The organism is Spirillospora sp. NPDC000708, assembly GCF_040299565.1.
Taxonomy (GTDB): domain Bacteria; phylum Actinomycetota; class Actinomycetes; order Streptosporangiales; family Streptosporangiaceae; genus Spirillospora.
The window spans coordinates 1-55,690 of record NZ_JBEPCJ010000069.1; the positions used below are offsets into that span (position 1 = coordinate 1).

52 protein-coding genes and 1 pseudogene are annotated in these 55,690 nt (G+C 73.3%); 21 read left to right on the forward strand and 32 right to left on the reverse strand.

Annotation, left to right across the window (positions count from 1 at the left end):
* Positions 1 to 157: 157 nt before the first annotated feature.
* Together ABT299_RS36535 and ABT299_RS36540 are read right to left on the reverse strand one after the other, a co-directional pair.
* Entirely contained in the window at positions 158 to 1,144 is a 987-nt protein-coding gene (locus ABT299_RS36535) for a PfkB family carbohydrate kinase (RefSeq protein WP_190868583.1), read from the reverse strand.
* 188 nt (positions 1,145 to 1,332) lie between these two features.
* Positions 1,333 to 1,695: a HesB/IscA family protein gene (locus tag ABT299_RS36540; RefSeq protein WP_190868582.1), complete on the reverse strand. Its 363-nt coding sequence runs from the start codon at positions 1,693 to 1,695 to the stop codon at positions 1,333 to 1,335.
* A gap of 235 nt (positions 1,696 to 1,930) precedes the next feature.
* On the opposite strand from ABT299_RS36540, the gene nadA reads away from it, so the two are divergent.
* Entirely contained in the window at positions 1,931 to 3,085 is a 1,155-nt protein-coding gene (gene nadA, locus ABT299_RS36545; RefSeq protein WP_190868581.1) for a quinolinate synthase NadA, read from the forward strand.
* 154 nt (positions 3,086 to 3,239) lie between these two features.
* Here nadA and ABT299_RS36550 read toward each other — a convergent pair whose 3' ends face one another.
* The 5 genes from ABT299_RS36550 to ABT299_RS36570 form a co-directional block, all read right to left on the reverse strand.
* On the reverse strand, positions 3,240 to 4,025 hold the full coding sequence (locus tag ABT299_RS36550) for a maleylpyruvate isomerase family mycothiol-dependent enzyme (protein ID WP_387028893.1): 786 nt from the start codon (positions 4,023 to 4,025) through the stop codon (positions 3,240 to 3,242).
* Positions 4,026 to 4,129: 104 nt separating this feature from the next.
* Positions 4,130 to 4,699: a PspA-associated protein PspAB gene (pspAB, locus tag ABT299_RS36555; protein WP_190868579.1), complete on the reverse strand. Its 570-nt coding sequence runs from the start codon at positions 4,697 to 4,699 to the stop codon at positions 4,130 to 4,132.
* Between the two features lie 3 nt (positions 4,700 to 4,702).
* A complete protein-coding gene (gene htpX, locus ABT299_RS36560) occupies positions 4,703 to 5,620 on the reverse strand; it encodes a zinc metalloprotease HtpX (protein ID WP_190868578.1) in 918 nt (305 codons plus the stop codon).
* Between the two features lie 142 nt (positions 5,621 to 5,762).
* Complete coding sequence (gene pspAA / locus ABT299_RS36565; protein WP_190868577.1) at positions 5,763 to 6,041, reverse strand: PspA-associated protein PspAA; 279 nt, start codon at positions 6,039 to 6,041, stop codon at positions 5,763 to 5,765.
* Positions 6,038 to 6,847 carry a PspA/IM30 family protein gene (locus ABT299_RS36570; RefSeq protein WP_208245377.1) on the reverse strand — a complete coding sequence of 270 codons (810 nt, stop codon included), beginning with the start codon at positions 6,845 to 6,847 and terminating at the stop codon, positions 6,038 to 6,040. The genes pspAA and ABT299_RS36570 overlap by 4 nt, the downstream gene beginning before the upstream one ends.
* A 131-nt stretch (positions 6,848 to 6,978) precedes the next feature.
* On the opposite strand from ABT299_RS36570, the gene ABT299_RS36575 reads away from it, so the two are divergent.
* Both ABT299_RS36575 and ABT299_RS36580 read left to right on the forward strand, forming a co-directional pair.
* Entirely contained in the window at positions 6,979 to 7,560 is a 582-nt protein-coding gene (locus ABT299_RS36575; protein WP_190868576.1) for a DUF3043 domain-containing protein, read from the forward strand.
* A gap of 106 nt (positions 7,561 to 7,666) precedes the next feature.
* Positions 7,667 to 8,668, forward strand: coding sequence for an aldo/keto reductase family protein (locus tag ABT299_RS36580; protein WP_387028890.1), 1,002 nt, complete (start codon positions 7,667 to 7,669; stop codon positions 8,666 to 8,668).
* Between the two features lie 100 nt (positions 8,669 to 8,768).
* Here ABT299_RS36580 and ABT299_RS36585 read toward each other — a convergent pair whose 3' ends face one another.
* Together ABT299_RS36585 and ABT299_RS36590 are read right to left on the reverse strand one after the other, a co-directional pair.
* Entirely contained in the window at positions 8,769 to 8,966 is a 198-nt protein-coding gene (locus ABT299_RS36585) for a hypothetical protein (RefSeq protein ID WP_190868574.1), read from the reverse strand.
* A 43-nt stretch (positions 8,967 to 9,009) separates the two neighbouring features.
* Positions 9,010 to 9,918 (reverse strand): DsbA family protein, encoded by a 909-nt coding sequence (locus tag ABT299_RS36590; RefSeq protein WP_500253535.1) that lies wholly within the window; start codon positions 9,916 to 9,918, stop codon positions 9,010 to 9,012.
* Positions 9,919 to 9,997: 79 nt separating this feature from the next.
* Between ABT299_RS36590 and ABT299_RS36595 the strand changes: the two genes are divergently transcribed.
* Both ABT299_RS36595 and ABT299_RS36600 read left to right on the forward strand, forming a co-directional pair.
* Positions 9,998 to 10,942 (forward strand): bifunctional adenosylcobinamide kinase/adenosylcobinamide-phosphate guanylyltransferase, encoded by a 945-nt coding sequence (locus ABT299_RS36595; RefSeq protein WP_500253536.1) that lies wholly within the window; start codon positions 9,998 to 10,000, stop codon positions 10,940 to 10,942.
* Complete coding sequence (locus tag ABT299_RS36600; RefSeq protein ID WP_500253537.1) at positions 10,939 to 11,706, forward strand: adenosylcobinamide-GDP ribazoletransferase; 768 nt, start codon at positions 10,939 to 10,941, stop codon at positions 11,704 to 11,706. The genes ABT299_RS36595 and ABT299_RS36600 overlap by 4 nt, the downstream gene beginning before the upstream one ends.
* A gap of 24 nt (positions 11,707 to 11,730) precedes the next feature.
* On the opposite strand, the gene ABT299_RS36605 is transcribed toward ABT299_RS36600, so the two are convergent.
* The 6 genes from ABT299_RS36605 to ABT299_RS36630 form a co-directional block, all read right to left on the reverse strand.
* Positions 11,731 to 14,424: a fumarate reductase/succinate dehydrogenase flavoprotein subunit gene (locus ABT299_RS36605; protein WP_500253538.1), complete on the reverse strand. Its 2,694-nt coding sequence runs from the start codon at positions 14,422 to 14,424 to the stop codon at positions 11,731 to 11,733.
* Positions 14,424 to 15,269, reverse strand: coding sequence for an ABC transporter ATP-binding protein (locus tag ABT299_RS36610; protein ID WP_500253539.1), 846 nt, complete (start codon positions 15,267 to 15,269; stop codon positions 14,424 to 14,426). The genes ABT299_RS36605 and ABT299_RS36610 overlap by 1 nt, the downstream gene beginning before the upstream one ends.
* Positions 15,266 to 16,042, reverse strand: coding sequence for an ABC transporter permease (locus tag ABT299_RS36615; RefSeq protein ID WP_500253540.1), 777 nt, complete (start codon positions 16,040 to 16,042; stop codon positions 15,266 to 15,268). Before ABT299_RS36615 ends, ABT299_RS36610 begins: the two co-directional genes overlap by 4 nt.
* On the reverse strand, positions 16,039 to 17,514 hold the full coding sequence (locus ABT299_RS36620) for an ABC transporter substrate-binding protein (RefSeq protein WP_500253541.1): 1,476 nt from the start codon (positions 17,512 to 17,514) through the stop codon (positions 16,039 to 16,041). Before ABT299_RS36620 ends, ABT299_RS36615 begins: the two co-directional genes overlap by 4 nt.
* Before the next feature lie 11 nt (positions 17,515 to 17,525).
* Positions 17,526 to 17,753, reverse strand: coding sequence for a 4Fe-4S dicluster domain-containing protein (locus tag ABT299_RS36625; protein ID WP_151593689.1), 228 nt, complete (start codon positions 17,751 to 17,753; stop codon positions 17,526 to 17,528).
* 85 nt (positions 17,754 to 17,838) lie between these two features.
* Positions 17,839 to 18,615 carry a GntR family transcriptional regulator gene (locus tag ABT299_RS36630; protein WP_500253542.1) on the reverse strand — a complete coding sequence of 259 codons (777 nt, stop codon included), beginning with the start codon at positions 18,613 to 18,615 and terminating at the stop codon, positions 17,839 to 17,841.
* Positions 18,616 to 18,939: 324 nt separating this feature from the next.
* On the opposite strand from ABT299_RS36630, the gene ABT299_RS36635 reads away from it, so the two are divergent.
* The 6 genes from ABT299_RS36635 to lipB all read left to right on the forward strand — a co-directional run bounded on the left by ABT299_RS36635 (position 18,940) and on the right by lipB (position 26,219).
* Entirely contained in the window at positions 18,940 to 20,472 is a 1,533-nt protein-coding gene (locus ABT299_RS36635) for a leucyl aminopeptidase (protein WP_190868905.1), read from the forward strand.
* Between the two features lie 148 nt (positions 20,473 to 20,620).
* Entirely contained in the window at positions 20,621 to 22,015 is a 1,395-nt protein-coding gene (gene lpdA, locus ABT299_RS36640; RefSeq protein ID WP_190868906.1) for a dihydrolipoyl dehydrogenase, read from the forward strand.
* 41 nt (positions 22,016 to 22,056) lie between these two features.
* Positions 22,057 to 23,553, forward strand: a complete 1,497-nt coding sequence (gene sucB / locus ABT299_RS36645) for a 2-oxoglutarate dehydrogenase, E2 component, dihydrolipoamide succinyltransferase (RefSeq protein ID WP_500253543.1) — start codon at positions 22,057 to 22,059, stop codon at positions 23,551 to 23,553.
* A 163-nt stretch (positions 23,554 to 23,716) separates the two neighbouring features.
* On the forward strand, positions 23,717 to 24,604 hold the full coding sequence (locus tag ABT299_RS36650) for a TIGR01777 family oxidoreductase (protein ID WP_500253544.1): 888 nt from the start codon (positions 23,717 to 23,719) through the stop codon (positions 24,602 to 24,604).
* Between the two features lie 105 nt (positions 24,605 to 24,709).
* Positions 24,710 to 25,447, forward strand: a complete 738-nt coding sequence (locus tag ABT299_RS36655) for a Type 1 glutamine amidotransferase-like domain-containing protein (RefSeq protein ID WP_190864374.1) — start codon at positions 24,710 to 24,712, stop codon at positions 25,445 to 25,447.
* Between the two features lie 49 nt (positions 25,448 to 25,496).
* Positions 25,497 to 26,219, forward strand: a complete 723-nt coding sequence (gene lipB, locus ABT299_RS36660; RefSeq protein WP_500253557.1) for a lipoyl(octanoyl) transferase LipB — start codon at positions 25,497 to 25,499, stop codon at positions 26,217 to 26,219.
* A gap of 9 nt (positions 26,220 to 26,228) precedes the next feature.
* Here lipB and ABT299_RS36665 read toward each other — a convergent pair whose 3' ends face one another.
* Positions 26,229 to 26,726, reverse strand: a complete 498-nt coding sequence (locus ABT299_RS36665; RefSeq protein ID WP_194737447.1) for a YfbM family protein — start codon at positions 26,724 to 26,726, stop codon at positions 26,229 to 26,231.
* 261 nt (positions 26,727 to 26,987) lie between these two features.
* Between ABT299_RS36665 and lipA the strand changes: the two genes are divergently transcribed.
* Together lipA and ABT299_RS36675 are read left to right on the forward strand one after the other, a co-directional pair.
* A complete protein-coding gene (gene lipA / locus ABT299_RS36670) occupies positions 26,988 to 27,917 on the forward strand; it encodes a lipoyl synthase (RefSeq protein WP_190864367.1) in 930 nt (309 codons plus the stop codon).
* An 87-nt stretch (positions 27,918 to 28,004) separates the two neighbouring features.
* Complete coding sequence (locus ABT299_RS36675; protein ID WP_190864365.1) at positions 28,005 to 28,700, forward strand: DUF4191 domain-containing protein; 696 nt, start codon at positions 28,005 to 28,007, stop codon at positions 28,698 to 28,700.
* 90 nt (positions 28,701 to 28,790) lie between these two features.
* Here ABT299_RS36675 and ABT299_RS36680 read toward each other — a convergent pair whose 3' ends face one another.
* Positions 28,791 to 29,276 carry an RDD family protein gene (locus tag ABT299_RS36680; protein ID WP_190864362.1) on the reverse strand — a complete coding sequence of 162 codons (486 nt, stop codon included), beginning with the start codon at positions 29,274 to 29,276 and terminating at the stop codon, positions 28,791 to 28,793.
* 198 nt (positions 29,277 to 29,474) lie between these two features.
* On the opposite strand from ABT299_RS36680, the gene glnA reads away from it, so the two are divergent.
* Positions 29,475 to 30,899 (forward strand): type I glutamate--ammonia ligase, encoded by a 1,425-nt coding sequence (gene glnA, locus ABT299_RS36685; RefSeq protein WP_190864360.1) that lies wholly within the window; start codon positions 29,475 to 29,477, stop codon positions 30,897 to 30,899.
* A gap of 56 nt (positions 30,900 to 30,955) precedes the next feature.
* On the opposite strand, the gene ABT299_RS36690 is transcribed toward glnA, so the two are convergent.
* Complete coding sequence (locus ABT299_RS36690) at positions 30,956 to 31,570, reverse strand: DUF1579 family protein (protein ID WP_387028876.1); 615 nt, start codon at positions 31,568 to 31,570, stop codon at positions 30,956 to 30,958.
* A gap of 16 nt (positions 31,571 to 31,586) precedes the next feature.
* Complete coding sequence (locus tag ABT299_RS36695; protein WP_500253545.1) at positions 31,587 to 32,417, reverse strand: NmrA family NAD(P)-binding protein; 831 nt, start codon at positions 32,415 to 32,417, stop codon at positions 31,587 to 31,589.
* Between the two features lie 88 nt (positions 32,418 to 32,505).
* On the opposite strand from ABT299_RS36695, the gene ABT299_RS36700 reads away from it, so the two are divergent.
* On the forward strand, positions 32,506 to 33,084 hold the full coding sequence (locus tag ABT299_RS36700; RefSeq protein ID WP_500253546.1) for a TetR/AcrR family transcriptional regulator: 579 nt from the start codon (positions 32,506 to 32,508) through the stop codon (positions 33,082 to 33,084).
* 90 nt (positions 33,085 to 33,174) lie between these two features.
* Here ABT299_RS36700 and ABT299_RS36705 read toward each other — a convergent pair whose 3' ends face one another.
* The 3 genes from ABT299_RS36705 to ABT299_RS36715 form a co-directional block, all read right to left on the reverse strand.
* The gene (locus ABT299_RS36705) at positions 33,175 to 33,690 is read right to left on the reverse strand and encodes an RICIN domain-containing protein (protein WP_500253547.1); all 516 of its coding nucleotides are present in this window, start codon (positions 33,688 to 33,690) and stop codon (positions 33,175 to 33,177) included.
* Between the two features lie 121 nt (positions 33,691 to 33,811).
* Positions 33,812 to 34,599, reverse strand: a protein-coding gene (locus ABT299_RS36710) for an IS5 family transposase (RefSeq protein ID WP_500253558.1) whose coding sequence is annotated in 2 segments (ribosomal slippage) — positions 33,812 to 34,266 and positions 34,266 to 34,599 — 789 coding nt in all. Because the reading frame shifts where the segments join, the coding sequence is not laid out codon by codon here.
* Positions 34,600 to 34,715: 116 nt separating this feature from the next.
* On the reverse strand, positions 34,716 to 35,600 hold the full coding sequence (locus ABT299_RS36715; RefSeq protein WP_500253559.1) for an IS5 family transposase: 885 nt from the start codon (positions 35,598 to 35,600) through the stop codon (positions 34,716 to 34,718).
* Between the two features lie 167 nt (positions 35,601 to 35,767).
* Here ABT299_RS36715 and ABT299_RS36720 point away from each other — a divergent pair.
* Positions 35,768 to 36,557, forward strand: a pseudogene (locus ABT299_RS36720) (IS5 family transposase).
* A 170-nt stretch (positions 36,558 to 36,727) separates the two neighbouring features.
* Here ABT299_RS36720 and ABT299_RS36725 read toward each other — a convergent pair.
* From ABT299_RS36725 to ABT299_RS36735, 3 genes are all read right to left on the reverse strand, one after another.
* Entirely contained in the window at positions 36,728 to 36,934 is a 207-nt protein-coding gene (locus ABT299_RS36725; RefSeq protein ID WP_500253548.1) for a hypothetical protein, read from the reverse strand.
* 114 nt (positions 36,935 to 37,048) lie between these two features.
* Positions 37,049 to 38,284 carry a helix-turn-helix domain-containing protein gene (locus ABT299_RS36730; RefSeq protein WP_500253549.1) on the reverse strand — a complete coding sequence of 412 codons (1,236 nt, stop codon included), beginning with the start codon at positions 38,282 to 38,284 and terminating at the stop codon, positions 37,049 to 37,051.
* 35 nt (positions 38,285 to 38,319) lie between these two features.
* Positions 38,320 to 39,678 (reverse strand): carboxypeptidase regulatory-like domain-containing protein, encoded by a 1,359-nt coding sequence (locus ABT299_RS36735; protein WP_500253550.1) that lies wholly within the window; start codon positions 39,676 to 39,678, stop codon positions 38,320 to 38,322.
* A 65-nt stretch (positions 39,679 to 39,743) separates the two neighbouring features.
* On the opposite strand from ABT299_RS36735, the gene ABT299_RS36740 reads away from it, so the two are divergent.
* Together ABT299_RS36740 and ABT299_RS36745 are read left to right on the forward strand one after the other, a co-directional pair.
* A complete protein-coding gene (locus ABT299_RS36740; RefSeq protein WP_500253551.1) occupies positions 39,744 to 41,918 on the forward strand; it encodes a DEAD/DEAH box helicase in 2,175 nt (724 codons plus the stop codon).
* A 99-nt stretch (positions 41,919 to 42,017) separates the two neighbouring features.
* Positions 42,018 to 42,410: an OsmC family protein gene (locus ABT299_RS36745; RefSeq protein ID WP_190864341.1), complete on the forward strand. Its 393-nt coding sequence runs from the start codon at positions 42,018 to 42,020 to the stop codon at positions 42,408 to 42,410.
* A 40-nt stretch (positions 42,411 to 42,450) separates the two neighbouring features.
* Here the strand turns inward: ABT299_RS36745 and ABT299_RS36750 are convergent, their stop codons facing one another.
* Positions 42,451 to 43,881 carry an alpha/beta hydrolase gene (locus ABT299_RS36750; RefSeq protein ID WP_500253552.1) on the reverse strand — a complete coding sequence of 477 codons (1,431 nt, stop codon included), beginning with the start codon at positions 43,879 to 43,881 and terminating at the stop codon, positions 42,451 to 42,453.
* A gap of 449 nt (positions 43,882 to 44,330) precedes the next feature.
* On the opposite strand from ABT299_RS36750, the gene ABT299_RS36755 reads away from it, so the two are divergent.
* Positions 44,331 to 45,125, forward strand: a complete 795-nt coding sequence (locus ABT299_RS36755) for a phosphatase PAP2 family protein (RefSeq protein WP_347256977.1) — start codon at positions 44,331 to 44,333, stop codon at positions 45,123 to 45,125.
* 28 nt (positions 45,126 to 45,153) lie between these two features.
* On the opposite strand, the gene ABT299_RS36760 is transcribed toward ABT299_RS36755, so the two are convergent.
* From ABT299_RS36760 to ABT299_RS36780, 5 genes are all read right to left on the reverse strand, one after another.
* The gene (locus ABT299_RS36760) at positions 45,154 to 48,201 is read right to left on the reverse strand and encodes a bifunctional [glutamine synthetase] adenylyltransferase/[glutamine synthetase]-adenylyl-L-tyrosine phosphorylase (protein ID WP_190864336.1); all 3,048 of its coding nucleotides are present in this window, start codon (positions 48,199 to 48,201) and stop codon (positions 45,154 to 45,156) included.
* 18 nt (positions 48,202 to 48,219) lie between these two features.
* Entirely contained in the window at positions 48,220 to 49,581 is a 1,362-nt protein-coding gene (gene glnA2 / locus ABT299_RS36765; protein ID WP_190864334.1) for a gamma-glutamylpolyamine synthetase GlnA2, read from the reverse strand.
* An 80-nt stretch (positions 49,582 to 49,661) separates the two neighbouring features.
* On the reverse strand, positions 49,662 to 50,501 hold the full coding sequence (locus tag ABT299_RS36770) for an amino acid ABC transporter ATP-binding protein (RefSeq protein ID WP_500253553.1): 840 nt from the start codon (positions 50,499 to 50,501) through the stop codon (positions 49,662 to 49,664).
* A complete protein-coding gene (locus tag ABT299_RS36775) occupies positions 50,498 to 51,331 on the reverse strand; it encodes an amino acid ABC transporter permease (RefSeq protein WP_500253554.1) in 834 nt (277 codons plus the stop codon). Before ABT299_RS36775 ends, ABT299_RS36770 begins: the two co-directional genes overlap by 4 nt.
* Positions 51,328 to 52,146 (reverse strand): transporter substrate-binding domain-containing protein, encoded by an 819-nt coding sequence (locus ABT299_RS36780; RefSeq protein WP_387028856.1) that lies wholly within the window; start codon positions 52,144 to 52,146, stop codon positions 51,328 to 51,330. The genes ABT299_RS36775 and ABT299_RS36780 overlap by 4 nt, the downstream gene beginning before the upstream one ends.
* Positions 52,147 to 52,329: 183 nt before the next feature.
* On the opposite strand from ABT299_RS36780, the gene ABT299_RS36785 reads away from it, so the two are divergent.
* On the forward strand, positions 52,330 to 53,322 hold the full coding sequence (locus tag ABT299_RS36785) for a terpene synthase family protein (RefSeq protein ID WP_387028854.1): 993 nt from the start codon (positions 52,330 to 52,332) through the stop codon (positions 53,320 to 53,322).
* Positions 53,323 to 53,344: 22 nt separating this feature from the next.
* Here the strand turns inward: ABT299_RS36785 and ABT299_RS36790 are convergent, their stop codons facing one another.
* Complete coding sequence (locus ABT299_RS36790; protein WP_190864323.1) at positions 53,345 to 54,322, reverse strand: DUF5937 family protein; 978 nt, start codon at positions 54,320 to 54,322, stop codon at positions 53,345 to 53,347.
* Between the two features lie 89 nt (positions 54,323 to 54,411).
* Here ABT299_RS36790 and ABT299_RS36795 point away from each other — a divergent pair, with 89 nt between their 5' ends.
* On the forward strand, positions 54,412 to 55,671 hold the full coding sequence (locus ABT299_RS36795) for an MDR family MFS transporter (protein ID WP_500253555.1): 1,260 nt from the start codon (positions 54,412 to 54,414) through the stop codon (positions 55,669 to 55,671).
* Positions 55,672 to 55,690 lie beyond the last annotated feature (19 nt).

Consider the following 55,690-nt stretch of genomic DNA (forward strand, 5'->3'; position numbering starts at 1 on the left):
CTCCCCGGCGGTGCTCCGTGGGGTGATTTTGTTCTTATCCGGGGGGGGGGTGGCGTGGGCGGGGGGGGGTGCCCGGGGGTGGGCGGGGGCGCGCCCCCGGGCGCGGCCCGGGCGGGGGGGGGCCCCCCCGGCCGCCCCCCGCCCCCCCACGCGCCGCTCACGGGTTGGGGCAGGCGAGGTGCGGCTCGACGTCGGCGGCGGCGCCGGCGCCGTAGGCCGCGGAGAGCCGGTCGAGGAACGCCCGCCGCGACAGCGTGTACTCCTGCGGGCCGGCGGCCTCCAGGGCGTGCGCGGCGACGGTGCTGCCGACCTGCGCGGCGCGCTCCAGCGGCAGGCCCCAGGCCGTCGCCGACAGGAAGCCGGAGCGGAACGCGTCGCCGACGCCGGTCGGGTCCACGACGTTCTCGACGGGGACGCAGGGCACGTGCAGGCCCTCCTCCCCCTGCCGGTCGATGACGACGCCCTTGGCGCCGAGGGTGGTGACGCGGATCCCGACCCGGGACAGCACCTCCTCGCCCGACCAGCCGGTCTTCTCCTCGAACAGCGCCTTCTCGTACTCGTTGCTGAACAGGTACGCGGCGCCGTCGAGGAGGCGGCGGACGTCCGCGCCGTCCATCCGGGCGAGCTGCTGGGACGGGTCGGCGGCGAACGGGATGCCGCGCGAGCGGCACTCGTCGGTGTGCCGGAGCATGGCCTCCGGGTCGTTCGCGCTGATCAGCACGAGGTCGAGCCCGCCGACGCGGTCGGCGACCGGGCCGAGCTCGATGGAGCGGGCCTCGCTCATCGCGCCGGTGTAGAAGGAGGCGATCTGGTTCTGGTCCTGGTCGGTGGTGCACAGGAACCGGGCGGTGTGGTGCAGCTCGGACACGTGCACGGAGGCGGTGTCGACGCCGTGCCGGTCCAGCCAGGAGCGGTAGTCGGCGAAGTCGTCGCCGACGGAGCCGACGAGGATGGACTCCTTGCCGAGGCTGCCCATCCCGAAGCAGATGTTCGCGGCGACGCCGCCGCGGCGGATCTCCAGCTCGTCCACCAGGAAGGACAGCGAGACCCGGTCGAGCTGGTCGGGCAGGAGCTGGTCGGAGAACCTTCCGGGGAAGGTCATCAGATGGTCGGTCGCAATGGAGCCAGTCACGGCGATGCGCACGCGTCGCTCTCCTCGTCGTGGTCGTCCGGCTTGTCACCGGCTGTTTCAACCCGGAAAGACTACTTCCCATCGGACCACACGACGCGGCGGGTGCGCATCCCGGCGGGGCGGTCGGGCATGCGAAAGGGGCGGTCCGGACGTGTCCGTCCGGCCGCCCCTCCGCCGGCCCGCGGGCCGGCGGTGCTCCGTCAGTTGAAGGAGTCGCCGCAGGCGCAGGAGCCCGACGCGTTCGGGTTGTCGATCGTGAAGCCCTGCTTCTCGATCGTGTCGACGAAGTCGATGGTGGCGCCGGTGAGGTAGGGCGCGCTCATCCGGTCGACGCGCACGTTCAGCCCGCCGAAGTCCTGGATCTGGTCGCCGTCCATCTCCCGCTCGTCGAAGAAGAGCTGGTAGATCAGGCCGGAGCAGCCGCCCGGCTGCACGGCGACACGCAGCGCAAGGTCGTCGCGGCCCTCCTGCTCGAGCAGGCCCCTGGCCTTCTCGGCGGCGGCGTCGGTGAGGATGACGCCCTGCTGCGTGGTCTCCTGCGTGGTCTCGCCTGAAACCGTCATGTGTTCAGCTCCCGGGTCTCGCTGCGCCGCGATGCGGCGGACTGTCGCTTGTCCTCGAGGACGACTTACGCCTCTTCCCGTAGGACAACGTACCTCGCCACAAGCCCATTCCGCGTATCGCCCATGTTTAACGCCGCGGAGCGGTGCGGCCTACGTCACACCTCCCCCGCCGCGATGGTGTGCCATCATTAGTCGTCAGAGCGACGATAAGTCCCGTCGCAGGAGGGAGACTCCCGTGACCACCCCAGTGCGCGACCTTCCGCTGCTGCTCCTGGGCGAGGGCTCCGACCCGGCCAGCGAGCGCGGCGTGGACTGCCCGGGCGAGCTGCCCGCGGCGTCCGACCCCGCGCTGGTCGAGCGGGCCCGCGCCGCCAAGGCGGCCCTCGGCGACCGGGTGTTCGTCCTCGGCCACCACTACCAGCGCGACGAGGTCATCCAGTTCGCCGACGTCACCGGCGACTCGTTCAAGCTCGCGCAGCAGGCCGCCGCGCGCCCCGAGGCGCCCTACATCGTGTTCTGCGGCGTGCACTTCATGGCCGAGTCCGCCGACATCCTCACCGCGCCGCACCAGAAGGTGATCCTGCCCGACCTCGGCGCCGGCTGCTCCATGGCCGACATGGCGACCTTCGACCAGGTCGAGGACTGCTGGGAGGTGCTGGAGGACGCGGGCGTCGCCGACGACGTCGTCCCGGTCACCTACATGAACTCCTCCGCCGACATCAAGGGCTTCGTCGGCCGGCACGGCGGCGTGGTGTGCACCTCGTCCAACGCCAAGCGCGCCCTCGACTGGGCGTACTCCAAGGGCAAGAAGGTGCTGTTCCTGCCCGACCAGCACCTCGGCCGCAACACCGCCGTCCTGGAGATGGGCTTCTCGCTGGACGACTGCGTCGTCTACAGCCCGCACCGCCGCGAGGGCGGCCTCACCCACGAGCAGCTGCGCGACGCCAAGATGATCCTCTGGCGCGGCCACTGCTCGGTGCACGGCCGGTTCACCAAGGAGTCGGTGGACGAGGTCCGCGCGCGCGTGCCCGGCGTCAACGTGCTCGTCCACCCCGAGTGCCGGCACGAGGTCGTCACGGCCGCCGACCAGATCGGCTCCACCGAGTACATCATCAGGACGATCGAGGCCGCCGACCCCGGCACGTCGTGGGCGGTCGGCACCGAGCTGAACCTCGTCCGGCGCCTCGCGAACGCCCACCCGGACAAGAACGTCATGTTCCTCGACAAGACCGTCTGCTACTGCTCCACGATGAACCGCATCGACCTGCCGCACCTGGTGTGGTCGCTGGAGTCGCTCGTGCGCGGCGAGGTCGAGAACGTGATCACGGTCGACGAGGACACCGCCCGCAACGCCCGAGCCGCCCTCGACCAGATGCTCGCACTGCCTTAACAACCCTGGCCCAGGGGGCTCGCCTGGCGGCTCGCCCCTGACCAGGCTTGGGCGAGCGCGACCTCGCTTCGCGAGCTTCCCGGCTGGGCTCGCCTCCGGCGTCGCCCCGCCGGTCAGATAACGCGCTCGCGCGGTGGTCGAGGCCTTGCCCCGGTCAGATCGCAGAGTTTTCCACCCAGTGGACGAGCAGGTCGTCGTTGCCGGAGAACTCCAGGGCGGAGTCGCCGAGCTTGCGGCGGCCCCACAGGAACAGGAAGACGTCCGAGGCGGCGCCGCGGACGGTCGCGTCGGCGCCGCCGGGGCCGCCGTCCGGGGCGTCGTGGCGGCTCCACTCGAAGCGGTCCGGCAGGAGGCGGAACAGCCAGCGGGAGCCGATGTCGGCGGCGTCGAACGCCAGCACCTCGCCGTCGCCGCGCAGGTTCTCCACCTTCGGCGCGAACGCGGCGGCCCGCTCCAGGTTCTCCAGCAGCTCGTCCGTCCCGTCGGCGGCCGCGTCGGGCGCGACGGCGGGCGTCCGGCCGCAGGCGATCTCCAGGTCGGCGCGGTGCACGGCGGTCTCGAACAGCATCCGCCGGGACCAGAAGCGGACGTGCTGGTCGACGCCCCACGCCCACACGGGCGCGTCCGGGTCGGCCGCCCGCAGGATCTCCAGGAGCCGTCCGGCGCCCTCGGTATACCAGGGCAGGTGGTCGCCCGGCACCACCGGGAACGAGACGCCCAGCTCGCGCAGGCTGAGCCGGCGCGGAGCCCCCACCCGGACGGTGCCGCCCGCCCACCGGTGCATGGCGCCGAGATGGCGGACCAGCTCGGCGACGGACCAGCCGGGGCAGGACGGCACGGGCTCGTCGAGGCCGGCGCCCGCCGCGACCTCCGCGAACGCGGCGGCCTCCGCCTCCAGCGCGGCGCAGTGGCGGGCATGGTCCCAGGGACGTCCGGTCATTACGCCTCCCGCATGAACCGACCGTGGACGTTCAGATCACAGACATACCCCGCATCGGCCCATAGATCAGGGCGTCCCGGAACCGGGTCCGCGGGGGCGGCCCGTCACAGGCCGGGGGCGCCCCACACCGGGAACCAGCGGCCGAGGTCCGCCTCGAACGGCAGGTCGGCGCCGACCGCGCCGCGCACCTGCAGCTCCAGGGCGTTGTCCCGCTTGTCGCCGGGCAGCGGCGCGAACGGGTAGAAGGTGCCGCGCTTGTACAGGTAGACCAGCGCGAGCCGCTGCCCCTCCGGGCCGCGGAAGCCCGCGAGCGAGCACAGCAGGTGCGGGCCGAACCCGCCCGACTCCAGCGTGGAGTTCACCGCGTGCAGGTCGGTGACCAGGTCCGGCAGCTCCTCCGGCGGGTGCGTCGCGAGCAGCCACGTGTACCCGTAGGAGTCGTTGCTGATCTCGACCTTCGGCCCCTCGTCGGCGTCGAGCAGCTCCTGGACGTCGGCCTGGAGCCGCGCGAACGCGCCGCCCTCGGCCGCCCGGAAGCAGACGGAGCCGAGGCCGGTCGGCTTGAACCCGGTCGCGGCCTCCAGCGTGATCGCCGCCGTGGACAGCCCGAAGAGCTGGTCGAGGTCCGGCTTGACCGGCTTGGACCGGCCGAGCAGCGTGTCCAGGAAACCCACGGGTCAGACTCCCCTGCTGAGCTGGTCGGAGATCTTCGACAGCTGCGCGAGCCGCTTGTCCAGCGACGGGTGCGTCGAGAACAGGTGCGAGATCGTGAAGCCCTTGCCGAACGCCGGGGTGAAGAAGAAGGCGTTGAACGCCTGCGCCGAGCGCAGGTCGTTGGTCGGGATCCGGGCGATCTCCCCGGACACCTTGGTCAGCGCGCTGGCCAGCGCGGACGGGCGGCCGGTCAGCAGCGCGGCGGCCCGGTCGGCCGACAGCTCCCGGTAGCGCGACAGCGCCCGGGTGAGCAGGAAGCTGACCGCGTAGGCCACGGCGCTCACCGCGACCACGGCGAGCAGGATCAGGCCGGTGTTCTGGTCGTTGTCGCGGCGGTTGAAGCCGCCCCACAGGCCCCACTCCAGGCCGAAGCGGGTGATCAGGCCGGCGCAGATGCCGAGGAACGAGGCGATCGTCATGACCGCGACGTCCTTGTGCGCGACGTGCGCCATCTCGTGGGCGAGCACGCCCTCCAGCTCGACGGGGTCGAGCCTGCGCAGCAGCCCGGTGGTCACGCAGACCACGGCCTTCTTCTGGTTGCGGCCGGTCGCGAACGCGTTCGGCACGTCGGTGTCGGCGACGGCGACGCGCGGCTTCGGCGCGTCCGACATGGCGCAGATGCGGTCGATCACGCCGTGCAGCTCGGGCGCCTCCTCCGGCGAGACCTCCCGGCCGTGCATGGCGAACATCGTCAGCTTGTCGGAGAAGAAGTACTGCGCGAACAGGAACGCCAGCGCGATGACGAGAGCGATCACCCCGAACTTCGGAGCGATCACGAAGAAGGCCGTCACGAAGACGACGTAGACCAGTCCCAGCAGGAACATGGTCACGAGCATGCGTGACGTCAGCCCCCGGTCGGAGGCGTAACGCGTCGAGGCCATCCGGCAACCCCCAGTTTTCTTTCCCCGATTCACTTGTGAGAACGCGCGAGCCCCGGTTTTTGTGCCAGGCACCCCCGGAGTCCCGCGCGAATCGTCCTGGAGGACGACCGGCCCCTGGCCGCCCGGCGGGGCGGCCAGGGATCTAGTCCGGGATCAGCCCCTCGTCGCCGAGCATGGCGCGCACCTCGTCGATCGCCGCGTCCGCCGGCGGCAGGATGAGCTCGGACGGCGCCAGGCTGTCGGCCGGCAGCGGCTTGCCGACCTTGCGCACGCTCTCCAGCAGGGCGTGCAGCGCGGCGCGGAACGCCGTCTCGTCGCCGGCCTCGATGGCCGACTCGAGTTCGCCGTCGAGGGTGTTGAGCGCGGCCAGGTCGCCGTCGGCGACGTCCAGCTGCCCCTCGCCCATGAGACGGACGATCACTGCGCACCCCCGGGCTGCTGCGGCCACGGGGCCTGCTGCGGGGTGTCGTGCTGCTGCTGCTGGGGCTGCGCGGTGGGCGAGCCCTGGTTCAGCTCCTTGGGCGCCGGGCCCTGGCCGAGTTCGGCCTTCAGCCGCTCCAGCTCGAGGTCGACGCCGGGGCCGGAGCCCATCCGGTCGAGCTCGGCCTGGATGTCGTCGCGGGGGCCGGAGAAGTCCTCGAGCGCGCCGGAGGCGAGCAGCTCGTCGATGGCGCCGGCGCGCGCCTTCATGTTCTCGGTCTTCTCCTCGGCGCGCTGGATGGCCAGGCCGACGTCGCCCATCTCCTCGGAGATGCCGGAGAACGCCTCATTGATCTTGGTCTGCGCCTCGGCGGCGGTGTACGTCGCCTTGATCGTCTCCTTGCGGGTGCGGAAGGAGTCGACCTTGGCCTGCAGCCGCTGGGAGGCGAGCGTGAGCTTCTCCTCCTCGCCCTGCAGCTGCTGGTACTGCGCGCGCAGGTCGTTCAGCTGGGAGTCCAGCCCGGACCGGCGGGTCAGCGCCTCGCGGGCGAGGTCCTCGCGGCCCACCTGCAGCGCCTTCTTGCCCTGGTCCGTCAGCTTGTTCTGCTGCTGCTCGAGCTGGTTGATCTGCAGCTCGAGACGCTTGCGCGAGGTGGCGACGTCGGCGACCCCCCGACGGACCTTCTGCAGCATCTCCAGCTGGCGCTGGTAGGAGTAGTCGAGCGTCTCGCGAGGATCCTCGGCCCGGTCCAGGGCCTTGTTGGCCTTGGCCTTGAAGATCATCGACATTCTTTTCATCACGCTCATCGCGCGGCGCCGGTCCCTTCGTGCTGTGCCTCAGTCGCATACTGGGCTCAATGACCACTGCTGGGGTTCTTATCACCCTACGCGTTAACGCGCGAGGCAGCCACGATGTTCGCAGCCGGTAGGCTGACCCCGTGTTCAAGCGTCGTACCCCGGAAGCCCCGCCGAATCCTCCTCAGGTAGTAACGCCGAAGCCGGGAGGCAAGGGGCGGCCCACGCCGAAGCGGAGCGAGGCCGAGAAGCGCCGCCGCCAGCCGATCACCGCGCCCTCCACGCGCAAGGAGGCGTACAAGAAGGTGCGGGAGCGGCAGGCGGGCGAGCGCGAGCGCGCCCGCGCCGGCATGGCCCGGGGCGACGAGAAGTACCTCCTCAAGCGGGACAAGGGCCCGGTCCGGCGGCTCGCCCGCAACTACGTGGACGCGCGCCGCACCTTCGGCTCGTACCTGATGTACGCGATGTTCGCGATCGTGCTGCTGAGCCTGCTGCCGATCCCGGCGGCCAAGCTGCTGGTGCTGTTCGCGCCGCCGCTGCTGCTGGTCGTGGTGTTCGGCGAGGGCCTGATCCTGAGCCGGGGCGTGAAGAAGCTCGCCGCCGAGCGGCACCCGGACGAGGACACCAAGGGCGTCGGGCTCTACGCGGCGATGCGCGCGATGCAGATCCGCCGGCTGCGGATGCCCGGCCCGCAGGTCAAGATCGGCGAGAAGGACAAGGTCTGACGGGACGCCGCCGGCGCCCCTCGCGCCGCTCGCGTCCCGGGACCGTTCCGCCCGCGGCGCCCCCGCCCGGACCGGCGGCGATCTCCGCCGGGCTAGGGTCGTGGGCATGGAGTTCCGATACCTGGGCCGGAGCGGTCTGAAGATCAGCGAGATCGCGTACGGCAACTGGCTCACCCACGGCTCCCAGGTCGAGGAGGACGCGGCGCGCGCGTGCGTGCGCGCGGCCCTCGACGAGGGGATCACCACCTTCGACACCGCGGACGTCTACGCCGGGACGCGCGCCGAGGAGGTCCTCGGACGCGCCCTGAAGGGGCAGCGCCGCGAGGGGCTGGAGATCTTCACGAAGGTCTACTGGCCCACCGGGCCCGGCGTGAACGACCGGGGCCTGTCCCGCAAGCACATCATGGAGTCGATCAACGGCTCGCTGCGCCGCCTCGGCACCGACTACGTGGACCTCTACCAGGCCCACCGGTTCGACAACGAGACGCCGCTGGAGGAGACCCTCCGCGCGTTCGACGACCTCGTCCGGCAGGGCAAGGTGCTGTACGTCGGCGTGTCGGAGTGGCGGGCCGAGGAGATCGAGCGCGCCCTGAAGATCGCCGACGAGATGGGGTTCGACCGGATCGTGTCGAGCCAGCCGCAGTACTCGATGCTGTGGCGGGTCATCGAGGAGGAGGTCGTCCCGGTGTGCGAGCGCGAGGGGATCGGCCAGATCGTCTGGTCGCCGATCGCGCAGGGCGTGCTGACCGGCAAGTACAAGCCGGGGCAGCCGCTGCCGGAGGGGTCGCGCGCCACCGACGACAAGGGCGGCGCCGACATGATCAAGCGCTACCTGAACGACGACCTGCTGACCCGCGTGCAGAACCTGAAGCCGATCGCCGACGACCTCGGGCTGTCGATGGCGCAGCTGGCGATCGCGTGGACGCTGCAGAACCCGAACGTGTCGGCGGCGATCGTCGGGGCGTCGCGGCCGGAACAGGTCGGCGACAACGTGAAGGCGGCCGGGGTGAAGCTGGACGCCGACGTGCTGAAGCGCATCGACGAGGTGCTCGGCGACGCGGTGATCCGCGACGCGTCCAAGACCGTCAGCCCGCGCACCCGGCCGTGAGCTGAGGCGCGCCGGACGGCGAAGGGGCCGCGGGACGCCCGTCCCGCGGCCCCTTCCGCTCTCCGTGCGGGCCCTTCCGGCCCCGGCGGGCCGTCCGGTGTCACTCCGGGTCGTGCAGGCTCATCTCGTAGACGACGGTCTCGCCGTCCAGCAGCGTCACCTTGTCGACCTCGCCGGCGCGCAGGCCCCGCCAGTTCTCGCCCAGCCAGCTCTCCGCGTCCGACTGGGTGGTGAAGGTCTCCTCGGACGTGCCGACCGTCCGGCCGTCGGCCTTCTCCAAACGCCAGTTCCACGCCATCGCGCTCGACCTCCCTCGTCGCGGGTGAGACTAGCCGTTCCGGTCAGGAGGCGGCCTCGATGGCGCGCCGCAGGGCGTCCGGCGTCTGGGTGTCGGACGAGGCGAGCAGCCGTCCGTTCACCCGGACGGACGGCGTCCCCTGGACGCCGGACGAGATGTACGACCGGCTGACCCGCCCGACGTCCGAGGCGTACCGCTGGCCGGTGACGCAGTTCTTGAAGTCGTCGCCGGTCAGCCCGAGGGGCGCGGCCCAGGCGAGCAGGTCGGAGGTCGCGTACCCCTCGGTGCTCTCGGACGGCTGGTGCGCGTAGAGGGCGTCCTGGTAGGACAGCCAGCGCGCGCCCTCGCGGACGCAGCGCAGCGCGGACGCGGCCCGCGTGGAGTTGCCGTGCTGCGGTTCGGTGCCCTCCCCGAAGATGACCATCGGGTGGAAGACGACCTTCGCCTCGCCCGCGACGGCCACCTGCTTGAGCATCGGGTCGTTGGTGCGGTCGAAGTTGCCGCAGGGCGGGCAGGAGAAGTCCTCGTAGATGTCGACGACCGGGGACGTGACGCCCGGCCTGGCCATGGTGAGGCTGCCGTCGGGGTTCGGGACCGCCTCCGCGCCGCCGGCGATCCGGCCCGCTTGGAAGCCCGTCCCGCCGGAGCCGCCGTCGGCGCGGTCCCCGCCGTCCTTGCCGTCGCCGCTGGTGAGCACGACGACGACGGCGACCGCGATGAGCACGAGCACGAGTCCACCGCCGATCAGCGCGATCAGCAGGCCCGGGCCGCGGCGCGGCGGGGGCGGTGGGCCGGGCCGCCAGGGCGGCCCGCCGGGCGGGGGCACGGTGATCGGCGGCGCCGGCGGGGCGCCCGGCGGCATGGGCGCGGGGCCGTTCGGCGGCACGGGAGGGGGGCCGTAGGGCGGCTGCGGCCCCTGGTCCGGCCAGGGCGGGGTCGGGGGGTTGCCCACCGGGGGTCTCCTTCTGCCGGGAGGTCGTGATCCTTCCAGGTGAGCGTATCCAGGCGGGCCCGTAGAGTTTCGGACCGTTATGGACATCGAACTCCGCGGTATCGCCGCGCCGGGCGGCTGGCCCGGCGACGGGTGCCGCTGCGCGTCCTGCGGGCGGCTCCGGGCCGCCGGGGTGCGGCACGAACCGGTCACCGTGCTCCTCGACGGCGTCCCGGCCGAGGACCTTCCCCGGTCGCGGGTCCCCGGCGGCTTCGACGTGCGGGCCAAAGGCGGCGGCCGGGTGCTGGTGGCGGCCGGACCGGACGCCCGGCCGGAGCCCGTGCCGGACGCGCGCTACGACGCCGTCCTGCTCGATCTGGCGGGCTCTCCCGAGCATCTCGGGTACCTGCGCCGCATCGGCGCGGTGACGGCCGATACGCGCGTCATGGCCGTCCACGTGGACCACCGGATGCCGTCGCCGGCGGAGCTGGAGCGGCGGATGGCGTTCTGGGTCCGGCCGCAGGACGGCCCGTTCCGGACGCTGCTGCTCGGCGGGTCGCGGTCGGGCAAGTCGGCGGAGGCGGAGCTGCGGCTCGCGGGCTGCCCCGACGTCCTCTACGCGGCGACGGGCCCGGTCCGCGACGACGATCCGGAGTGGAGCGCGCGGGTCGAGGCGCACCGGGACCGCCGTCCCGCCTGGTGGCGGACGGCCGAGACGACCGACCTGGCGGGCGTGCTGGCGTCGGCGTCCGGGGCCGTGCTGGTGGACGGGATCGGGACGTGGCTGGCGGCGGCGATGGACGAGGCGGGCGCGTGGGACGACCCGCGGCGGGTGCTGCCGCGCCTGGACGCGCTGGTCGAGGCGTGGCGCGGCACCGCGGCCCGGGTGGTCGCGGTGTCCGACGAGGTCGGGCTGTCGCTGGTGCCCGCGACCCCGTCGGGGCGGGCGTTCCGCGACATGCTCGGGCTAGTGAACCAGCGGCTCGCCGCCGAGTCGGAGGAGGCGGCGCTGGTGGTGGCGGGCCGCGTCCTGGAGCTGCCGTGAGGGGCGCCGGGGCGGGGCCGCGGCTGGCGGTGACGCTGCTCACGGTCGTTCCGCTGCGGACGCCCGAGGTGAACCGGGCCACGGGGCGGGCGGCGATGCTGGCGGCGCCGCTCGTCGGGCTACTCACCGGCGGCGCCGCCGCGCTGGTGCTGCTACTTGGCGGCGCGCTGGACCTGTCCGGCCTGCTCGCCGCGGCGCTCGCGGTGGGCGCGGCGGCGGTGCTCACGCGGGCGCTGCACCTGGACGGCCTCGCCGACCTCGCGGACGGCCTGGGCAGCGGCCGGCCCGCCGAGGACGCGCTGGCGATCATGAAGCGGTCGGACATCGGCCCGTTCGGCGTCGTGACGCTGCTGCTCGTCGTGCTGGTCCAGGTCGCGGCGCTGGCGTCGGCGCCGCACGCGTCGGTCGCCGCGCTGATCGCCGGGGTGACGGGGCGGCTGGCGCTGCCGTGGGCGTGCCGGGAGGGGGTTCCGGCGGCCCGTCCGGGCGGGCTGGGGGCGCTGGTCGCGGGGACCGTCCCGGCGCGCGGCGCGCTCGTCGCGACCGTCGCGGTGCTGGCGGCCGCCGGGGCCGCCGGAGCGGCGTCCGGCGGCCCCGGCGGCGCCCTGCACGGGCTCGCGGCGGTCGTGATCGGCCTGGCCGCCGCGCTGCTGATGCTCCGGCACGCCGTCCGGCGGCTGGGCGGCGTCACCGGCGACGTCCTCGGCGCGCTGGTGGAGATCGCCACGACCGCCGCGCTGCTGGCCCTGGCGGCGCTCCCCTGACGGGTCAGGGGAGCGCCCGGCGGGTCAGGAGGTGAGGGCCCGGCGGGCGTAGGCGCGCACGTCGGCGTCCGGGTCGGACCGGGCGGCCCTCAGCGCCTCGGTGGTCTCGGCCGTGCGCGGCTGGGCCGACAGCGCGATCACGGCGGCCTTGCGGACGTCGAGGTGCGGGTCGTCCAGCGCCTTGATCAGCGGCACGGACGCGGCGCCCGGGCCGGCCCCCGCGAGGCCCCGCGCGGCGCCTGCGCGGACCTGCCACGCCGGGTCGTGCAGCGCCGCGGCCGCGGCCGCGTCCAGCGGCGGCGGGCATCCGACGGCCGCGAGGGCCTCGAAGGCGGCGGCGCGCACGAGGTCGTCGGCGTCGCCGACGAGGCGGCCGAGGACGGCGGCGGACGCCGGGGCGCCGATCGTGCCGAGCCCGTGCGCGACGGCGATCCGCACCTCCCGGGACGCGTCGCCCGCCGCGCGCGCCACCCCGTCCGCCGCGTCGCGTGCGACCAGCCCGCGGACGGCCTGCAGCCGGACGCGGTGGTCGGGGTCGCCGAGCGCGGCGGCGAACACGTCCGCGCCGCCGAGCCGCAGCGCGCGCAGGACGTCCAGGACCGCGGCCCGCACCTGCGCGTCCGGGACGTCCAGGGCACCGCTCAGCGCGTCCCGGACCTCGCCGGTGGCGGGCAGCACCTCGACGAGCTCGCGCAGCGCCGTCGCGGCGGCGTGCCGGACGGAGCCGTGCGCGTCGCCGAGCGCGGTGGCGAGGGCCCCGGCGACGCCGTCCGGGGCGACCTCGGTGAGGGTGGCGACGGCGGCGCGCCGCACCTTCGGGTCGGGGTCGGACAGGTAGGCGGCGACGGCGCCGACGTCCGGTTCGGTCTCGGCGAGCCGCTGCAGCTCCAGGAGCCGCGGGGACCGCCCGACCGCGGCCGCCTGACGGGCCCCCTCGGCCGGGCGGGCCGCGACCGCGACCCGCCCGGCGGACGCCGCGCCGAGGACCTGCGGCTCGGCGCCCTCCGGGACGGTGAACTCCTCGACGGGCACGAGGTACGGGGCGACCGGCCGCTTGACGAACTCCATCGCGCCGTCGTCGCGGCGCCGCAGGTTGAGGTGGAACATCCACTCCGCGTCGTCGCGCTCGGGCAGGTCGGCGCGGTCGTGGTAGAGGCCCCAGCGGCTCTCGGTGCGGGCGAGGGACGACCGGGCGGCCATCTCGGCGCAGTCGCGGATGAAGGTCACCTCGGCGCAGCGCATCAGCTCGTGCGGGGTCCGCGCGCCCATCGCGGCGATCTCGGTCTCCATCCGCGCGAACGTCTCGACGGCGATGTCCAGCCTGGTCCGCGTCTTCGGCGGCGCGACGTAGTCGTTGACGAACCGGCGCAGCTTGTACTCGACCTGCGGCTGCGGCGGGCCGTCGGGGTTGCGCAGCGGGCGGTAGATCAGCTCGTGCGCGGCGCGGATCTGGTCCTCGGGCAGCGCGTCCGGCCCGCCCCGGTCGGCGGGCAGGTGCGCGGACGCGTGCGCGCCCGCGAGGTCGCCGAACACGAACGCGCCGATCATGTAGTTGTGCGGCACGCACGCCAGGTCGCCCGCCGCGTACAGGCCGGGGACGGTGGTGCGGGCGTTCTCGTCCACCCAGACGCCGGACGCCGAGTGCCCGCCGCACAGCCCGATCTCGGAGATGTGCATCTCCACGTCGTGCGTGCGGTAGTCGTGGCCGCGGCCCGCGTGGAACGTGCCGCGCGTCGGCCGCTCGGTGGTGTGCAGGATGCCTTCGAGCGCGGTCAGCGTCTCGTCCGGCAGGTGCGTGAGCTTGAGGTAGATCGGCCCGCGCGCGGAGTCGATCTCCCGTTTGACCTCGGACATCATCTGCCCGGACCAGTAGTCGCAGTCGACGAACCGGGTGCCCTCGGCGTTGACCTGGTACCCGCCGAAGGGGTTGGCGACGTACGCGCAGGCGGGCCCGTTGTAGTCCTTGATCAGCGGGTTGATCTGGAAGCACTCGATGCCGCTCAGCTCGGCGCCCGCGTGGTAGGCCATCGCGTAGCCGTCGCCCGCGTTGGTCGGGTTCTCGTACGTCCCGTACAGGTAGCCGGACGCGGGCAGGCCGAGCCGCCCGCACGCGCCGGTCGCCAGGATCACCGCACCTGCCGACACGGTGACGAACTCGCCGCTGCGGGTGTCGAACCCCACCGCGCCGACGGCGCGCCCGCCCGACGTCAGGACCCGCACCGGCATCACGCGGTTCTCGATCGTCACCTTCTCCCGGATGGAGCGCTGCCGCAGCACCCGGTAGAGCACCTTCTTGACGTCCTTGCCCTCCGGCATCGGCAGCACGTAGGAGCCGGAGCGGTGGACGCGGCGCACCGCGTACTCGCCGTGCTCGTCCTTCTCGAACTTCACGCCGTACTTCTCGAGCCGCTTCACCATCGCGAACCCGCGCGTGGCGGTCTGGTGGACGGTCCGCTGGTTCACGATGCCGTCGTTGGCGCGGGTGATCTCGGCGACGTAGTCCTCCGGCGTCGCCTTGCCCGGGATGACCGCGTTGTTCACGCCGTCCATGCCCATGGCGAGCGCCCCGGAGTGCCGGACGTGCGCCTTCTCCAGCAGCAGCACGGACGCGCCGTGCTCGGCCGCGGTGATCGCGGCCATCGTCCCGGCGGTGCCGCCGCCGATCACCAGCACGTCGGCGGCCAGCTCGCGCCGCTCGGTCGCGGCGGGGGTCTCCATCACACGGTCTCCTTCGTCTCGGTCTCCCGCGCGCCGGTCTCCAGTGCGTCGGCGTCCCGCGTGCCGGTCCCCTGTGCGCCGGTCTCCTGTGCGCCGGGACGCGCGCCCAGCGCTGCGAGGACCTCCTCGCGGGGGGCGCGCGCCGGGAACCGCGCGGTGACGCCGCCCGCGCCGAGCACGGCGATCCGGTGGCCGATCAGCAGCGCCTCGTCCACGTCGTGGGTGACGAACACGACGGTCGCGGGCGCGTCGGCGATCACGTCGAGGAGCAGCCGCTGCATGCTCGCGCGGGTCTGCGCGTCGAGCGCGCCGAACGGCTCGTCCATGAGGATCGCGCGGGGCCCGGCGGCGAGCGTCCGGGCGAGCTGGACGCGCTGGCGCATCCCGCCGGACAGCTCGCGCGGCAGCAGCCCGGCGGCGTCGCCGAGGCCGACCCGGGCCAGCCAGCGGTCCGCCGCCGCGCGCCGCGCGGCCCGCCGCACGCCGCGCAGCGACAGCGCCAGCTCGACGTTGCGGCGCGCGGTCCGCCACGGCAGCAGCGCGTCGTCCTGGAACATCAGCGCCCGGTCGGCGGACGGCCCGGTGACGGGCTCGCCGCCGGCGAGGACGCGCCCGGACGCGGCGGGCAGCAGCCCGGCGAACGCGCGCAGCAGCGTCGACTTCCCGCAGCCGGACGGGCCGAGCACGGCGAGGATCTCGCCGGCCTCGGCGGTGAGGTCGAGGCCGGTCACGACGGGGCGGCCGCCGTAGGCGAGCGTCACGCCCTCGGCCCGCAGCTCGATCGCGCCGCCGGCGCCGCGCGGGGACGCGGGTCCCCGCGCGCTCCGGTCCGCTTCGCCCGTCATGAGCGCCCCTCCCTCGGCAGCCAGCGGGTCAGCCGGCGGCCGGTCAGCTCCACCGCGGCGGAGGTGAGGTAGCCGAGCAGCCCGATGGTGGCCATCCCGACGAGCACGCCGGGGTAGTCGACGATCGTGTACGCCTGCCAGGTCCGGTAGCCGACGCCGAAGTCGCCGGAGATCATCTCGGCGGAGATCACGCAGATCCACGCGACGCCCATCCCGATGGACAGGCCGCCGAACACGCCGGGCAGGATCCCCGGCAGCACGACCCCGGACAGCACGCGGATGCGGCTGCCGCCGAGCGTGCGGACGGCGTCCTCCCACACGAGCGGGAGGGCCTTCACCGCGTGCCGGGTGCCGACGAGGACGGGGAAGAACGCGGCGGCGAAGGTGATGAACACGATGCCCTGCTCGTTCGCGGGGAACAGCAGGATCGCGACCGGCACCAGCGCGATCGCCGGGATCGGCCGGGCCACCTCGAACAGCGGCTGCAGCAGGTCGCCCGCCCACCGGGACCGGGCGGTGGCGACGCCCGCGGCGACGCCGAGGACGGCGGCGAGCGCGAACCCGGTGAGGATGCGGACGAGGCTCTGCGCGACGTCCTGCCAGTACTGGGCGTGCTCGACCTGCCGGCCGAACTCCCGCAGGACGTCGGCCGGGCCGGGGAACCGGTCGAACCGGACCCACAGCCGGACGTTCGCCGCGGTCAGGAGCTGCCACACCGCGAGCGCGGCCAGGAGGGACGCGGCGCGGACGGGCCAGCGCAGGAGGCCGCTCACGCGCTCTTCACCGCCTCGTCGTAGGTGACGACCTCGGCGCCGGAGTGCGCGGCGATGTACTTCCGCGCGCCCTCGTCCGTGGCGAACGGCTTGAACCTCTCCCCCGCCTTGGCCGACGGGTCCTCGACCCAGACGTCCTTGTCGGCGAACCAGCGGGTGCCGGTCGTGGCGTCCGGGATGTAGGCGGCCCTGAGCCGCTTGCCCTGGCTCTGGAGCGCGCGCACGTTCTTCAGCAGGCAGACCGGGCCGGCCACCGGACGCGTCCTCTCCTCGCCCTGCACCCACACCTCGCCGGCGGTCTTCGGATCGTCCACCTGGGTCCTGCACACCTCGTCGGTCCCGGTGATGGCGGCGGGGTTGGCGGTGGACGCGGCGTCGTGGTCGTAGGACGCGCCGTACGCCTTCCTGATGTAGGTGTCGTTGATGAAGGGCCCGACTTCGAGCGGCGTCTGGATGACCCCGATGGACTTCAGGAACGGGACGTCGTGCACGAACGCGTCCTTCAGCCCCTGCTTGATGGTCGGGTCGAACGTGGCGACGCCGCCCGCGCCGTTGTAGAGGTAGACGGTCTCGGCGGGCAGCCCGGTGGTGGACGCCACCGACTCGGCCGCCGCCAGCGGGTGCGCGTGCAGGTAGTCGGTCGCATCGATCTGCGCGCGCAGGAACGCGTCCAGCACCTTGCCGTTCTTCTTGGCGAACTGGTCGCGCACCACCACGCCGTGGAACGTCGGAACGTCGAGCTGGCCGCCGTCGTACAGCAGCCGCGCCTGCCCCTTGTCGACCAGCAGGCCGGGCCACGCGACGAACTGCGCGAACGCCGCCGCGCTGCCCGCCTGCAACGCCGAGGCGCCGACCGTGGGCTGCTGGTTCTCGACCTTGACGTCCTTGCCGGGATCCAGCCCGTACTTGCGGGCCGCCTGGACGAACGTGCCGTGGCCCGCCGAGCCGACGCTCGTCGAGACCGTCTTCCCCTTGAGGTCGCGCAGCGTCCTCGCCTTCGAGCCGGGGGCGACGACGACGCCGTTCAGCGAGCCGCGCATGTTGTAGCCGGTCACCGACACCCAGGAGGTCTTCGCGTCGCCGCCCTGGGCCTGCGCCCGCGAGCCGTTGATCAGCAGCGGGTAGTCGCCCATCGAGCCGATGTCGATCTTCCCGGCGAGCATCTGCGCGGTGATGGGCGCGCCGGTGTCGTAGTCGCGCCACGCCACCGAGTACTTTGTGCCGTCCTGCTTCCCGAGCGCCTTCAGCCGCTTCTCGAAGTAGCCGAGCGAGCGCAGCAGCGTCCCGGCGGTGACGGTGTTGATGGTCTTGGACTGGTACCCCACGACGATCTGCCCCGACCCTCCGCCGTCGGCGGCGTTCCCGGCCACGGTGCAGCCGGCCAGGAGCGGGAGGAGGGCGGCGCCCGCCGCCAGGGTCCCCTTCATAGCGTTCTTCGGTCGCATCGCGTTCTTCGCTTGCGTCGCGTTCATCGGTCGGGTCCTCAGCGCAGCAGGTACGGCATGTCGATGGTCACGGCCCCGGTCGGGCAGCGGTCGGCGCACGGCCCGCAGTACCAGCACTCGTCCACGTGCATGTACGCCTTGCCGGTCTCCGGGTGGACCGCGAGGGCGTCCAGCGGGCAGACGTCGATGCACAGCGTGCAGCCGTCGATGCAGAGCGCCTCGTCCACCGTCACGGGGACGTCGGCGCGGTTCTCCACGAGGGACATGGGTTCTCCAGTGGTGTGCGGGCATGCGGGACCCGCCGCGCGGCGCTGCGCGGCTTCGGCCGTACGGCCGGGAAGGAGGGCGGGGCTAGGCGCGGCTCATGGAGCCGCTCATCGTGATCCGGTCGCCGCGGAAGCGGATGAACTCCAGGTCCACGGGGCGCCCGTCCGACAGGTGGGTGAGGCGTTCGAGCATCAGCAGGGCGGCACCGCGCGGGGCGTCCAGGGTGGCGGCGGAGTGCGGGTCGGCGTTGACCGCCTCCAGCGTCACCTCGGCCCGGCCGAGCGGCCGGCCGGCGATGCGTTCGAGCAGGACGAAGATGTCGTTGCGGACCAGGTCCTCGGCCAGCAGCGGCTCGCCGAGGTCGCGCGGGATGTAGGTGAGGTCGAGGGAGAGCGGCAGCCCGTTCAGCCGCCGGATCCGCTCGATGTAGACGACCTGCTCCCCGGCGGGCAGCCGCAGCCGGGAGGACACCTCGCGGGACGGGGTGAGCAGGCCGGTCGTCCGGACCTCGTTGGCGACCTCGCCGTGCTCGCGCAGCGTCTCGGCGAGGCCGAGGAGCCGCTCCAGCCCGTGCGGGTACTTCTCGGCGACCGCGTGCGTGCCGACGCCGGGACAGCGCTCGATGAGGCCCTCGGCGCGCAGCAGCGCCAGGGCCTCCCGGACGGTGTTGCGGGACGCGCCGAACTCGCGGACGAGCTCGGCCTCGGCGGGCAGCGCGCCGCTGCGCAGGTCGCCGTAGAGCACCTGGCGGCGCAGGACGTCCGCGACCTGGCGGGCCCGGTCCGCGCGCGTCCGGCGCGGTTCGGCGGCGGCCGGCGGGGCCGGCGCGGTCGCCGAGCGGGTGTCGTCTCTCCTGGTCACGGCCATAAACCTACTAAAACGATGGGAATAGGTGAATAGCGGAGCCGTTGCGCCACCCCGAAAATCCACGGCACCCGCGTGACCTGCGCGGACGCGCCCGGCCTCCGCCGTCCCGCCACCTGCCGCGCCGCCTTCGCGCACCCTCCCGGGCCGCCTCCGCACCGCGCCCCGCGCCGACCCCGCGCCGACCCGCGCCGCCTCCGCCGGCCGGGCGGCCCGGCGCCCGGCCCCGCCCGGAGGCCGGGTGATCTTCCGGCGCCGCGCGCCCGCGTCCGCGCCCGCACGGCGATCCCGGCAGGCAGCGGCGAGGTTCCGGGCCCGGCAATGCTTGATCCAAAAGGGCGAAACCGGTCACCGGGAGGACTAACATCGGACTACGTGACGAGCATCGGACTTGACAGCGCAGACCTGGCCGGCCTCGACGTCGACGCCATCGTGATCGGAGCCGTCCCGGCGGACGCGGGGGCCGCGCCCGCCGCCGGCGCCGGGGACCTCGACCGCGCCATGGACGGGAGGCTCGCCGCGGCGCTCGGCGCCCTCGGCGCCACCGGCAAGCCCGGCGAGATCACCAAGCTGCCCACGCTGGGCGCCGTCACCGCCCCGGTGATCGTCGCCGCCGGGCTCGGCGAGGACCCCTCCGCCGAGGACCTGCGCCGCGCCGCCGGCGCCGCCGTCCGCGCGCTGGCCGGCTCCGGGAAGGTCGCGGTCGCGCTGCCCGCCCCGTCCGCCGCCGAGGCCGAGGCGGTCGCGCTGGGCGCGCTGCTCGGCGCCTACTCCTTCGACTCCTACCGGACCGGCGACGGCCACAAGAGCCCCGTCGCCGAGATCCGGCTCGCCGCCCCCGCCGCCACCGACGTGGCCGTGGAGCGCGCCCGCGTGCTGGCCGACGCCGTCAACCTGGTCCGCGACCTGGTCAACACCCCGCCGTCCGACCTCACCCCCGAGGACCTCGCCAACGAGGCCGAGCGGGTCGCCCGCGAGAGCGGCCTCGGCATCGAGGTCCTCGACGAGAAGGCGCTCGTCGACGGCGGCTACGGCGGCATCACCGGCGTCGGGCAGGGCTCGGTGAACCCGCCGCGCCTCGTCCGGCTCGCCTACTCCCACCCCGAGGCGTCCAAGACGCTCGCGCTGGTCGGCAAGGGCATCACGTTCGACTCCGGCGGCCTGTCCCTGAAGCCGACCGGCTCGATGGACTGGATGAAGTCCGACATGGGCGGCGCCGGCGCCGTCCTCGGCGCGATGGCCGCCATCGCCGAGCTGGCCCCGAAGGTCAACGTCGTCGGCTACCTGGCCATCGCCGAGAACATGCCGAGCGGCAGCGCCCAGCGCCCGTCCGACGTGCTGCGCATCTACGGCGGCAAGACCGTCGAGGTCCTCAACACCGACGCCGAGGGCCGCCTCGTGCTCGCCGACGCGCTGGTCCGCTCCGGCGAGGACGCCCCCGACCTGATCGTGGACGTGGCGACGCTGACCGGCGCGCAGCTGGTCGCGCTCGGCAGCCGCACCGCCGGGGTCATGGCCAACGACGACGACGTCCGTGAGAAGGTGGTGGCGGCGGCCGAGCGCGCCGGGGAGGCGTCCTGGGGCATGCCGCTGCCGGCCGAGCTGCGCAAGGGGCTCGACTCGGCGGTGGCCGACCTGGCGAACATCAGCGGCGACCGCTGGGGCGGGATGCTGGTCGCCGGCGTCTTCCTGAAGGAGTTCGTGCCGGACGGCGTGAAGTGGGCGCACCTCGACATCGCCGGCCCCTCGTTCCAGCAGGGCGAGCCCTACGGCTACACCCCGAAGGGCGGCACCGGGGCGGCGACCCGCACGCTCGTGCAGATCGCCGAGGACCTCGCGGCCGGGATCCTGTAGCGCCCGGCGGGGATTCCCCGGGGGCCGCCCGGCGGCGTCCGGAGCAGGACACAATAGATTTCTCGTGGCGGTGGGGGCCGTTGCAAGGCCGTCCCGCCCGAGAGCGCCGCGGCCCGCGCGGCGCCGTCTCCGGGAAAGGGAGCGTCCAGTGGCGAATAACGGCCCCTACGACATCGTGGTCCTGGGTGCCGGCAGCGGCGGCTACGCGTGCGCGCTGCGCGCCGCCGAACTCGGCAGGTCGGTCGCGCTCGTCGAGCGCGACGAGTCGCTCGGCGGGACGTGCCTCAACCGGGGCTGCATCCCCACCAAGGCGCTGCTGCACGCGGCCGAGGTGGCGGACCAGACCCGCGAGGCCGCGAAGTTCGGCGTCAACGCGGTGTTCGAGGGCATCGACGTCGCCGGCGTGAACGCCTACAAGGACCGGGTCGTCTCCACGACCGTCAAGGGCCTGACCGGGCTGATCAAGTCGCGCGGCATCGAGGTCGTGCACGGCGAGGGCCGGCTGACCGGCCCGACGACCGTCGAGGTCCGCACGCCCGCCGGCGAGACCCGCGCGCTGGAGGGCCAGCACATCGTGCTCGGCACCGGGTCGGCGCCGAAGTCGCTGCCCGGCCTGGAGATCGACGGCGAGCGCGTCATCTCCAGCGACCACGCGCTGCGGCTGGAGCACGTGCCCGGCTCCGTGATCATCCTCGGCGGCGGCGTCATCGGCGTCGAGTTCGCCAGCGTGTGGCGCTCGTTCGGCGCCGACGTCACCATCGTCGAGGCCCTCCCCCACCTGCTGCCGCTGGAGGAGGAGTCCAGCTCCAAGCGGCTCGAGCGGGCGTTCCGCAAGCGCGGCATCAAGTTCGAGCTCGGCACCCGGTTCGAGAGCGCCAAGGTCACCCAGGGCGGCATCTCCGTCACGCTGGAGGGCGGCAAGGTCGTCGACGCGGAGCTGCTGCTCGTGGCGGTCGGCCGCGGGCCGGTCTCCGACGGCATCGGCCTCGCGGAGGTCGGCGTCGAGCTGGAGCGCGGCTACGTCAAGGTCGACGAGTACTGCCGCACCAGCGTCCCCACCATCTCGGCCGTCGGCGACCTGGTCGCCACGCCGCAGCTGGCCCACGTCGGCTTCGCCGAGGGCATCCTCGTCGCCGAGCGGCTCGGCGGGCTCACCCCCGCGCCGATCGACTACGACGGGGTGCCGCGCATCACCTACTCCGATCCCGAGGTCGCCTCGGTGGGCATCACCTCCGCGGTGGCCCGCGAGCGCGGGTACGAGATCAACGAGGTCACCTACGACCTGGCCGGCAACCCCAAGAGCAAGATCCTGGGCACGCAGGGCGAGGTCAAGGTGATCGCGGCCGTGGACGGGCCGGTCCTCGGCCTGCACATGGTCGGCGCGCGCGTCGGCGAGCTGATCGCCGAGGGCCAGCTCATCTACAACTGGGAGGCCCTCCCGAGCGAGGTCGCCCAGCTGATCCACCCCCACCCGACCCAGTCCGAGGCGGTCGGCGAGGCGCATCTCGCGCTCGCCGGCAAGCCGTTGCACGTGCACGGCTGAACAACCGCGCACAGTATTTCTCTAAGGAGTCGCTGAGAGCCATGCCGGTCTCCGTCACTATGCCCCAGCTCGGCGAGAGCGTCACCGAGGGCACCGTCACCCGCTGGCTGAAGAAGGAGGGTGAGCGCGTCGAGACCGACGAGCCGCTTCTCGAAGTGTCGACCGACAAGGTCGACACCGAGATCCCCTCGCCCGCCTCGGGCATCCTGACCAGCATCACCGTCGCCGAGGACGAGACCGTCGAGGTCGGCGCCGAACTGGCCGTCATCGGGGACGAGGGCGACGCCCCGTCCGGCGCCCCCGCCCAGGAGCAGGCGCCCGCCGCGCAGGAGGCCCCCGCGCAGGAGCAGGCTCCGGCGCGGCCGGAGCCGCAGGAGGCTCCCCAGCAGCAGGCGCCGCCGCCCGCCGCGTGGCCGCCGCCCGCGCAGCAGCAGCCCGCCGCGCCGCCGGCCCCGGCCCCGGCGCCCGCTCCGCAGCAGCCGGCCGCCCCGGCTCCGGCCCCGGCGTCCCAGCAGGCCCCGCAGCCGGCGCAGGAGGCCGCGCCCGCCGGCGAGGGCCCGTACGTGACGCCGCTGGTGCGCAAGCTCGCCGCCGAGCACGACGTGGACCTGTCCGCGGTGAAGGGCACCGGCGTCGGCGGCCGCATCCGCAAGCAGGACGTCCTGGAGGCCGCGCGCGCCGCGCAGCAGGCCGCCGAGGCCGCCCGGCAGCAGGCGCAGCAGGCCCCGGCCGCCGCGCCGGCCGCCCCGGCCCGCCCGGCCGGCCGGCACGCCGCCCCCGCGCCCGAGGGCGCCCCGGCCGAGCAGCTCGCGCTGCGCGGCCGCACCGAGAAGATGTCCCGCATCCGGCAGACGATCGCCCGCCGCATGGTGGAGTCGCTGCAGGTGTCGGCGCAGCTGACCACCGTGGTCGAGGTGGACATCACCAAGATCGCGCGGCTGCGCGAGCAGGCCAAGGCCGACTTCCAGTCCCGCGAGGGCGTCAAGCTGTCCTTCCTGCCGTTCTTCGCGCTGGCCACGATCGAGGCGCTGAAGGCGCACCCGAAGGTCAACGCGGTCATCGACAGCGAGACCAACGAGGTCACCTACCACGACGTGGAGAACCTCGGCATCGCGGTGGACGTGCCCGAGCGGGGCCTGATGGTCCCGGTCGTGCACAACGCCGGGCAGCTCAACCTGGGCGGCCTCGCGCAGCGGATCGCCGACCTCGCCGAGCGCACCCGCACCAACAAGGTGAGCCCGGACGAGCTGTCCGGCGGCACGTTCACGCTGACCAACACCGGCAGCCGCGGCGCGCTGTTCGACACCCCGATCCTCAACCAGCCGCAGGTCGGCATGCTCGGCACCGGCGCCGTCGTCAAGCGGCCCGCCGTCATCGACGACCCGGAGCTGGGCGAGGTCATCGCGGTGCGGTCGATGGTCTACCTGGCGCTGACCTACGACCACCGGCTGATCGACGGCGCGGACGCCGCCCGCTTCCTCGGCACCATCAAGCACCGCCTGGAGGAGGGCAACTTCGAGGCCGACCTCGGCCTCTGACCGAACGCGGCCGTCGCCTCGCACGCCGCACCGGACCCCGCCGCCCCGCCCGGGCGGCGGGGTCCCGCGCGTTCCCGGGGAAACCCGGTCCCGGCCCGGCGGAAACACGGGACCCGGATGAGAATCTCAGCGTTCGCCGGCGCCGTCCCCGTAGGCTGGGGACATGAGGGTGACCGTGACGGGCTCGTCGGGCCTGATCGGATCGGCGCTGGTGCGGGCGCTGCGGGAGGACGGGCACGACGTCGTGCGGCTGGTGCGCCGCGAGCCGTCGGCACCGGACGAGGCGCGCTGGTCCCCCGCCGACGGGTGCGTCGAGGCGGCGGCGCTGGAGGGCGCCGACGCCGTCGTGCACCTGGCGGGCGCGGGCGTCGGCGACCGGCCGTGGACGAAGGCGTACAAGCGCCGGATCAGGGACAGCCGGCTCGACGGCACCCGGACGCTCGCGGAGGCGATCGCCGCGGCGGGCCGCCGCCCGCCGGTGCTGGTCTGCGGGTCCGCGATCGGCTTCTACGGCGACACCGGCGACCGGGAGGCCGACGAGAAGTCCCCGATGGGCGCCGGGTTCCTCGCCGCGCTCGTGCGGGACTGGGAGGCGGCCGCCGCACCAGCCCGCGAGGCGGGCATCCGGGTCGTCTACCCGCGCACCGGCGTGGTGCTGGCGCGCGGCGGCGGGATGCTCGGGCGGACGCTGCCGCTGTTCCGGCTCGGGCTCGGCGGCCGGCTCGGCGACGGGACGCAGTGGACGAGCTGGATCTCGCTCCCCGACGAGGTCGCGGCCCTGCGGTTCCTGATCGAGCACGAGGTGTCGGGGCCGGTGAACCTCACCGCCCCGGACCCGGTGACCAACGCCGCGTACACCGAGGCGCTGGCGCGGGCGCTGCACCGCCCGGCGCGGCTGGCCGTCCCGAAGGCGGTGCTGCGGTCCGCGCTGCGCGACTTCGCCGACGAGGGCCCGCTGGTCAGCCAGCGGGTGCTGCCGCGGCGGCTGGAGCACGCCGGCTTCCGGTACCGGCATCCCGACGTGGACTCCGCGCTGGCCGCCCTCCTGTGACCGGCCGACGCCGACGCGCCGAGACCAAGATTGGCTAAAATCACGGACGCTCCCGCTCGGTGGCCATACGGTGACATTGAGAGAGCTTGCCGACGTGGAGGGCGAATGAGCACCGACGGACAGCCGCACATCCTCGCCATCGGCGGGGGCACGTTCGTCCCGGACGGCCGGGAGGGCATCGCCCCGAGCCCGCTGATGCGCTACGCGCTCGACCTGACCGGGCAGGACCGCCCCCGGATGTGCTTCCTGACGACGGCGGTGGGCGACGGCGCCGAGTACGTCGCGCGCTTCTACGCCGGGTTCTCCCAGCTGGACGCCGAGGTCAGCCACCTGTCGCTGTTCCCGATGCCGAGCGTCCCGGACATGCGCGCGCACCTGCTCACCCAGGACCTGATCTACGTGTCCGGCGGCAGCGTCGCGAACCTGCTGGCGCTGTGGCGGCTGCACGGCCTGGACGAGATCATGCGGGAGGCGTGGCAGGAGGGCGTGGTGCTGTCCGGGCAGAGCGCGGGCGCGCTGTGCTGGCACGTCGGCGGCAACACCGACTCCTTCGGCCCGCAACTGCGGCCGCTCACCGACGGGCTGGGCTTCCTGCCGTACTCGTGCGGGGTGCACTACGACAGCGACCCGCAGCGCCGCCCGCTGCTGCAGCAGCTCGTCGGCGAGGGCACGCTGCCCGGCGGGTACGCGGCGGACGAGTCGGTCGGCCTGCACTACGTCGGCACCGAGTTCGTCCAGGCCGTGTCGTACCGGCAGGACGCGGGCGCCTACCGGGTCGAGCCGGACGGCCCCGCCACCGCGAAGGAGACCCGGCTGGAGCCCCGCCGGCTGGCGTCCCTCTGAGGAAGCGGTCGGCGGGCGGCATAGGCTGGCGGGCGTGAGTGATCTGGACGTGCGGGGGGCCGCACCCGAGACGCCCCCCGGAGAAGCGCCGGCGACCGGCCGGCTGGTGATCGTCCACGCGGGCTTCGGCACCGCGGCCGTCCCCTACCTGGACGGCTGGGAGCTGCAGAAGCGCACGCACGCCCGGCGCGTGGACGACCTGATCCCCGACACCGTCCTGCTGATGGAGCACCAGCCGGTGTACACGGCGGGCAAGCGGACCGCGGCGCTCGACCGGCCGTTCGGCGACCCCGGCGCCCCGGTCGTGGACGTCGACCGCGGCGGCAAGATCACCTGGCACGGGCCGGGGCAGCTCACCGGCTACCCGATCGTCCGGCTGCCCGACCCCGCCGACGTCGTCTCCTACGTGCGGCTGCTGGAGCGGATGATGATGGCGGTGTGCGCCGAGTTCGGCCTGGAGACCACCACGGTCGAGGGCCGCAGCGGGCTGTGGGTGCCCGGCTCCCCCGACCGCAAGATCGGCTCGATCGGGATCCGGGTGGCGCGCGGGGTGGCGATGCACGGGTTCATGCTGAACTGCGACAACGACATGGGCTGGTTCGACAAGATCGTGCCGTGCGGCATCCGGGACGCCGGGTCCACGAACCTCAGCCGCGAGGTCGGCCGGGGCGTCCCCGTCGCCGAGGTGACCCCGCTGGTGGAGCGCCACCTCGCGGAGGCGCTCGGCGCGCGGGAGACCTTCCACCGGACGAGGGCGCATCTCGACGCCTGATCCCGGCGGTCAGTCGTTGGGGAACATCACCTTGTAGACGGCGTGGCCCTCGTCCGCCGCGGCCCGGTAGAACGCGACCAGGGCCTCGTAGGCGGGCTTCAGGACGCGGTCGCGGGCGGCGGAGTCCATCCGGCCCGCGTCCTGCACGCCGGCCTGCACCATCACCGCCGGCTCGAAGCGGCCGGCGACGTGGCCGAACGGCGTCGCCGCCAGGTGGTCGGCGGCCGGCTTCACCCGGTCCGGCGCCAGGTAGATCACGTCCATGCCCAGCTCGTCGGCGCCGTCCTCGGTGAGCAGCCGCCCGCCGCACACCACGTCGGCCTCCGGCTGGCGCCCCTCCCAGGGGTCGCCGGTCACCAGGTAGTGCAGCGCCTGCCACGTCCCGCCGATGTCCAGCGGCGCGAACGGCACGCGGCGCCGCCAGTCCCGTTCGCCGAACACGCGCCGGGCGATCCGGGTGGGATCCGGCTCACCCTCCAGCACCGGCGGCACCCTGAGGTACGACATTGCCAGACCCACTGCGGTCCTCCATGCGAACGCTGTTGCGTGACGACAGGGAGTCACCCTAGAGAGAACCGCCGGTGGCCATGCACCGAAACACGCGAATCGACGGTGTGAGCGGGGTAACGTCACACGTTCGAGATACGTCCGATACTGCTGCGTTAACTGCGCCGGGCCGCCCGCGGCGGCCTCCCCGCGGCCTCCCCGCGGCCTCCGCCCCGACGCGCGCGATGTGCCGGTCCGCTGATCGCGACGTACCCTGAACAGGTGACGACGGTGACACCTGAGGGGCGCAAGCTCCTGCGCATAGAGGCCCGCAACAGCCAGACCCCGATCGAGCGCAAGCCCGAGTGGATCAAGACGCGGCTGAAGATGGGCCCGCAGTACAAGGAGCTCATCGGCCTGGTGAAGTCCGAGGGCCTGCACACGGTGTGCCAGGAGGCGGGCTGCCCCAACATCTTCGAGTGCTGGGAGGACCGCGAGGCCACCTTCCTCATCGGCGGCGACCAGTGCACCCGGCGCTGCGACTTCTGCCAGATCGACACCGGCAAGCCCGCCGCGTTCGACCGGGACGAGCCCCGCCGCGTCGCGGAGTCCGTCGCCACGATGGGCCTGAAGTACGCCACCGTCACCGGCGTCGCCCGCGACGACCTGGAGGACGGCGGCGCCTGGCTGTACGCCGAGACGGTCCGGCGGATCCACGCGGCCGTGCCCGGCTGCGGCGTCGAGCTGCTGATCCCGGACTTCAACGCCGTCCCCGAGCAGCTCGCCGAGGTCTTCTCGTCCCGTCCCGAGGTGCTGGCGCACAACGTCGAGACCGTCCCGCGGATCTTCAAGCGGATCCGGCCCGGGTTCCGCTACGAGCGGTCCCTCGAGGTGATCACCAAGGCGCGCGAGGACGGCCTGGTCACCAAGTCGAACCTGATCCTCGGCATGGGCGAGACCCGCGAGGAGGTCTCCGCGGCGCTGCGCGACCTGCACGAGGCGGGCTGCGAGCTGATCACCATCACCCAGTACCTGCGGCCGAGCCCGCGCCACCACCCGGTGGAGCGGTGGGTGAAGCCCGAGGAGTTCGTCGAGCTGAACGCCGAGGCCGAGGAGATCGGCTTCGCGGGCGTCATGTCCGGGCCGCTCGTCCGCTCCAGCTACCGCGCCGGACGCCTCTACAAGCAGGCGATCGAGGCCCGCCAGAGCTGATTCCGGCGGTCCGGACCGTCCTCGCCTGCGTTTCGCCGTGCGAGGACGGTGTCGGGCCGGGGGTCCCGGCCGACTATCCTTGGGTTCATGTCGAAAACGCCCGCGGACGGGAGCCAGGAGCGTCCGGGCCGCCTCAAGCAGATCCGCATGGTCGCCCAGGTGCTCCGCCAGGCCGACCCGAAGGCCCTTCCGATCGTCGCCGCGTCGGCGATCGGCACCCTGATCGTCGTCATCGTGATCGGGCTGGTGATCGGCCGGCTGTGGTTCTTCGTCCCGCTGGGCATCCTCGCCGGCGCCGCCGTCGGCCTGATCGTCTTCGGTCAGCTGGCGCAGCGCGCGCAGTACAAGGTCATCGCCGGGCAGCCCGGCGCGGCCGCCGCGGTGCTGAAGAACATGCGCGGTGACTGGACGGTCACCGAGGCCGTCAGCGGCAACCGCAACCTCGACATGGTGCACCGCGTCGTGGGCCGTCCCGGCGTCATCCTGGTCTCCGAGGGCCCCCGCAACCGGGTCGGGCAGCTGCTGGGCGCGGAGAAGAAGCGGATCTCCCGCGCCGCGCAGCAGGTGCCGATCTACGACGTGCAGGTCGGCGACGACGAGGATCAGATCCCCGTCGGCAAGCTGCAGCGGCACCTGATGAAGCTGCCCCGCAACCTCACCAAGGCGCAGGTCGGGGAGCTGAACGACCGGCTGCAGGCGCTGCCCCGGTCGATGCAGATGCCGAAGGGCCCGATCCCGAAGGGCGCGAAGATGCCGAAGGGCCCCAAGCCCAAGATGCGGTGACCGCACCGCCGGTACCGCACCGCCGGTGGAGCGCCCCCTCGGGGGCGCTTTCCCGTTTCCGGGCCGCGTTTCCCGGGCCGGATCTCCGGGTCAGATGGTGACGACGGCGGTGTTGGACGCGCGGTCGTGCATGCCGCGGTAGTCGCGGTCCCAGATCAGCGCCGGGACGACGAGGACCAGCAGGAGCGACCGGGCGAACCCCATGAGGAACCCGACGGGCCGGCCGTCCAGCCGCACCACCCGGATGCCGCACAGCCGCTTGCCGATCGTGGTGCCGATCGTCGCGGTGAGCAGCCACGCCTGGATCCCGAAGATCACCAGCGTCCACAGGCTGCGCTGCGGCGCCGACCAGTCGAGGGCGGCCGCCAGGCCGCTCGCGACCAGCGTCGACAGCGCCCAGTCGATGAACAGCGCGAACAGCCGGCGGCCGTAGGACGCGACGGCGCCGCTCCCGCTCTCCGGCAGCCCGAGGCGCTCGCCGGGACGGCCGAGGTCGGCTCCCGCCGCGCGCGCGCCGCCGAGCCACGTCTGCGTCCATCGCGGCCGTGCGGCCTGCTGCTCTTTACCACCGCTCATGGCCTCTACGCTATCCGCTCCCCTGGCGGGTTCCGACCCGGCTCCCCAGGGGAGGGGACGAGGGTGGGGGCAAGGCGGGGGCGTCCTTGGAGCAGGGCGCCGGCGCCCCGCTTAACACAGCCGAAACATATGGGACACGGCCGGGAAACGGCCCCGCCGTAGGCTGCGAGACGCCCAAGAGCGCACCAAGGAGGCTGGATGTTCAGCAGCGCCGAAGAGGTCCTGAGCTATCTCGAGAACGAGGACGTCAAGTTCGTCGACTGCCGGTTCGTGGACCTGCCGGGCAAGATGCAGCACGTCACGATCCCGACCGGCAACTTCGGGCGGCGGGCCTTCGAAGACGGCATGATGTTCGACGGTTCGTCCGTCCGCGGGTTCCAGGAGATCCACGAGTCGGACATGCTGCTTCTCCCGGACCCGGCCACGGCCGTCCTGGACCCGTTCCGGCAGCACAAGACGCTGATCCTGAACTTCTTCGTGCACGACCCGCTGACGGGCGAGCCGTACAGCCGCGACCCCCGCAACGTCGCCAAGAAGGCCCAGGACTACCTGCGCGGGACCGGCATCGCCGACACCGCCTACTGCGGTCCCGAGGCCGAGTTCTACATCTTCGACGACGTCCGCTTCGAGACGAAGCAGAACGCCGGCTACTACTTCCTGGACTCGGTGGAGGGCGCCTGGAACACCGGCCGGGAGGAGCCCGGCGGCAACCTCGGCGCCAAGCCCGGCTACAAGGGCGGCTACTTCCCCGTCCCGCCGATGGACCACTACACCGACCTGCGCTCGGAGATGGCGACGCAGCTGCTCGCCTCCGGCATCGAGGTCGAGCTGCAGCACCACGAGGTCGGCACGGCGGGCCAGTCGGAGATCGGCGTCCGCTTCGACACGCTGCTGAAGGCCGCCGACAACCTGCTGCTGTACAAGTACATCGTCAAGAACGTGGCGCGGGGCGCCGGCAAGACGGTGACGTTCATGCCGAAGCCGATCTTCGGTGACAACGGGTCGGGCATGCACGTCCACCAGTCGCTGTGGAAGGACGGCGCGCCGCTGTTCTACGACGAGGTCGGCTACGCGGGCCTGTCGGACACGGCGCGGCACTACATCGGCGGCCTGCTGCGGCACGCCCCGTCCCTGCTGGCCTTCACGAACCCGACGGTCAACAGCTACCACCGGCTCGTCCCGGGCTTCGAGGCGCCGGTCAACCTGGTGTACTCGCAGCGCAACCGGTCGGCGTGCATCCGCGTCCCGATCACCGGCTCGAACCCGAAGGCCAAGCGCATCGAGTTCCGCGTGCCGGACCCGTCCTGCAACCCCTACCTCGCCTTCTCGGCGATGCTGATGGCGGGCCTGGACGGCATCAAGAACAAGATCGAGCCGCCGGAGCCGATCGACAAGGACCTCTACGAGCTGCCGCCGGAGGAGGCCCGCGCGATCCCGCAGGTCCCCGGCTCGCTGCCGGCCGTCCTGGCCGCGCTCGAGTCCGACCACGACTACCTGCTGGAGGGCGGCGTCTTCACCCCGGACCTCATCGAGACCTACATCGCGATGAAGAACGAGTTCGAGATCGACCCGGTCCGCCTGCGCCCCCACCCGCACGAGTTCGAGCTGTACTACGACGTGTGATCGTCGTTGGGGAAGGCCCGCGAGGACGCCTCGCGGGCCTTTCGCGTTCCCGGGGGTCAGGCGATCCGGCGGGTGTAGACGACGCGGTCGACGAGCCGCTCGGCCTGGCCGGGCGGGGTGAAGTAGAGGTCGAAGCGCGGGTGCGCGCCGAGCGTGATGACGGTGCGCATAGGGATGGTCTTACCGAGGTACTCGGGGCCGAGGATGCCCGGGTCGGTGAACGTGCCGGGGATCGACAGCACCGAGGTGACCTGCGACAGCGCCGGGCCGCGGTAGGTCATCGCGGTCGGGGTGACGCTGTCGAACGTCGTCCACTCGTAGCGGCGGTCGATGTTGGAGAAGCCGAGGACGCCGAGCCGGAAGTACTTCTTGCCGCCGAGCGTGCCGTCGGTCCGCTCCTGGAGGAACCGGCCGCCGGTCTTGGCGATCCAGCTCGTCCGGACGGTGATGTCGCGGGACACGATCGGCGTGCCGTCGCCGCTGAGGATGTAGTTCTCCTTGACGGCCTTCCAGGTGCCGACGAGCTGGTCGAGGCGGTGGTGGAAGGGGCCCGGGTCCAGCGGGCCGGCGCTCGGCCGGGGCTCCGGCGGGGCGGTGGCGGAGGCCGCGGCGGATCCGGTGAGCCCGAGGATCGCGGCCGCGGCGACGGGCAGGACGAGCTTCTTCAGCATGATCGGTCCCCTCTGGTCACGCGAAGGACGCGGCGTGCGCGGCGGCCCACTGCTCGAAGGTGCGGGGCGGACGGCCCGTGACGTCGCGGACGGTGGTGGTGACGACCGATTCGTCCAGCGAACCGGCGACGTAGAAGTCGAAGAACGCGTCCACGTACTTCTCGGGCATGTTCTGGAGCATCTCCTTGCGGGCCTCGTCGTCCGGCAGGGCGTCCAGGCGCAGGTCGCGGCCCAGCACGCCGCCCAGGATCCGGAGCCGGTCGGCGGGCCGCAGCGGCTCCGGGCCGGTGACGCGGAGCACCTGGCCGCGGTACTCGTCCCGCAGCAGCGCGGTCGCCGCGACGGCGCCGATGTCGGCCGGGTCGATCACCGCGATCGGCACGTCCGCGAACGGGGCGCGCACCACGTCGCCGGCCTTGAGCTGCGGGATCCACTCGAACGTGTTGGACATGAACCCGTTCGGCCGCACGAAGGTCCACGCGAGCCCGGAGTCGCGGACGGCCGCCTCCGACTCGATCATGTAGCGGCCGACCGCGTTGGTCGTGTCGCCCGACTCCACCGAGGACCCCGACAGCAGCACCACGTGCTCGACCCCGGCGCGGCCCGCCTCGGCCAGCAGGTCCGCCGTCCCGTCGTAGCCGGGCAGCAGGAACAGCCCGCGCACGCCCCGAAGGGCCGGCACGAGCGTCTCCGGCTCGTTCAGGTCGCCGGTGACGTACTCGACGCCGTCCGGCGCGTCCGCCGGGGCCCCGCCCCGCGTCAGCGCCCGTACCGGCTCCCCCGCCGCCGCCAGCGCCGCCGCCACCTCGCGCCCGACATTGCCGGTCCCGCCCGTCACCAAGAACATCGCTCCGCGCTCCCCTCTTTGTTAGGGAACGTTCCCTAACAAAGCGGTACGCTAGAGCCATGCGTCGGATATGGCAAGGGGTCCGGTGATGCGCCGCAGCGCCGCCGAGACACGGGAGCACCTCCTGGAGGTCGCCCACGACCTGTTCTACTGGCAGGGCATCAAGGGCGTCGGCGTGGACAAGATCGCCGCCACCGCCGGCGTCGCGCCCACGACCCTCTACCGGCTGTTCGCGTCCAAGGACGACCTGATCACCGCCTACGTCACCCGCGCGGACGGCCTGTACAAAGAATGGTTCGACGCCACCGCCGGCGACGAGGGGCGGCCCGCGCGCGCCCGGATCCTCGCGCTGTTCGACGCGCAGACCGAGCAGATCCAGCCGGACCGCTGCCGCGGCTGCCCGTTCCTCATGGCCCTCGCCGAGATCCCCGACGCCGCCCATCCCGCCCACCAGGCCGCCGCCGGGACGAAGCGATGGGTCCGCGCCCGCTTCGCCGACCTCGCGGCGTCCGCCGGGGTCGCCTCCCCCGGCGACGTCGCGGACCAGCTGGCACTGGCCTTCGAGGGCGCCTACGCGTCCGTCCAGGCCCTCGGCGTCGACGGCCCGGCACGCCACGCCCGCCGCCTCGCCGAACTCATCCTCGACGCCGCGTCCGGACCCGCCTGACAGGGGCCTTCCGGGCCGTACACGACCTGTGCACCGCCGCGCCACGGCGGTGCACAGGTCGGTCCAGCAGTCGCCGAACCGTCGGAACGCCTAGCTGGTGCGGGTGGTGTGGGTCCACTTGTAGTACTTGTCGGCGACGTTGGCGTAGGTGATGTGGGACGAGTAGACGGCGGCGCTTCCGGACGGGGAGGTGCGGAGGCGGTAGAACCACATGTCGCCGAGGCTGTCGTAGGCGCCGATGTAGCCGTCGCCATAGCCGAACAGCTGGCTCGCGGGACGGGACGAGTTGCACCTGCTCAGCCAGACGGCGTTGTTGTAGGTCTTCCAGTCCGTGGTGAGGCAGGTGCCGGTGGAGCGGTTCTTCAGCTCGTTGTAGGTCCTGCCGCCGCCGATCCAGTCCCACTGCTGCGTCTTGCCGCCGGTGCAGCCGGCGACCCACACCTTCCCGGTCGAGGAGCCGGTGAGGCACTTGCCGCTCTGGCCGCTCTTGAACGTCCAGTAGACGGCGGCGGCGGAGGCCGGGGTGAGCGAGCCGGAGACGGCGACGAGGGAGGCGGCGAGACCGGTGGTCAGCGCGAGGCGCGCGGGCCGCGAGGTGTTCTTCATGGTCCGGGAGCCTGGCGAGGGCGGGCCAACGCCCGCGATCACGGTCGTTGAGCGCGGCGGGCCGGAGCATGAACGCTGGGTGTACGGCAGGCGTCCTGGGCCCTAAGAGGTCGTAACAGAATCAGCGGACGAGGCGTCGCCAGCAGATGATGGCTGCGGCGAGGGTCATGAAGGCCTCGTGGATGTCGTCGCGGATCTCCCAGCGGATGCGTAAGCGGCGGAACCAGTGCAGCAGGCCGATGGTGCGTTCGACGACGTAGCGGTGGACGCCCAGCCCGGACCCGTGCGGGGTGCCGCGGCGAGCGATGACCGGTTTGATGCCCTTGGTCCACACCAGGCGCCGGTATTTGTCGTGGTCGTAGCCGCGGTCGGCCAGCAGCCGCCCGGGTCTTCGCCGAGGCCGGCCGACCCGGCCCCGGACGGGCGGCACCGCCTCCAGCAGCGGCATCAACTGAGTGACGTCGTTACGATTCCCACCGGTCAACGACACCACGAGCGGGATGCCGTTGCCGTCGGTCAGCAGGTGGTGCTTGGAGCCCGGCCGGCCACGGTCGACCGGGCTCGGCCCGGTTTTGGGCCGCCCTTCAACGCCCGCACATGGGAGCTGTCGATCACCGCCCTGGACCAGTCCAGCTGCCCGGCGGCATGCAGCTCCTCCAGCAGCAGCCGGTGCAGCCGCTCCCACACCCCGGCGTGGTGCCATTCGGCCAGCCGCCGCCAGCACGTCATACCCGACCCGAACCCCAGCTCCTGGGGCAGGAACTCCCACCGGATCCCGGTGTGCAAGACGAACAAGATCCCGCACAACACCCTGCGGTCGTCCAGCCGCTTACGCCCGGCGTGGCGCTTACGGCGCTCCACCTTCGGCAGCAGCGGCTCGACCCGCTCCCACAGGCTGTCGGGCACGATCCACGGGGGTTGCTCACCCTTACGCACCCACCCACACCACACCCGACCATCACTACATGTCGCGCTACATGCACATTTTGTTATGACCTCTTAGTGCGTGTTTGAGGAGGATCTTGTTATAGGTATTCGAGGGGGCGCCGGGCTTGGCGGATGACGGGCTGTCCGCCGCGGGCCAGGCGGCGGGTCATGAGGCCGATGGCTGCCCATCGGATCATGGCTTCGCTGGTGGCGGGATGGCGTTCGTAGTCACGGGCCAGCCGCCGGTGGGCGGTGAGCCATGCGAGCGTCCGCTCGACCGCCCCTCTGCGGGGGAGCACGGCGAATCCCTTCTGGTCTGCGGGCTTGCGGACGATGCTCAGGGTGGTGCGCAGGGTGCCTGCGGCCCAGCCGACCAGCCGTCCGGCGAACCCGGCGTCGACGAACCCGGCGTCGGCGAACCCGGCGTCGGCGAACCCGGCGTCGGCGAACACGAACCGACAGGTGGGCGAGGTGAGATACAGCCCCAGCAGCGTGCCTTCGGCGCCATCGCGGTCCTGGACGTTCGCAGCGCACACCGTCACCGTGATGAGCAGGCCGAGGGTGTCGGTGACGATGAAGCGCTTGCGGCCGGTCACCTTCTTGCCGGCGTCATACCCTCGGGTGTCGCTGCCGACGGTGTCGGCGGCCTTGACGCTCTGGGAGTCGATGATGCCCGCGCTGGGGTCGTCGTCACGGCCCTGCACCCGGCGGACCTGCCGGCGCAGCACGTCCAGCATGCGCAGCGTGACCCGCTGCTTCTCCCACCGCACGAAGTACCAGTACACCGTCGGCCACGGCGGGAAGTCGGCAGGCAGCTGCCGCCAGGCGCAGCCGGTGCGGACCACGTACAGCACCGCATCCACGATCTCGCGCCGCGAGTGCTTCTCTGGCCGGCCACCGCTACCGGCCGGTGGCAACAGCGGCTCTACCAGCGCCCATTCGTCATCGGTCAGGTCCGAGGGGTAACACGACGTCCGAGCCATCGCCACACCCTGCACCAACCAGCACACGGCATCACGCAGCCACACCGACCTAGATCAACTTCTCAATCACGCACCTAGAGGTCATAGCAAAATGTGCATGTGGCGCGACATTTAGTGATGGTCGGGTGTGGTGTGGGCGGGTGCGTAAGGGCGAGCAACCCCCATGGATCGTGCCCGACAGCCTGTTGGAGCGGATCGAGCCGCTGCTGCCGAAGGTGGAGCGCCGTAAGCGCCACGCCGGCCGTGAGCGGTTGGACGACCGCCGGGTGTTGTGCGGGATCTTGTTCGTGCTGCATACCGGGATCCGGTGGGAGTTCCTGCCTCAGGAGTTGGGGTTCGGGTCGGGGATGGCGTGCTGGCGGCGGCTGGCCGAATGGCACCGGGCGGGCGTGTGGGAGCGGCTGCACCGGCTGCTACTGGAGGAACTGCACGCCGCCGGGCAGTTGGACTGGTCCAGGGCGGTGATCGACAGCTCTCACGTACGGGCATTGAAAGGTGGCCCAAAACCGGGCCGAGCCCGGTCGACCGGGGCCGGCCGGGCTCCGAACACCACGTGCTGACCGACGGGCACGGTATCCCGCTCGCCTTGTCGGTGACGGGCGGGAACCGCAGGCGACGTCACGCAGTTGATGCCGCCGCTGGAGGCGGTACCACCGGTCCGGGGCCGGGTCGGCCGACCTCGGCGATGACCCGGGCGGCTGTTGGCCGACCGCGGCTAACGACCACGACAAATACCGGCGCCTGGTCTGGGCCAAGGGCAGCAAGCCGGTCATCGCCCGACGCGGCAGCCCACACGGGTCCGGGCTGGGCGTCCACCGCTACGTCGTCGAGCGCACCATCGGCCTGCTGCACTGGTTCCGCCGCCTGCGCATCCGCTGGGAGATCCGCGACGACATCCATGAGGCCTTCATGACCCTCGCCGCAGCCATCATCTGCTGGCGACGCCTCGTCCGCTGATTCTGTTACGACCTCTAAGACCCACTGACGCCCGGGGCCTGAGACCTCGCCCGCCCAACTGGCCATGCGCCACGGGCCGTGAGGCCCCGGGCCCTAGGACCACCCGTCCGCCGCCCCCGCCCGCGCCAAGGCCGCGGCCAGCCTGTCCAGGTGCCCCGCGTCCTGGCCGGTCATGCGTCGTGCCAGGTGACGGTGTCGGAGTCGCGGCACGCCTCGGCGACCGGGCCGAGGTCCACGTAGACGGCCCGGCCGAGCGGGCACAGCGCCACCCGGCGCACGCGTCCCCACGTACCCGGCGGCGCCTCGGCCAGCCCCTCCCGAACGTGCCGCCGCGCCGCCTCACGGTCGTCGGTGACACCGCCCGCCCCACCGTCCACGAAAACGTCCCACGTGAAGAGTTCACAGACCCTGCGATGGTGTTGTGTGTTCGCCATGTGACGCAGAGTGCACAAGAGGCGGACGCGGAGTGGACAGGGTTTCTGTCCCCTGGTTCAGACAAGAAGACCGATGCGGTTGGCGAGGTCGCGGGCGCCGCGCCGCACGTCGGCCGGGCCTTCTGAGGCGAGCTCGACGGTCATGCGGCGGGCGTAGCCGTTGTAGCGGACGGTCTCGGGCGCGGTGGTGTGGGCATCGTCGAGGGCGGCGAGCGTCGCCCCCGCGTCGCCGGTCGACCGCCACGCACGCGCTACCTCGACCAGGTGGCGGCCGCGGCGGGGCCGCGAGGGGATGGTGGCGCGGGCCGCGCGGCCCGCGTGCCTGCGCGCCTCGCCGGCCTGGCGGAGTTCGACGGCGATCGTCACGGCGTGCGCACCCATGATGACCTGCGAGAACGACGTCATCGGGTCATAGTGCGCGGGTGGCAGCGACCGGGCGATGCGGTCGGCCTCGTCCCACCAGCGCCAAGCGGTGCCGGCCTGCCCTGCGCGCGCGGCGGTGTAGGCGACCTCGTGGTGGAGGGCGCCCCATGTGGCCCGCAGGGGGACGTCGTCGTCCGTGATGCGGGGCCGCAGCCAATCGAGGCCCTCGCGGTTGACCGCCTCGGCCGCGTCGAAGTCGCAGGCGTCCCGGTGCGCCTGGGCGGCGAGCCACACGGCGCCACCGAACGCCTTCGGGTCCTCGGACTCCTCGGCCGCCATGATGCTGCGCTCGACGACGCGCCAGAGGAGGTCGGCGGACGGCTGGTAGGCGAGGAAGAACTGGGCGAGGTTGTAGATCTGCGCGAGCAGCGACAGGGCGCGGCGCCGCTGCGCGCCCTCGTAGGTCCGGACGGCGCGCTTGGCGTCCCGGATCAGGTCCGGCAGCAGGGCGCCGAGCACGGTGCGGTGGTCGGGTGCGGCGTGCCGGGCGCGCCACGCCGCGTCCAGCCGGGACTGGAGGTGGGAGAGCGGCGGGGGCGGGTCGGTCATCGAGACGGCGACGGCGTTGATCGCGTCGCGGACGGCCCCGAGCGCCGGGTGCCCGGGTCCCCGGAACATCCTCGTGGGCATCGGGCCGCCGCCGGTGAGGCGCGCGACGTCCCGCAGCTTCAGGGCCTCGGCGAGGCTCAGCAGCGTGGGGAGCTTGGGCTCGCCGATCTCGCCGCGCTCCACGGCTTTGACCCACCGGCCGTTCCTGCCGATGAGGCCGCCGAGCACCTCGCGGGACATCCCGCGCCGTTCCCGGAAGTAGCGGATGCGTTGCCCGACGGTCAGGTCGGGGTCGGCCGGATCGATGCCTCGTTCGTCCATGTCCCGCCGCCTTTCGAGGGGTCTTGGGGTCCAGGTTAGGCGGGGTGGGCGCCGTGGACGGCGGTCTCCAGGACGAAGTCCTGGCGGTGGGTGCGGCCGGTGGTGAGCAGGACGCGGGCCACGGCGGGCGTGTGCCCCCGGGCGAGGAGCAGGACGGTGACGAAGTCCTCCGGGAGGCCGGCGGCGGCGTAGCGGCCCTCGTCGTCGGTGCGGGTGCGCATGAGCTGGCGGCCGCCGGTGGCGAGGACGGTGACCAGGGCGTCGGCGACGGGGTCGCCGGAGGCGGTGCGGACGGTTCCGACGAGGCCGGGGACCACCTCGCCGAAGTGCTCGTGGTGCGCGGGGCTGACGGCGTGCGGGGCGGGGGCCTCGAAGGTGGGGTCCTCGACCAGCTCCTCTTCGGCGGCGGCGCCGGCCTCGGCCTCCGCGCCCTTGCGGTGCTGGACGTAGGCGCCGACGCCGACCAGGGCGAAGCCGGCGGCGGCCCAGCCGCACAGGACGAGGGTGGGCCGCAGCAGCCCCTCGTAGTCGAAGTAGAAGACGCCGTGCAGGGCGTCCAGGAGGTTGCCGAGCGGCATGACGGGATGCAGCGCGCGGAAGAAGCCGGGTACGAGCTGGTACGGGATGGCGCCGCCGCTGGACGGGATCGACAGCAGCACGAACAGGGTGATCGCGACGCCCGGGATGAACTGCCGGACGAACGGGACGAGGCCGTAGGTGAACTGGGCGACCGCCTGCGTGATCAGGAAGCCGTAGGCGATGGCGACCGGGTCGTTGGGGACGACGTCCATGGCGAGCGCGACGTAGAACCCGACCACGGCCATGAACGCGCCCATGACGGCGAGGGTGAGGACCTTGACGCGGCGGCTGAGGGTGACGGCGCGCATCAGCATCATGACGGCGATGTAGGGCGCGATGTTCCAGGCCATGGACAGGTAGAACAGGCCGGTGCCGGTGACGTCGCCCCTGGCGGTGGGGACGAGTTCGACGGTCCGGATGGTCTGCCCGCCTTGTTTCGCGACACTGGTGAAGGTGCTGGTGGCGGCCTGTTCGAGGAAGGTGCCGTCGGCCTTGGCGATGAAGAGGGTGGCCTGGGCGGGGCCTTCGACGCTGTAGGCGGCGACGACCTGGCGGCTGAGGATCTTCTTGCGGGCGTCCGACGCGTCCCCGACGGGGATGATCTCGAACGCGCCGGGCGCCTTCCGGTCGAGCGCGGGTCCGAGCCGTCCCGCGACCGCCGGCGGGGACACCGCGACCCGCACGTCGTGCGGCTCCGGCGAGTGGAACGGCAGCATGTAGCAGATCAGGAAGCCGAAGAAGAACAGCAGCGGGAACCACAGGCTTCCGGCGAGCGACGTCAGCAGGGTCGGCTCGTCCTCGGACTCGTCGGTCACGCGCGGGGACCTTTCTGGACGGATCGGGCGGCACGCGCGTGGAGCACGGGCGCGGCGCTGGCATCATGTGCCGGGAGATCGCGGCGGAGGGAGCGGCGGGCGGGATGGCGGGCGACCCCAAGGAGGTCCTGCGGAGCGGGCTGGCTCTGCTGGACGCCGCCCATGCCCTGGTCGCCGATCACCGGCGCGCGGTCGGCGCGGTGCACGAGGCGCTGGGGCCGCTGCGCGCGGACGCGGCGCGCGGTCAGCTGGCGGAGATCCCGGTCGCGCGGCTGAAGGACGTGACGGACGGGCGGCTGCGGCTGGCGCCGCTGGAGCAGGCCGGGCTGACGACCGTCTTGGACGTGCTGGACGCGACGCCGTACCGGCTCCAGCTGGTGCCGGGCGTCGGGCCCCAGACGGCGGCGCAGATCCAGGCCGCGGCGCGCAGCCTGGCGGAGGCGGCGGAGCGCGCGGCGGGGATCCGGATCGACGCCGGGCGGCGGGATCCGGCGACGACCGCGCTGGTCGTGGCGCTGCACCGGCTCGTGAACGCGGGTCCCGAGCTGCGGCGCGCCCGCAAGGCGGCCGACGAGCTGGCGGAGCGGCTGAGCCCGCTGGCGCACGACGCGCGGCCCGCGGCGTCGTGGTGGCGGCGCGTCGTCGCGCTTCCGGCGCGCCGGGAACGCGCCCGCCGCGCGCTCGCGGAGCTGGCGGACGCGGTGGAGCACGCCCGCGAGGAGCGCCTGCTGATCTCGCAGGCGTCGGTGGACCTGCTGCGTCCGGGCGCGTCCGCCGGCGAGGCGTGGATCGACTACGAGCTGCGCGGGTCGGACTACCAGACGCTGCTGGCGGAGCTGGCCGCCGTGGGGCCGGAGCGGGCCGCGGCGGAGGGGTACCTGCCGGACGACCTGGCCGCACGGGTCAAGGCGCAGCCGCTCGACGAGACGTACCGGCGGGTGTCGCTGCGCGGCTACCAGTCGTTCGGGGCGCGCTTCGCGCTCGTCCAGCGCCGGGTGATCCTCGGCGACGAGATGGGCCTCGGTAAGACGGTCCAGGCGATCGCGGCGATCGCGCATCTGCGCGCGGAGGGCGCGACGCACTTCCTGGTGGCGTGCCCGGCCAGCGTGATGATCAACTGGGTGCGGGAGATCGAGGACCGCAGCCGGCTGGCGGCGCGCCCCCTGCACGGTCCCGGCCGGGCGGCGGCGCTGGCGGAGTGGGCGGACGCGGGCGGCATCGCGGTGACCACCCTCGACACGCTGCACGCGCTGGACGTCCCGGACGAGGTGCCCGTCGCGATGGTCGTGGTGGACGAGGCGCACTACGCCAAGAACCCGGAGACGCGGCGCGCGAAGGCGGTGGCCGCGTGGTGCGCGCGGGTCGAGCGGGTGCTGTTCCTCACCGGCACGCCGATGGAGAACCGCGTCGAGGAGTTCCGCAGCCTGGTCGGGCACCTGCGGCCCGACCTCGTCCCGTCGATCAGGCCGAGCGACGCGGCGGTGGGGCCGCGGGCGTTCCGGCGGGCCGTCGCGCCCGCGTACCTGCGCCGCAACCAGCGGGACGTGCTGGTCGAGCTGCCCGAGGTGCAGGAGATCGAGGAGTGGGAGGAGTTCAGCCCGGCGGACGAGGTCGCCTACCGGCAGGCCGTCGCGGACGGCAACTTCATGGCGATGCGGCGCGCCGCGTACGCCGACCCGAAGCGGTCGGCGAAGCTGGCGCGGCTCACCGAGCTGGTCGACGAGGCGGACCGCAACGGGCTGAAGGTCGTGGTGTTCTCCTACTTCCGGGACGTGCTGGCGGCCGTGGAGCTCGTGGTGGGCCCGGCGGCGCGCGGGCCGATCTCCGGGTCGATGCCGGCGGCGCGGCGGCAGCAGCTCGTGGACGACTTCACGGCCGAGCCGGGGCACGCGGTGCTGCTGGCGCAGATCCAGGCGGGCGGCGTGGGGCTGAACCTTCAGGCCGCCTCGGTCGTGATCATCTGCGAGCCGCAGGTGAAACCGACCATGGAGGAGCAGGCGATCGCCCGCGCGCACCGCATGGGGCAGGCCCGGACCGTCCAGGTCCACCGGCTGCTCACCCCGCACGGAGTGGACGAGCGAATGCTGCGGATCCTGCGGGGCAAGGCCCGGTTGTTCGACGAGTACGCGCGCCGCAGCGATCTCGCGGAGCGCACGCCGGACGCGGTCGACCTGTCCGAGCAGGCCCTCGCGCGGCAGATCGTCCAGGAGGAGCAGGAGCGGCTCGGCACCGCGCCGTGAGCGCGCGGCGCGGCGCCGCGCCGGCGGGAAGAAGCACCGTGTCCGGCGCGTTCGGGCAGGCGGGCCCGGTTCGGGCCGCCGACGATCGGAGGGGATGACATGGCCGAGGTCAGGGTGGAGCGCACCGAGGACGGTTTCCAGGCCGTCAACGGGCGGGGCGCCCGCGTCGCCATCGGGGACGGGGACACCGAGGGCGCGTTCACGCCGGTCGAGCTGCTGCTGGCGGCGCTCGGCGGCTGCGAGCTGGTGACCGTGGAGCCGCTGACGGCGCAGCGCGGGCACCGGATGGCGCGGCTCGCCGCGACCGTCCAGGCGGAGAAGGTCGAGACCAGCAGGCTCGGCACCATCACGGTCACCTACGACGTCGAGCTGCCCGAGGGCGACGACAAGGCCGAGGACGTCCTCAAGGCGGTCGCCAAGCGCGTCCACGAGCGGTACTGCACCGTCGGGAACGCGCTGAAGGAGCCGATGAAGGTCGACCAGATCGTCTGACCCCGGGCCCGTCGTGGACGGCGGGCCGGCCGGCGCCGGGTCACTCACACGTCGCGCCCTTCGCCGGGAGCAGCCCGTCCAGCAGGTAGGAGTCCACGACGCGGCGGACGCAGGCGTCGCCGGAGTCGTACGCGCCGTGCCCCTCCCCCTTGAGGGTGAGGAGCGCGGCGCCGCCGCCGAGCGACGCCACCAGCGCGGACGCCCACGCGTACGGGGTGGCGGGGTCGCCGGTGTTGCCGACGACCAGGATCGGCGCGGCGGTCGGCGCGGACACCTCGCGCGCGGCGTCGTCGCCCTTCACGGGCCACCCGGTGCACTGCAGCAGGCCCCACGCCATCGACGGCCCGAACACCGGTGACGCCTCGCGGAACCGCGGCATCAGCCGGCGGACGTCCGCGACGGTGTAGCGGTCGGCGCCGTCCGCGCAGGTGATCGCGGTGTTGGCGGCCGTGAGGTTGTCGTAGGCGCCGTTGGGCTTCCGGCCGTTCTGCAGGTCGGCGAGCATCAGCAGGAGCGTCCCGTCGTGGCGCTTGACGGCGTCCACGAGGCCCTGCGCGAGGTACGGCCACGCCTGCTTGCTGTAGAGGGCCGCCGCCGCGCCCGTGTCGCCGAGGCTCTGCGTGAGCACGCGGCCCCCGGACGTCTTGAGCGGTTTGCGGTCGAGCCCGGCGAGGATCTTCTCGGTGGCCGCCGCGACGGACGCGCCGTCGCCGCCGAGCGGGCACGCCTTCGGGCCGAGCCGGGCGCACGCCGCGCCGAAGTCGACCAGGGCGTGCTGGAACCCGGCGGCCTGCTGGAGGCCGAGCTCCGCGGTGGTCAGCCTCGTGTCGACGGCCCCGTCCAGCACGGCGCGCCCGACGTTGCCGGCGAACTGGTGCGCGTAGTTGCCGCCGAGCCACGTGCCGTAGGAGATCCCGAAGTAGTTCAGCTTCGGGTCGCCGACGGCGGCGCGGATCGCGTCCAGGTCGCGGGCGGCGTCGAGCGTCCCGACGTGGGGCAGCAGCCGTCCCGACGCGGCCTGGCACGCCTTGGCGTAGGACGCGCGCCGCGCCAGGTAGGCGGCCTCCTCGGCGGAGGTGTCGGGGGTGTCGTCCTCGGCGGTGATCTGGTCCATGGTCCGGTCGTCCACGCAGGTGACCGGGGCGCTGCGGCCGACGCCGCGCGGGTCGAAGCCGATCAGGTCGTAGCGGGCGTTGAGGGTCGCGTACTCGGACGCGGCCTGCGCGAGGGTGTCGACGCCGTCGCCGCCGGGGCCGCCGAAGTTGAACAGCAGCGAGCCGATCCGGCGGCCGGGGCCCGTCGCCGGGATCTTCAGCAGCGCGAGGTCGATCGTCCCCGAGGAGGGGGCGGCGCGGTCCAGGGGGACTTTCAGGGTCGCGCACCGGTACCGGGACTGCGAGGCGCCGGACTCGGAGGCGGGCAGGCCGGTGCAGCGCTTCCACGCCGGCTTCGGGACGGTGCCGTCCGTCACGGCGGCGGCCCGGAAGGCCGCCGCCCGGCCCGGGCGGTCCGTCCACCCGGAGCATGAGATCAGTCCGAAAGCGGCCAGCGTCGCCGTGCTTGCCGTCGCAATGCCGGGTATGGACCCGATCAAGGTCATTCGTCCCCCTGCTCGTTCGTGGGGGGCCGAACGTGATCTACCCATGGCCTCCTATGCTGATTCCTGATCAAGTTCACAGGCTCCGAACGGAGGCAGGACCCCGGCTCCCCCGGGGCCCCTCCCCCGAAAGTCCGGATGCCGCGTCAGGGTCGTACTACTCAGGTCTGAGACGAAGACCATTCGCGGCGGTGATCTCAAATGGGGGCCGCGAGGCGAAGATAGGTAACATGGCTCATTCCGCCCCCCCAGCAGCGCACCAAGGCCGGTCCGGCGCCGGCCGCGGTGAGCCGCGACGCAGCGCCGCGACGAGGCGGCCCAGGGTGCTCACGGCGCCGCCGGTGTGGCGCGAGCTGCTCCTGCTCGTGCTCTTCTACACGGGCTATACGCTCACGCGTATCGTCCTGGTTCAGGACGGCACCGGCGCGGCGTTCGCGCACGCCTACCAGATCCTGCACGCGGAGAAGCTGCTGGGCCTGGACGTGGAGCTGGGCCTGAACAAGACGCTGATCAACGTGCCGTGGCTGGCCCGCACCGCCAACATGTTCTACGCCACCATGCACTTCATCCTGACGGCGCTGGTCGTCGTCTGGCTGTACCGGTACCGGCCGCGGGAGTACCGCTGGCTGCGCACCGGGATCATGGCGGCGACCGCGCTCGCGCTGATCGGCTTCTGGCTCTACCCCCTCGCGCCGCCGCGGTTCCTGGACAGCGTCGGGTTCGTCGACCCGGTGACCGCGCTGCACTCCTTCGGGCTGTACTCCAGCGACGCGTCCGGCAGCCTCACCAACCAGTACGCGGCGATGCCGTCGATGCACGCCGGCTGGGCGCTGTGGTGCGGGTTCGTGCTGGTCAAGTTCGTCTCGCAGCGCTGGGCGAAGGTCCTCGGGGTGATCTACCCGGCCACCACCGTGTTCGTGATCCTGTCGACCGCCAACCACTACGTGCTGGACGCCGTGGTCGGGATGGCGCTGATCGGCGGGTCGCTCGGGATCGCCTGGCTCGCCTACACCCGCTGCCCGCAACCGGTCATCGACCTGCGGGACCGGGCCGTCCAGCGGATCCGGCACCCGCACGGCGCCCGCCGCGCCGACTCCGCCGCCGGCTCCCGCTGCTGACCCGCCCCCGCCGGGCGCCGGGCGCCGGTCACTCCGCGCCGTAGAAGACCCGGTCCACCACGGCGCGGGCGCGGCGGGCGTGCCGGCGGTAGTCCTCCAGCATGTCGCCCGTCCCCGGGTAGCCGAGGACGCGGGTGACGGCCGTGCGCTCCCGGTGGTGGTCGGTGGGCAGCAGGTCCGACGCCCGCCCCCGCACCAGCATGAGCGAGCCGCGGATCCGGGTCGCCAGGCACCACGCGTCCGTCAGCACCTCCGCGTCGCCGGGGTCGAGCAGCCCGGCCTCCGCCGCCGCCTCCAGCGCCGCGAGGGTCCGGGTGGTGCGCAGCGCCGGGACGTCGTGGGCATGCCGCATCTGCAGCAGCTGCGCCACCCACTCCACGTCCGACAGGCCGCCCGGCCCGAGCTTGATGTGCAGCCGCCGGTCGACGCCGCGCGGCAGCCGCTCGGACTCCATCCGCGCCTTCAGCCTCCTGATCTGCCGCAGCGCGTCGTCGCCGACGCCGTCCTCCGGCCAGCGGATCGGGTCGATCAGCGCGCGGAACCGCTCGCACAGCCCCGGGTCGCCGATGACGGGGTCGGCGCGCAGCAGCGCCTGCGCCTCCCACGGCTGCGACCAGCGCCGGTAGTACGCCTCGTACGAGGCGAGGGTGCGGACGAGCGGCCCCTGCCGTCCCTCCGGGCGCAGGTTCGGGTCGATCTCCAGCGGCGGGTCGGGCGCGGGCAGCGCGAGCAGCCGGCGCAGCTCCTCGGCGACGGCGTGCGCGGCGCGGCCGGCGGCCCGCTCGTCGGCGCCGGGGCACGGGTCGTGCACGAACATGACGTCGGCGTCGCTGCCGTAGCCGAGCTCGTGGCCGCCGAACCGGCCCATCGCGACCACCGCCATCCGGGTCGGCAGGGGCTCGCGCGCCTCCATCTCGATCTTGCTGACGGCGGCCCGCAGCGCGGCCTCGACCGTGACGGCGGCGATGTCGGTGAGGGCCTCGCCGACCGCCTCCACCTCGGCGAGGCCGAGCAGGTCGGCGACCGACACGCGGAACAGCTCGCGGCGGCGCAGCCCCCGCACGACCGCGACCGCCTCCTCCGCGGGCCCGCCGCCCTCGGCGTGCCGGCGGACCGCGGCGAGCATCTCGGCCCGCAGCGCCTCGAGGGGCCGGGGCGCCAGCCCGTCGGTGGTGCCGAGCAGCGCCACCGCCTCCGGGGCGCGCAGCAGCAGGTCGGTGGCGTACCGGCTGGACCCGAGCACCCACGCCATCCGCTCGGCGACCGTCACCTCGTCGCGCAGCAGCCGCAGGTACCAGGGGGTGGTGCCGAGCGCGTCGCTGACCTGCCGGAACCCCAGCAGCCCGGCGTCCGGGTCGGGGGCGTCGGCGAACCAGCCGAGCATCACCGGCAGCAGCGTCCGCTGGATCGCGGCGCGGCGCGACACGCCCGAGGTGAGCGCCTCGATGTGCCGGAGCGCGCCCGCGGGGTCGGCGTAGCCGAGCGCCTCCAGCCGCGTCCGGGCGGCCTCGGGGGTGAGCCGGGCCTCCTCTCCGGGGAGCCGCGCGACGGCGCGCAGCAGCGGCCGGTAGAACAGCTTCTCGTGGATGCGGCGGACCTCGCGGGCGTGCCGCCGCCACAGCGCGGTGAACTCGCCGACCGGGTCGGTGCGCAGGCCGAGGGCGCGGCCCAGCCGCCGCAGGTCCGCGTCGTCGTCGGGGACGAGGTGGGTGCGGCGCAGGTGGTGCAGCTGGATCAGGTGCTCGACGCGCCGCAGGAACCGGTACGCGGAGGTCAGCGCCGCCGCGTCGTCGCGCCCGACGTAGCCGCCCTGGGACAGCTCGGCGAGCGCGTCCAGGGTGTTCGGGCTGCGCAGCGTGTCGTCGGCGCGGCCGTGCACGAGCTGCAGCAGCTGCACCGCGAACTCGACGTCGCGCAGCCCGCCGGGGCCGAGCTTGAGCTGCCGCTCGGAGTCGCCGCTGCGGCGGTCCAGGTCCTTCTCGACGCGGCGCCGCATGTCCTGGACGTCCTGGACGAAGCCCTCGCCCTCGGCGGCCTGCCAGACGATCGGGGTGATCGCCTCCATGTAGCGGGCGCCGAGCCCCGCGTCCCCGGCGACGGGACGGGCCTTCAGCAGCGCCTGGAACTCCCAGGTCTTGGCCCACCGCTCGTAGTAGGCGCGGTGGCTGGCGAGGGTCCGCACCAGCGGGCCGGCCTTGCCCTCGGGCCGCAGCGCCGCGTCCACGTCCCAGAGGGCGCCCTCCTCCGTCGAGGCCGAGCAGGCCCGCATCATCGCCGAGGCCAGCCGGGTCGCGGTGCGCAGCGCGGCGTCCTCGTCCTCGCCCTCGCACGCCTCCGCCACGAAGATCACGTCGACGTCGCTGACGTAGTTGAGCTCGCGGCCGCCGCACTTGCCCATGCCGATCACCGCGAGCCGGCAGGCGGCGTGCCCGCCGACCTCGGCGCGGGCGACCGCCAGGCCCGCCTCCAGCGCGGCGGCGGCGAGGTCGGCCAGCTCGGCGGCGACCTCGGCGACGTCCGCGACGCCGATCAGGTCGCGGCCCGCCAGCGACAGCAGCCGCGCCCGGTACGCGGCGCGCAGCGCGACGAGCGTCTCGGGGCCCGCGCCGGACGCCACCGGGGCCTCGGCGGCCGGGTCGGCGCCCACCGCCTCCAGCAGCGCCGTGCGCAGCGCGCCCGCGGACGGGCGCTCCGGCTCGCCGGGCGCGCCGTCGTCGCGCAGGACCCGCCAGTGCTCGGGATGCCGGACGAGGTGGTCGCCGAGGGCGTCGCTGACCCCGAGGACGGCGGCGACCCGCTCCCGGGTGCCCGGCTCGGCGCGCAGCGCGGCGCGCAGGTCCGCGCCGGCGCCGCGCTCGTCCGCCGACGCGAGCACGCGCAGCAGCCCGTTCAGCGCGAGATCGGGGTCGGCGGTGCCGCCGAGGGCGTCGAGGAGATCGTCACCGATCCCCGCCCCGGCGTCCCGCTCGGCCTCCAGCAGCAGCCGCTCGGCCCGCCCGGCGTCGGTGAACCCGAGCCGCGCGAGCCGGCCGGCGAGAGAGGGACGGCGACGGTCGGTGGTCCACGGCTCGCTCACGTTCCAACCGTATTCCGGTCAGAGCACCGCCAGCAGCCTCTTGCGCTCGAACTCGGTGACTTGTCGCCGGTAGTCCTCCCATTCCTGGCGCTTGTTGCGCAGGAAGAAGTCGAACACGTGCTCGCCGAGGACGTCCGCCATCAGCTCGCTGCGCTCCATCGCGCGGACGGCCTCGTCCAGGTTCTGCGGCAGCGGCTCGATGCCGAGCGCGCGCCGCTCGGCCGGGGTGAGCGCCCAGACGTCGTCCTCGGCGCCCTGCGGCAGCTCGTAGCCCTCCTCGATGCCCTTGAGGCCGGCGCCGAGGATCGCCGCGAACGCCAGGTAGGGGTTGGCGGCGGTGTCCAGCGACCGGAACTCGATGCGGGTCGAGTGGCCCTTGTGCGGCTTGTACATCGGCACGCGGACGAGCGCCGACCGGTTGTTGTGGCCCCAGCAGATGTAGGACGGGGCCTCTCCCCCGGCGCCCGCCGCGGAGCCGACGTTGCCCCACAGCCGCTTGTAGGAGTTCACCCACTGGTTGCAGACCGCGGTGATCTCGGCGGAGTGCCGCAGCAGGCCCGCGATGAACGCGCGGCCGACCTTGGAGAGCTTGAACTCCGCGCCGGGCTCGTAGAACGCGTTGCGGTCGCCCTCGAACAGCGACATGTGGGTGTGCATGCCGGAGCCCGGGTGCTCGGTGAACGGCTTCGGCATGAACGTGGCGTGCACGCCCTGGTCGAGCGCGACCTCCTTCATCACCAGCCGGAACGTCATGATGTTGTCGGCGGTGGTGAGCGCGTCGGCGTACCGCAGGTCGATCTCCTGCTGGCCGGGGGCGCCCTCGTGGTGGCTGAACTCCACCGAGATGCCCATGGACTCCAGCATCATGATCGCGTTGCGCCGGAAGTCGTGCGCCGCGCTGTGCGGGGTGTGGTCGAAGTACCCGCCCGCGTCCGCCGGGTCGGGTTCGCGGCCGTCCTCCGGCTTGTCGTTGAGCAGGAAGAACTCGATCTCGGGGTGGGTGTAGAAGGTGAACCCGAGGTCGGCGGCGCGGGCCAGCGCCCGCTTGAGCACGTACCGCGGGTCGGCGAAGCTCGGCGTGCCGTCCGGCATCAGGATGTCGCAGAACATCCGGCCGACGCCGGGCGACTCCGAGCGCCACGGCAGCACCTGGAACGTGGACGGGTCCGGCTTGGCGATCATGTCGGCCTCGTACACGCGGGCGAAGCCCTCGATCGCCGACCCGTCGAAGCCGATCCCCTCGCCGAAGGCGCCCTCCAGTTCGGCGGGCGCCACGGCCACCGACTTGAGGAACCCGAGCACGTCGGTGAACCACAGCCGGATGAAGCGGATGTCCCGCTCCTCCAGCGTGCGGAGCACGAACTCCTGCTGACGGTCCAAAGCCCTCTCCCTCGGTGACGCGGTGCCGGCCGACTCGTCCGGCCCGACCTGCAGTATGCCCGGACGCTGTTACCGCGACGTTACGCGTTCGCCCCGTCAGACCCGAACTTATCCGACGGAACGGAGCCTTCCACCCGGGCGGCCGCCGGATCGAGAACCCGGGACAGGAAGGCCCGGGTCCGCTCGTGCTCCGGATCGGCGATCAACCGGGACGGCGGGCCCTCCTCGACGACCACGCCGCCGTCCATGAACACCACCCGGTCGGCGACCTCGCGGGCGAACGACATCTCGTGCGTGACGACGAGCATGGTCATCCCGGTCTCGGCGAGACCCCGCATGACGCCGAGCACGTCGCCGACGAGCTCGGGGTCCAGCGCGGACGTCGGCTCGTCGAACAGCATCACCTCGGGGCCCATCGCCAGCGCGCGGGCGATCGCCACGCGCTGCTGCTGCCCGCCGGACAGCTTGGCGGGGTAGGCGTCCACCTTGTCGGCGAGCCCGACCCGCTCCAGGTTCCGCCGGGCGATCCGCTCGGCCTCCGCCTTGTCCCGCTTGAGCACCTTGCGTTGCGCGATCGTGACGTTGCCGAGCGCGGTCAGGTGCGGGAACAGGTTGAACGACTGGAACACCATGCCGATCCGGCGGCGCACGGCGTCGATGTCGACGTCCGGGTCGGTGACCTCCACGCCGCCGACCCGGACCGTCCCCGCGGTCGGCTCCTCCAGCAGGTTCACGCAGCGCAGCAGCGTCGACTTGCCCGACCCGGACGGGCCGATGACGCACACCACCTCGCCGCGCTCCACGTGGAAGTCGATGCCGCGCAGCACCTCGTTCGCGCCGAACGACTTGCGCAGCCCGCTGATCTCGACGGCCCGGCCGGTGCCGCCCGGCGCGTCCGCGCCCTGGTCCAGGACCGTCATCGCTGCTCCCTGCGCTGCCGCGCCTCCAGCCGCCGGGCCAGCAGGCTCAGCGGGATGGTGATGATCAGATAGCAGATGCCCGCCACGATGATCGGCGTGGTGTTGCCCTGCTGGCCGGCGAGGTCCCGGCCGAACTTGGTGAGCTCGCGCTGCTCCAGTGTGATGCCGAGGAACAGCACCAGCGAGGAGTCCTTGCACAGCAGCACCAGCTCGTTGGTGAGCGGCGGGATGATGATCCGGAACGCCTGCGGCAGGATGATCGACCGCATCGCCCGGGCCTGCGACATGCCGAGCGAGCGCGCCGCCTCCAGCTGCCCCCTCGGGACGGCCTCGATGCCGGCCCGGATCGTCTCGGCCATGTACGCGGCGGCGGCCAGCCCGAGCGCGAGGCCCGCCTGCCCGACCGCGCCGCCCGGGATGTTCGTGCCGGGGAACGCCAGCGGCACGCCGACGCCGACGAAGATGAAGATCAGCAGCAGCGGCAGGCCGCGGAAGATCTCGATGTAGGCCGTCGCGAACCAGCGGTAGGGCAGCACCGGCGACAGCCGCATCAGCGCGATGACCAGGCCCAGCACCAGCCCGATGCCGAACCCGACCGCGGTGTAGGTGGCGGTGTTGCGCAGCCCGACGGTGATGATGTCCGGGAACAGGGCCTTGGCGACCCGCCAGTTGGCGAAGTTCGTGTGCAGCTGCGACCAGTTCGCCAGGGACGCGACCAGCACCACGACGACGATGAACAGCCCGTACTGGCCGCCGAGCGACGCCCGCCGGCGGGCCCGGCGGGACAGCCCGCCAGGCGCCGCCACGGACGTCACCTGCTCCGCGGTCACGACGGCTTACCCGCCGCGGCCGGCATCGGACCGATCCACTTCTCGTAGATCTTCTTGTAGGTGCCGTCCTGCTTCGCCTGCTCGATCGCCTGGTTCGTCAGCTCGACGAGCTTCTTGTTGTAGTTCTTGCGGATCCAGAACCCGTACTGCTCGCCGGTGTTGAGGTTGGCGACGATCTCGTACTTGCTGTTCGCCGGGTCCTTCAGCCAGCCCTTGACGACCGGGTCGTCCTGCACGATCACGTCCACCTGGCCGGTCCGCAGCCCGTCCAGCTCGGCGTTGGAGTTGTCGAAGGACGACGGGTCGAAGCCCTTGCCCTTGACGAAGTCCTCGCCGGTGGTGCTCGCCTGCGAGCCGAGCTTCAGCTTGCGGGCCTTGACGTCGTCCAGGCTCGTGATGCCGCTGCCCTTCTTCGCCATCAGCGACTGGGTGGCGTCGAAGTACGGCTCGGAGACGTCCATGAACTGGACCCGGTCCGGCTTGATCGTCATGCCGCCCATGACGATGTCGCACTTGCCGGCGTTGAGCGCCGCGCCCGTCTTCATCGTCTCGAACGGGGTGTCGACGACCTTCTGCGTCACGCCCAGCTTCTTGGCGACGAGGTCGATCATGTCGACGTCGAAGCCGACCACCTTGCCGCCCTGCTCCACCTGGAACGGCGGGTAGGGCAGGTGGGTGCACGACGTCAGCGCGCCCTTCTTGATGAGCTTGACGCCCTGCACGGTCGCGCCGTCGCCGCCGCCGCACGCCGAAGCGGTCAGCGCAAGGGCGGCGACGCCCGCGCCCAGTGCCCACCGTGTGGTCCGTCTGGACACGTTTCCTCCTGAGTCGAGCTCTTCGCGATCACCGAACTATGCCATGCCGGGCCGGGCGCCCGGCATACCCCACGCTGACCCTCCGCGTCCGGCGTTTCCCGAGAATTGACGTTGCGATCATGGTTCCGCCGGACGTTGATCATTAACGTGGGCCGTGTCGTGGACATCTCTCTTCTTCTCTCGATGAGCGACCGGGCCGCCGCGCTGGCCGCCCCGTCGGCCATGCACCCGGAGTCCTGGCAGCTGGGCGCGCAGGTGGAGGCCTGGGCGCGCGGCCGCGGCCTGGTGCTCGGAGATCCGGACACCTCGCCGCTCGGCCGCGCCCGCTGCGAGCGACTGGCCGCCCGCGTCTTCCCGGACGCGGAGCTGGCCGCCGTCGACCTGTTCGCGCGCTGGCTCACCTGGGCGCTCGCGCTGGACGACACCCTCGACCATCCGCCGCTCGCCGACAGCGGCAGCGCCGTGCACGCCCTGTACGACGACCTGCTGCGCGCGATGCGGCGCGGCCACGCCCGGCCCGGCGCCCGTCCGCTGGAGTCGGCGCTGGTCGAGCTCTGGCAGGCCACGTCCAAGGGCATGAGCCGGGACTGGCGGCGCCGCTTCATCCTGCAGCTGGAGGCGCACCGCGACGGCTGCGCGGAGGAGGCCGTCAACCGGCGCATCCGGCACGTCCCGACGCCGGCGGAGTTCCCGGCGCTGCGCCGCCGGGCCTGCGGGCCGTTCCTGTACGACCTCGTCGAGCCGGTGCTCGGCGTCGAGCTGCCCGCGCGGCTGCTGCGCACGCCCCGCTGGCTGACGGTCGCCGAGAGCGTCGCCGACGTCGTCGCCTGGTCCAACGACCTCGCGTCGTACGAGATGGAGACGGCCCGGGGCGACGTGCACGGCCTGCCCGCCGTCCTCGCGGCGGCCCACCGCCTGACGCCGGAGCAGGCGGCCACGGTGGTCACCGAACGGATCGCGGGGCGGCTGGAGCAGGCGTGGAAGGCGGCCCGGCGGCTGCCCGAGATGCTCGACCGGCTGCAGCTGACGGTCGCGCAGCGCGCCGCCGCCGCGCAGGTCGTCAAGGTCCTCCTGGACACCCCGCGCGCGCACATGGACTGGCTCGCCGAGTCCGGCCGCTACGAGTCCGCCGCACCCGCCCAGCTCCGCCTCGACGCCCTCGCCTCGCTCCGCTGACCTTCCGCTGACCTTCCGCGGGTCAACGCTGGGCGGGTGCGGCCAGGGCGTCGCCGGAGGGCGTGCGGGCGTAGAGGACGCGGCGGCCGAGGCGGTGGCCGGTGACCAGGCCGCACGCGCGGAGGACGCCGAGGTGCTGGCTGACCGCTCCGGCCGTGACGCCCATCCGCGCGGCCAGCTCCGTCGTGGACGCGGGCGTGGCGAGCGCGGTGAGCAGCTCGGCGCGGCGCCGCCCGATCAGCGCGGCGAGCGCGTGCGAGCCCGCTCCCTGGTCGCGGCCGGTCTCCCACAGCGTCCCGACGCCGTTCGGCGGGTAGCTGAGCATCGGCTGGTAGGGCGGCACCATCACCGACACGTTCGGCCACACGAACGCGCTCGGGACCAGCAGCAGGCCGCGGCCCAGCAGCTCGCCGCGGAACTCCCACCGCCGGTCGACCCTGAGGGTCCCGGAACGCCACGAGACGTCGTCGTGCAGGTCGCCGAACACCCCGGCGGTGCCGTGCGCCGCGAGGGCGCGGGCGCGGCGCAGGATGTCCCCTTCGAGGAGGTCGCGCAGCCGCGGCCAGTACGGCTCGACGGCCGCGGCCCAGTACCGCTCCAGCAGGCCGACGAGGGTCTCCAGGGTGCGTTCGGGCTCGGCCGCCATCGCCAGGCGCTCGGGCCCGGCCCGGTTGCCGCGCTCGGTCCACCGCAGCTCGGCGGCGACGACCTCCGGCGGCGTGCTCCGGACGATCTCCAGCTCGGCGTCCAGGTCGGGCAGCGGCGTCCCCGGCGGCGGCGTGAGGAAGTCGGGGATGTAGCCCCATGCCGGGACGGCCGCCATCAGCGGCGCCATGTCGAGGCCGCGCAGCCGGGGCCGGACGCCGTGCACCCACGGCAGGTGCAGGGCGTGCCCGGACGGGTCGGCGAGCACCCGCACGCTGCGCACCAGCTCCAGCAGCGGCGAGAACGCGAACCGGACGCGGGCGGCGTCGTCCGGCGCGAACACGAACTCGATCACGGCGCGAACCCGATCACGGCACGACCTCGGTCATTTAGCCCAGACTAAATCAATGCCGCGGTCCGCGGCGTTCGCGGACCATCGTGCAAGTGACCACATTGGACGACACTCCTGTCGGTCCCGCGCCGGGCCGCATCGCGGCGTTCTTGCGGCCCCGCGTCGGCGGCCTCCCCCGGACGTTCTGGGTGCTGTGGGCGGGCTCCCTGCTCAACCGGCTCGGCACGATGGTCGAGCCGTTCCTCGGCCTGTACCTGACCACGGCGCGGGGCCTGTCGCTCGGGCAGGCGGGCGCCGTGATGGCCGTGCTCGGCGCCGGCTCGTTCGCCGGGCAGCTCGCGGGCGGCGCGCTCGCCGACCGGCTCGGCCGGCGCGCGACGCTGACCTGCGCGACCGTCGGCACGGGCGCGGCGATGCTGGCGCTCGGCTACGCGCACGGGATCGCGGCGATCATCGTGGCGGCGCTCGTCCTCGGCCTGCTCCTCGACATGTACCGGCCCGCGGCCCAGGCGATGGTCGCCGACATCATCTCCCCGGCGGAGCGGCCTCGCGCGTTCGGGCTGCTGTTCTGGGCGGTCAACCTCGGCTGGGCGTTCTCGATGGTGCTCGGCGGCACCCTCGCCCGCGAGGGCTTCCAGCTGCTGTTCTGGATCGACGCCGCCACCTGCACCGCGTTCGGGCTGCTGGTGTGGCGCGCCGTCCCGGAGACCCGGGTGCGCGGCGCCGGCCGCGACGACGGGCCCGGCGGGTTCGTCCGGGTGCTGCGCGACCGGGTCATGGTCGGCTACGCGACGGTCTTGCTCTGCTACACGTTCGTGCTCATGCAGGGCATGACCACGATGCCGCTCGCGATGAAGGAGGCGGGGCTCGGGCCGCAGGACTACGGCATCGCCATCGCCGCCAACGGCGTGCTGATCATCATCGTCCAGCCGCTGGTCAACGCGTGGCTGAGCCGGCGCGACCACAGCCTGGTGATGGTGGCCGGGTTCACGCTGGTCGGCGCGGGCTACGGGCTGACCGCGCTGGCGTCCTCGGTACCCGGCTTCACCGCGACGATCCTGGTCTGGACGCTCGGCGAGATCACCGCCGCGTCCGTGCTGCAGGCCGTCGTCGCCGATCTCGCGCCGCCGCACCTGCGCGGCCGCTACAGCGGCCTGTACGGGATGGCGTGGTCGGGCGGGTTCCTGCTGGCGCCGCTCGGCGGCACCCAGCTGCTCGGCGCCGGCGGGCCCGCACTGCTCTGGCTGAGCTGCACGGGCCTGGCGCTCGCCGCCGCCGCCGGGCAGCTCGCGCTGGCGCCGGCGATCCGGCGGCGCCGCGCCGCGGTGATCGAGCCCACCTTTTCGTCATAGTGACGAAACCAGGGGCGCC

What these genes read in the sequence shown, in the direction of transcription:
- ABT299_RS36665 (WP_194737447.1), bottom strand. Translation starts at nt 26,726, where the DNA reads ATGTCGTACCTCAGGGTGCCGCCGGTGCTGGAGGGTGAGCCGGATCCC.
- ABT299_RS36785 (WP_387028854.1), top strand. Translation starts at nt 52,330, where the DNA reads ATGAGCGACCGGGCCGCCGCGCTGGCCGCCCCGTCGGCCATGCACCCG.
- ABT299_RS36605 (WP_500253538.1), bottom strand. Translation starts at nt 14,424, where the DNA reads ATGGAGACCCCCGCCGCGACCGAGCGGCGCGAGCTGGCCGCCGACGTG.
- ABT299_RS36570 (WP_208245377.1), bottom strand. Translation starts at nt 6,847, where the DNA reads ATGAGCGTGATGAAAAGAATGTCGATGATCTTCAAGGCCAAGGCCAAC.
- ABT299_RS36770 (WP_500253553.1), bottom strand. Translation starts at nt 50,501, where the DNA reads ATGACGGTCCTGGACCAGGGCGCGGACGCGCCGGGCGGCACCGGCCGG.
- ABT299_RS36745 (WP_190864341.1), top strand. Translation starts at nt 42,018, where the DNA reads ATGGCCGAGGTCAGGGTGGAGCGCACCGAGGACGGTTTCCAGGCCGTC.
- ABT299_RS36680 (WP_190864362.1), bottom strand. Translation starts at nt 29,276, where the DNA reads ATGAGCGGTGGTAAAGAGCAGCAGGCCGCACGGCCGCGATGGACGCAG.
- ABT299_RS36705 (WP_500253547.1), bottom strand. Translation starts at nt 33,690, where the DNA reads ATGAAGAACACCTCGCGGCCCGCGCGCCTCGCGCTGACCACCGGTCTC.
- ABT299_RS36635 (WP_190868905.1), top strand. Translation starts at nt 18,940, where the DNA reads ATGCTTGATCCAAAAGGGCGAAACCGGTCACCGGGAGGACTAACATCG.
- ABT299_RS36620 (WP_500253541.1), bottom strand. Translation starts at nt 17,514, where the DNA reads ATGAACGCGACGCAAGCGAAGAACGCGATGCGACCGAAGAACGCTATG.
- ABT299_RS36625 (WP_151593689.1), bottom strand. Translation starts at nt 17,753, where the DNA reads ATGTCCCTCGTGGAGAACCGCGCCGACGTCCCCGTGACGGTGGACGAG.
- ABT299_RS36675 (WP_190864365.1), top strand. Translation starts at nt 28,005, where the DNA reads ATGTCGAAAACGCCCGCGGACGGGAGCCAGGAGCGTCCGGGCCGCCTC.
- ABT299_RS36650 (WP_500253544.1), top strand. Translation starts at nt 23,717, where the DNA reads ATGAGGGTGACCGTGACGGGCTCGTCGGGCCTGATCGGATCGGCGCTG.
- ABT299_RS36715 (WP_500253559.1), bottom strand. Translation starts at nt 35,600, where the DNA reads ATGGCTCGGACGTCGTGTTACCCCTCGGACCTGACCGATGACGAATGG.
- ABT299_RS36730 (WP_500253549.1), bottom strand. Translation starts at nt 38,284, where the DNA reads ATGGACGAACGAGGCATCGATCCGGCCGACCCCGACCTGACCGTCGGG.
- ABT299_RS36610 (WP_500253539.1), bottom strand. Translation starts at nt 15,269, where the DNA reads ATGACGGGCGAAGCGGACCGGAGCGCGCGGGGACCCGCGTCCCCGCGC.
- ABT299_RS36595 (WP_500253536.1), top strand. Translation starts at nt 9,998, where the DNA reads ATGGACATCGAACTCCGCGGTATCGCCGCGCCGGGCGGCTGGCCCGGC.
- ABT299_RS36580 (WP_387028890.1), top strand. Translation starts at nt 7,667, where the DNA reads ATGGAGTTCCGATACCTGGGCCGGAGCGGTCTGAAGATCAGCGAGATC.
- ABT299_RS36700 (WP_500253546.1), top strand. Translation starts at nt 32,506, where the DNA reads ATGCGCCGCAGCGCCGCCGAGACACGGGAGCACCTCCTGGAGGTCGCC.
- ABT299_RS36690 (WP_387028876.1), bottom strand. Translation starts at nt 31,570, where the DNA reads ATGCTGAAGAAGCTCGTCCTGCCCGTCGCCGCGGCCGCGATCCTCGGG.
- ABT299_RS36695 (WP_500253545.1), bottom strand. Translation starts at nt 32,417, where the DNA reads ATGTTCTTGGTGACGGGCGGGACCGGCAATGTCGGGCGCGAGGTGGCG.
- ABT299_RS36540 (WP_190868582.1), bottom strand. Translation starts at nt 1,695, where the DNA reads ATGACGGTTTCAGGCGAGACCACGCAGGAGACCACGCAGCAGGGCGTC.
- ABT299_RS36740 (WP_500253551.1), top strand. Translation starts at nt 39,744, where the DNA reads ATGTGCCGGGAGATCGCGGCGGAGGGAGCGGCGGGCGGGATGGCGGGC.
- htpX (WP_190868578.1), bottom strand. Translation starts at nt 5,620, where the DNA reads ATGGCCTCGACGCGTTACGCCTCCGACCGGGGGCTGACGTCACGCATG.
- ABT299_RS36585 (WP_190868574.1), bottom strand. Translation starts at nt 8,966, where the DNA reads ATGGCGTGGAACTGGCGTTTGGAGAAGGCCGACGGCCGGACGGTCGGC.
- ABT299_RS36655 (WP_190864374.1), top strand. Translation starts at nt 24,710, where the DNA reads ATGAGCACCGACGGACAGCCGCACATCCTCGCCATCGGCGGGGGCACG.
- sucB (WP_500253543.1), top strand. Translation starts at nt 22,057, where the DNA reads ATGCCGGTCTCCGTCACTATGCCCCAGCTCGGCGAGAGCGTCACCGAG.
- glnA (WP_190864360.1), top strand. Translation starts at nt 29,475, where the DNA reads ATGTTCAGCAGCGCCGAAGAGGTCCTGAGCTATCTCGAGAACGAGGAC.
- ABT299_RS36550 (WP_387028893.1), bottom strand. Translation starts at nt 4,025, where the DNA reads ATGACCGGACGTCCCTGGGACCATGCCCGCCACTGCGCCGCGCTGGAG.